The sequence below is a fragment of the Streptomyces sp. NPDC059582 genome, from assembly GCF_042735715.1.
Lineage (GTDB): Bacteria > Actinomycetota > Actinomycetes > Streptomycetales > Streptomycetaceae > Streptomyces.
In genome coordinates this window covers 1-56,280 of sequence record NZ_JBHWCC010000053.1, presented here as the reverse complement: position 1 = coordinate 56,280, position 56,280 = coordinate 1, and the positions used below count along the sequence as shown (strand labels likewise).

General features: G+C 71.3%; 53 protein-coding genes (1 of these 53 only partly in view). 31 read left to right on the top strand and 22 right to left on the bottom strand.

From position 1 onward, the window contains the following. The 10 genes from ACFV0T_RS33620 to ACFV0T_RS33575 all read left to right on the top strand — a co-directional run. On the top strand, positions 1-3,590 hold the 3' portion of the coding sequence (locus tag ACFV0T_RS33620; RefSeq protein ID WP_385787668.1) for a HAMP domain-containing protein. 1,882 nt of this gene lie to the left of the window's left edge; the window shows 3,590 of its 5,472 coding nt (coding positions 1,883-5,472); its start codon lies beyond the left edge, outside the window; the stop codon is at positions 3,588-3,590. Positions 3,591-3,908: 318 nt separating this feature from the next. Then, positions 3,909-4,592, top strand: a complete 684-nt coding sequence (locus ACFV0T_RS33615; RefSeq protein ID WP_385787665.1) for a two-component system response regulator — start codon at positions 3,909-3,911, stop codon at positions 4,590-4,592. 124 nt (positions 4,593-4,716) lie between these two features. Then, a complete protein-coding gene (locus tag ACFV0T_RS33610) occupies positions 4,717-7,422 on the top strand; it encodes a DNA translocase FtsK (RefSeq protein WP_385787662.1) in 2,706 nt (901 codons plus the stop codon). Between the two features lie 266 nt (positions 7,423-7,688). Then, a complete protein-coding gene (locus tag ACFV0T_RS33605; RefSeq protein WP_385787659.1) occupies positions 7,689-8,531 on the top strand; it encodes a helix-turn-helix domain-containing protein in 843 nt (280 codons plus the stop codon). A 92-nt stretch (positions 8,532-8,623) separates the two neighbouring features. Beyond that, on the top strand, positions 8,624-10,099 hold the full coding sequence (rimO, locus tag ACFV0T_RS33600) for a 30S ribosomal protein S12 methylthiotransferase RimO (RefSeq protein ID WP_385787657.1): 1,476 nt from the start codon (positions 8,624-8,626) through the stop codon (positions 10,097-10,099). Continuing rightward, positions 10,096-10,851, top strand: a complete 756-nt coding sequence (gene pgsA, locus ACFV0T_RS33595) for a CDP-diacylglycerol--glycerol-3-phosphate 3-phosphatidyltransferase (protein ID WP_385787654.1) — start codon at positions 10,096-10,098, stop codon at positions 10,849-10,851. The genes rimO and pgsA overlap by 4 nt, the downstream gene beginning before the upstream one ends. Beyond that, on the top strand, positions 10,848-11,393 hold the full coding sequence (locus ACFV0T_RS33590) for a CinA family protein (protein ID WP_385787651.1): 546 nt from the start codon (positions 10,848-10,850) through the stop codon (positions 11,391-11,393). Before pgsA ends, ACFV0T_RS33590 begins: the two co-directional genes overlap by 4 nt. A gap of 109 nt (positions 11,394-11,502) precedes the next feature. After that, positions 11,503-11,883: a helix-turn-helix domain-containing protein gene (locus ACFV0T_RS33585; RefSeq protein ID WP_030044087.1), complete on the top strand. Its 381-nt coding sequence runs from the start codon at positions 11,503-11,505 to the stop codon at positions 11,881-11,883. A 239-nt stretch (positions 11,884-12,122) separates the two neighbouring features. Next, positions 12,123-12,593 (top strand): Dps family protein, encoded by a 471-nt coding sequence (locus ACFV0T_RS33580; RefSeq protein ID WP_385787648.1) that lies wholly within the window; start codon positions 12,123-12,125, stop codon positions 12,591-12,593. Positions 12,594-12,717: 124 nt separating this feature from the next. Then, on the top strand, positions 12,718-12,996 hold the full coding sequence (locus ACFV0T_RS33575) for a hypothetical protein (RefSeq protein ID WP_385787645.1): 279 nt from the start codon (positions 12,718-12,720) through the stop codon (positions 12,994-12,996). On the opposite strand, the gene ACFV0T_RS33570 is transcribed toward ACFV0T_RS33575, so the two are convergent. Together ACFV0T_RS33570 and ACFV0T_RS33565 are read right to left on the bottom strand one after the other, a co-directional pair. Next, entirely contained in the window at positions 12,944-13,708 is a 765-nt protein-coding gene (locus ACFV0T_RS33570; RefSeq protein ID WP_385787642.1) for an SDR family NAD(P)-dependent oxidoreductase, read from the bottom strand. The two genes, ACFV0T_RS33575 and ACFV0T_RS33570, sit on opposite strands and share 53 nt — an antisense overlap. Positions 13,709-13,740: 32 nt before the next feature. Beyond that, complete coding sequence (locus ACFV0T_RS33565; protein ID WP_385787639.1) at positions 13,741-14,586, bottom strand: DNA-formamidopyrimidine glycosylase family protein; 846 nt, start codon at positions 14,584-14,586, stop codon at positions 13,741-13,743. A gap of 93 nt (positions 14,587-14,679) precedes the next feature. On the opposite strand from ACFV0T_RS33565, the gene ACFV0T_RS33560 reads away from it, so the two are divergent. Then, entirely contained in the window at positions 14,680-15,114 is a 435-nt protein-coding gene (locus ACFV0T_RS33560) for a hypothetical protein (protein WP_385787636.1), read from the top strand. Here the strand turns inward: ACFV0T_RS33560 and ACFV0T_RS33555 are convergent. After that, on the bottom strand, positions 15,077-20,134 hold the full coding sequence (locus ACFV0T_RS33555; RefSeq protein WP_385787633.1) for a DEAD/DEAH box helicase: 5,058 nt from the start codon (positions 20,132-20,134) through the stop codon (positions 15,077-15,079). The genes ACFV0T_RS33560 and ACFV0T_RS33555 overlap by 38 nt on opposite strands. Positions 20,135-20,273: 139 nt before the next feature. On the opposite strand from ACFV0T_RS33555, the gene ACFV0T_RS33550 reads away from it, so the two are divergent. Genes ACFV0T_RS33550 through ACFV0T_RS33540 form a run of 3 tightly spaced genes read left to right on the top strand, consistent with a single transcriptional unit; the run spans position 20,274 to position 22,281 of the window. Continuing rightward, the gene (locus ACFV0T_RS33550) at positions 20,274-21,236 is read left to right on the top strand and encodes an AraC family transcriptional regulator (protein ID WP_385787630.1); all 963 of its coding nucleotides are present in this window, start codon (positions 20,274-20,276) and stop codon (positions 21,234-21,236) included. Beyond that, on the top strand, positions 21,137-21,976 hold the full coding sequence (locus tag ACFV0T_RS33545) for an AzlC family ABC transporter permease (RefSeq protein ID WP_385787627.1): 840 nt from the start codon (positions 21,137-21,139) through the stop codon (positions 21,974-21,976). The genes ACFV0T_RS33550 and ACFV0T_RS33545 overlap by 100 nt, the downstream gene beginning before the upstream one ends. Beyond that, positions 21,973-22,281, top strand: a complete 309-nt coding sequence (locus ACFV0T_RS33540; protein WP_385787624.1) for an AzlD domain-containing protein — start codon at positions 21,973-21,975, stop codon at positions 22,279-22,281. Before ACFV0T_RS33545 ends, ACFV0T_RS33540 begins: the two co-directional genes overlap by 4 nt. 10 nt (positions 22,282-22,291) lie before the next feature. Here ACFV0T_RS33540 and ACFV0T_RS33535 read toward each other — a convergent pair whose 3' ends face one another. Further along, on the bottom strand, positions 22,292-23,236 hold the full coding sequence (locus ACFV0T_RS33535; RefSeq protein WP_385787621.1) for a hypothetical protein: 945 nt from the start codon (positions 23,234-23,236) through the stop codon (positions 22,292-22,294). Between the two features lie 80 nt (positions 23,237-23,316). Here ACFV0T_RS33535 and ACFV0T_RS33530 point away from each other — a divergent pair, with 80 nt between their 5' ends. Beyond that, positions 23,317-23,508 carry a DUF3046 domain-containing protein gene (locus ACFV0T_RS33530; RefSeq protein ID WP_385787618.1) on the top strand — a complete coding sequence of 64 codons (192 nt, stop codon included), beginning with the start codon at positions 23,317-23,319 and terminating at the stop codon, positions 23,506-23,508. 92 nt (positions 23,509-23,600) lie between these two features. Then, positions 23,601-24,968, top strand: a complete 1,368-nt coding sequence (locus ACFV0T_RS33525) for an AI-2E family transporter (protein ID WP_385787617.1) — start codon at positions 23,601-23,603, stop codon at positions 24,966-24,968. A gap of 67 nt (positions 24,969-25,035) precedes the next feature. Here ACFV0T_RS33525 and ACFV0T_RS33520 read toward each other — a convergent pair whose 3' ends face one another. After that, positions 25,036-25,743 (bottom strand): hypothetical protein, encoded by a 708-nt coding sequence (locus ACFV0T_RS33520; protein ID WP_385787614.1) that lies wholly within the window; start codon positions 25,741-25,743, stop codon positions 25,036-25,038. Between the two features lie 532 nt (positions 25,744-26,275). On the opposite strand from ACFV0T_RS33520, the gene recA reads away from it, so the two are divergent. Together recA and recX are read left to right on the top strand one after the other, a co-directional pair. Then, complete coding sequence (gene recA, locus ACFV0T_RS33515; RefSeq protein ID WP_385787611.1) at positions 26,276-27,406, top strand: recombinase RecA; 1,131 nt, start codon at positions 26,276-26,278, stop codon at positions 27,404-27,406. Between the two features lie 3 nt (positions 27,407-27,409). Continuing rightward, positions 27,410-28,183 carry a recombination regulator RecX gene (recX, locus tag ACFV0T_RS33510; RefSeq protein ID WP_385787609.1) on the top strand — a complete coding sequence of 258 codons (774 nt, stop codon included), beginning with the start codon at positions 27,410-27,412 and terminating at the stop codon, positions 28,181-28,183. Positions 28,184-28,362: 179 nt separating this feature from the next. Here the strand turns inward: recX and ACFV0T_RS33505 are convergent, their stop codons facing one another. The 8 genes from ACFV0T_RS33505 to ACFV0T_RS33470 all read right to left on the bottom strand — a co-directional run bounded on the left by ACFV0T_RS33505 (position 28,363) and on the right by ACFV0T_RS33470 (position 34,944). Beyond that, positions 28,363-28,761 (bottom strand): rhodanese-like domain-containing protein, encoded by a 399-nt coding sequence (locus ACFV0T_RS33505; protein ID WP_385787607.1) that lies wholly within the window; start codon positions 28,759-28,761, stop codon positions 28,363-28,365. Then, a complete protein-coding gene (locus tag ACFV0T_RS33500; RefSeq protein WP_385787604.1) occupies positions 28,758-29,285 on the bottom strand; it encodes a cysteine dioxygenase in 528 nt (175 codons plus the stop codon). The genes ACFV0T_RS33505 and ACFV0T_RS33500 overlap by 4 nt, the downstream gene beginning before the upstream one ends. Positions 29,286-29,360: 75 nt before the next feature. Beyond that, the gene (locus ACFV0T_RS33495) at positions 29,361-29,447 is read right to left on the bottom strand and encodes a putative leader peptide (protein ID WP_313960178.1); all 87 of its coding nucleotides are present in this window, start codon (positions 29,445-29,447) and stop codon (positions 29,361-29,363) included. 177 nt (positions 29,448-29,624) lie between these two features. After that, positions 29,625-31,226, bottom strand: a complete 1,602-nt coding sequence (locus ACFV0T_RS33490) for an FAD-dependent monooxygenase (RefSeq protein ID WP_385787602.1) — start codon at positions 31,224-31,226, stop codon at positions 29,625-29,627. A 175-nt stretch (positions 31,227-31,401) separates the two neighbouring features. Then, positions 31,402-32,310, bottom strand: a complete 909-nt coding sequence (locus ACFV0T_RS33485) for an amino acid ABC transporter permease (protein ID WP_385787599.1) — start codon at positions 32,308-32,310, stop codon at positions 31,402-31,404. Then, positions 32,307-32,975: an amino acid ABC transporter permease gene (locus tag ACFV0T_RS33480; RefSeq protein WP_385787596.1), complete on the bottom strand. Its 669-nt coding sequence runs from the start codon at positions 32,973-32,975 to the stop codon at positions 32,307-32,309. Before ACFV0T_RS33480 ends, ACFV0T_RS33485 begins: the two co-directional genes overlap by 4 nt. A 117-nt stretch (positions 32,976-33,092) precedes the next feature. Beyond that, complete coding sequence (locus tag ACFV0T_RS33475; protein WP_385787593.1) at positions 33,093-33,938, bottom strand: glutamate ABC transporter substrate-binding protein; 846 nt, start codon at positions 33,936-33,938, stop codon at positions 33,093-33,095. Between the two features lie 229 nt (positions 33,939-34,167). Beyond that, positions 34,168-34,944 carry an amino acid ABC transporter ATP-binding protein gene (locus ACFV0T_RS33470; RefSeq protein ID WP_385787590.1) on the bottom strand — a complete coding sequence of 259 codons (777 nt, stop codon included), beginning with the start codon at positions 34,942-34,944 and terminating at the stop codon, positions 34,168-34,170. A gap of 275 nt (positions 34,945-35,219) precedes the next feature. Between ACFV0T_RS33470 and ACFV0T_RS33465 the strand changes: the two genes are divergently transcribed. Then, entirely contained in the window at positions 35,220-35,906 is a 687-nt protein-coding gene (locus ACFV0T_RS33465; RefSeq protein WP_385787587.1) for a response regulator transcription factor, read from the top strand. Between the two features lie 10 nt (positions 35,907-35,916). Further along, a complete protein-coding gene (locus ACFV0T_RS33460; RefSeq protein WP_385787584.1) occupies positions 35,917-37,323 on the top strand; it encodes an ATP-binding protein in 1,407 nt (468 codons plus the stop codon). On the opposite strand, the gene ACFV0T_RS33455 is transcribed toward ACFV0T_RS33460, so the two are convergent. Next, positions 37,313-38,311 carry a TAXI family TRAP transporter solute-binding subunit gene (locus tag ACFV0T_RS33455; RefSeq protein WP_385787581.1) on the bottom strand — a complete coding sequence of 333 codons (999 nt, stop codon included), beginning with the start codon at positions 38,309-38,311 and terminating at the stop codon, positions 37,313-37,315. The two genes, ACFV0T_RS33460 and ACFV0T_RS33455, sit on opposite strands and share 11 nt — an antisense overlap. An 88-nt stretch (positions 38,312-38,399) precedes the next feature. On the opposite strand from ACFV0T_RS33455, the gene ACFV0T_RS33450 reads away from it, so the two are divergent. Beyond that, complete coding sequence (locus tag ACFV0T_RS33450; RefSeq protein ID WP_385787578.1) at positions 38,400-38,807, top strand: MazG nucleotide pyrophosphohydrolase domain-containing protein; 408 nt, start codon at positions 38,400-38,402, stop codon at positions 38,805-38,807. Positions 38,808-38,874: 67 nt separating this feature from the next. Here the strand turns inward: ACFV0T_RS33450 and ACFV0T_RS33445 are convergent, their stop codons facing one another. From ACFV0T_RS33445 to ACFV0T_RS33435, 3 genes are all read right to left on the bottom strand, one after another. Continuing rightward, complete coding sequence (locus ACFV0T_RS33445; protein WP_385787575.1) at positions 38,875-40,260, bottom strand: hypothetical protein; 1,386 nt, start codon at positions 40,258-40,260, stop codon at positions 38,875-38,877. A gap of 651 nt (positions 40,261-40,911) precedes the next feature. Then, a complete protein-coding gene (locus ACFV0T_RS33440) occupies positions 40,912-42,147 on the bottom strand; it encodes a cation:proton antiporter (RefSeq protein WP_385787573.1) in 1,236 nt (411 codons plus the stop codon). 4 nt (positions 42,148-42,151) lie between these two features. Continuing rightward, on the bottom strand, positions 42,152-42,637 hold the full coding sequence (locus tag ACFV0T_RS33435; RefSeq protein WP_385787571.1) for a cation:proton antiporter regulatory subunit: 486 nt from the start codon (positions 42,635-42,637) through the stop codon (positions 42,152-42,154). A 222-nt stretch (positions 42,638-42,859) separates the two neighbouring features. On the opposite strand from ACFV0T_RS33435, the gene ACFV0T_RS33430 reads away from it, so the two are divergent. Both ACFV0T_RS33430 and ACFV0T_RS33425 read left to right on the top strand, forming a co-directional pair. Next, a complete protein-coding gene (locus ACFV0T_RS33430) occupies positions 42,860-43,810 on the top strand; it encodes a histidine kinase (protein WP_385787680.1) in 951 nt (316 codons plus the stop codon). A gap of 29 nt (positions 43,811-43,839) precedes the next feature. Further along, positions 43,840-44,502, top strand: a complete 663-nt coding sequence (locus ACFV0T_RS33425; protein WP_385787677.1) for a response regulator — start codon at positions 43,840-43,842, stop codon at positions 44,500-44,502. A gap of 29 nt (positions 44,503-44,531) precedes the next feature. On the opposite strand, the gene ACFV0T_RS33420 is transcribed toward ACFV0T_RS33425, so the two are convergent. Then, complete coding sequence (locus ACFV0T_RS33420) at positions 44,532-45,098, bottom strand: PaaI family thioesterase (protein WP_385787568.1); 567 nt, start codon at positions 45,096-45,098, stop codon at positions 44,532-44,534. A 121-nt stretch (positions 45,099-45,219) separates the two neighbouring features. After that, positions 45,220-45,519 (bottom strand): putative quinol monooxygenase, encoded by a 300-nt coding sequence (locus tag ACFV0T_RS33415; protein ID WP_385787565.1) that lies wholly within the window; start codon positions 45,517-45,519, stop codon positions 45,220-45,222. 103 nt (positions 45,520-45,622) lie between these two features. Between ACFV0T_RS33415 and ACFV0T_RS33410 the strand changes: the two genes are divergently transcribed. Further along, on the top strand, positions 45,623-46,582 hold the full coding sequence (locus ACFV0T_RS33410; protein WP_385787562.1) for a GlxA family transcriptional regulator: 960 nt from the start codon (positions 45,623-45,625) through the stop codon (positions 46,580-46,582). A gap of 122 nt (positions 46,583-46,704) precedes the next feature. Here ACFV0T_RS33410 and ACFV0T_RS33405 read toward each other — a convergent pair whose 3' ends face one another. Further along, on the bottom strand, positions 46,705-47,544 hold the full coding sequence (locus ACFV0T_RS33405) for an SDR family oxidoreductase (RefSeq protein ID WP_385787559.1): 840 nt from the start codon (positions 47,542-47,544) through the stop codon (positions 46,705-46,707). A gap of 171 nt (positions 47,545-47,715) precedes the next feature. On the opposite strand from ACFV0T_RS33405, the gene ACFV0T_RS33400 reads away from it, so the two are divergent. Genes ACFV0T_RS33400 through ACFV0T_RS33390 form a run of 3 tightly spaced genes read left to right on the top strand, consistent with a single transcriptional unit; the run spans position 47,716 to position 50,567 of the window. After that, entirely contained in the window at positions 47,716-48,147 is a 432-nt protein-coding gene (locus ACFV0T_RS33400; RefSeq protein ID WP_385787557.1) for a MarR family winged helix-turn-helix transcriptional regulator, read from the top strand. Between the two features lie 46 nt (positions 48,148-48,193). After that, a complete protein-coding gene (gene miaB, locus ACFV0T_RS33395) occupies positions 48,194-49,723 on the top strand; it encodes a tRNA (N6-isopentenyl adenosine(37)-C2)-methylthiotransferase MiaB (protein ID WP_385787554.1) in 1,530 nt (509 codons plus the stop codon). A gap of 46 nt (positions 49,724-49,769) precedes the next feature. Beyond that, entirely contained in the window at positions 49,770-50,567 is a 798-nt protein-coding gene (locus tag ACFV0T_RS33390) for a class III extradiol dioxygenase subunit B-like domain-containing protein (RefSeq protein ID WP_385787551.1), read from the top strand. Between the two features lie 238 nt (positions 50,568-50,805). Here the strand turns inward: ACFV0T_RS33390 and ACFV0T_RS33385 are convergent, their stop codons facing one another. Continuing rightward, entirely contained in the window at positions 50,806-51,129 is a 324-nt protein-coding gene (locus ACFV0T_RS33385) for an antitoxin (RefSeq protein ID WP_385787548.1), read from the bottom strand. Between the two features lie 23 nt (positions 51,130-51,152). Then, positions 51,153-51,491 (bottom strand): hypothetical protein, encoded by a 339-nt coding sequence (locus ACFV0T_RS33380; protein ID WP_385787545.1) that lies wholly within the window; start codon positions 51,489-51,491, stop codon positions 51,153-51,155. Between the two features lie 183 nt (positions 51,492-51,674). On the opposite strand from ACFV0T_RS33380, the gene miaA reads away from it, so the two are divergent. The 4 genes from miaA to ACFV0T_RS33360 form a co-directional block, all read left to right on the top strand. Next, positions 51,675-52,613, top strand: coding sequence for a tRNA (adenosine(37)-N6)-dimethylallyltransferase MiaA (miaA, locus tag ACFV0T_RS33375; protein ID WP_385787542.1), 939 nt, complete (start codon positions 51,675-51,677; stop codon positions 52,611-52,613). A 108-nt stretch (positions 52,614-52,721) separates the two neighbouring features. Next, positions 52,722-53,225: a hypothetical protein gene (locus ACFV0T_RS33370; RefSeq protein WP_385787674.1), complete on the top strand. Its 504-nt coding sequence runs from the start codon at positions 52,722-52,724 to the stop codon at positions 53,223-53,225. A 146-nt stretch (positions 53,226-53,371) separates the two neighbouring features. Then, positions 53,372-54,265, top strand: a complete 894-nt coding sequence (dapF, locus tag ACFV0T_RS33365; protein WP_385787539.1) for a diaminopimelate epimerase — start codon at positions 53,372-53,374, stop codon at positions 54,263-54,265. 299 nt (positions 54,266-54,564) lie between these two features. Next, a partial coding sequence (locus ACFV0T_RS33360; RefSeq protein WP_385787536.1) for a RelA/SpoT family protein occupies positions 54,565-56,280 on the top strand: 1,716 nt, incomplete at its 3' end.

Sequence of the window (56,280 nt, the reverse complement as noted above, 5' to 3'; positions counted from 1 at the left end):
TCGAGCTGAAGATCACCATCAACACCATGGTCGACCAGCTCTCCGCGTTCGCCGACCAGGTGACGAAGGTCGCCCGCGAGGTGGGTACGGACGGCCGTCTCGGCGGGCAGGCGCAGGTGCCTGGCGTCGCCGGTGTGTGGCGCGACCTGACCGACTCGGTGAACGGCATGGCCGGCAACCTCACCGCGCAGGTGCGCAACATCGCGCAGGTCGCCACGGCGGTGGCGCGCGGTGACCTGTCGCAGAAGATCACCGTGGACGCGCGCGGTGAGATCCTCGAGCTGAAGAACACCCTCAACACGATGGTGGACCAGCTGTCGTCGTTCGCCCAGGAGGTCACCCGCGTGGCCCGCGAGGTGGGCACCGAGGGCATGCTGGGCGGGCAGGCGGAGGTGCAGGGGGTCGCGGGCACCTGGAAGGACCTGACCCAGTCCGTGAACTTCATGGCGAACAACCTGACCATCCAGGTCCGCAACATCGCCGAGGTCACCACCGCGGTCGCCAAGGGCGACCTGTCGAAGAAGATCACCGTCGACGCCAAGGGCGAGATCCTCGAACTCGTCACCACCGTCAACACGATGGTGGACCAGCTGTCGTCCTTCGCCGAGCAGGTGACCCGGGTGGCCCGCGAGGTGGGCACCGAGGGCATCCTGGGCGGCCAGGCGCACGTCCAGGGCGCCACGGGCATCTGGAAGGACCTCAGCGACAACGTCAACCTGATGGCCAAGAACCTGACCGTCCAGGTGCGCAACATCTCCCAGGTCGCGGCGGCCGTCGCCAACGGCGACCTGACGCGGACGGTGACGATCGACGCGAGCGGCGAGGTCGCGCAGCTCGCCGACACCTTCAACACCATGGTGAAGACGCTGAGTTCGTTCGCCGACCAGGTCACCAAGGTGGCCCGCGAGGTGGGCACGGACGGCATCCTCGGCGGGCAGGCGCACGTGCCCGGTGTGGCCGGCACCTGGAAGGACCTCACCGAGTCGGTGAACCAGATGGCGTCCAACCTGACCGGTCAGGTGCGCAACATCGCGATGGTCACCACGGCCATCGCCAAGGGTGACCTGACCAAGAAGATCGACATCGACGCGCGCGGCGAGATCCTGGAGCTGAAGACCACCATCAACACGATGGTCGACCAGCTGTCGTCGTTCGCCGAGGAGGTCACGCGCGTGGCCCGCGAGGTGGGTACGGAGGGCCAGCTCGGCGGTCAGGCACGCGTGCGTGACGTCGACGGCACCTGGCGCGACCTCACCGAGTCGGTGAACGAGATGGCCGGGAACCTGACCCGGCAGGTGCGGGCCATCGCGCGCGTGGCGACCGCGGTGACCCGCGGCGACCTGAACCTGAAGATCGACGTGGACGCCTCCGGCGAGATCGAGGAACTCCAGGACTCGGTCAACAAGATGATCGCCAACCTGCGCGACACCACGATCGCCAACAAGGAGCAGGACTGGCTCAAGGGCAACCTCGCCCGTATCTCCGCGCTCATGCAGGGCCGCCGTGACCTGGAGGACGTCGCCTCGCTGATCATGAGCGAGCTGACCCCGGTGGTCTCCGCGCAGCACGGCGCGTTCTTCGTCGCCATGCCGCCGGTGGACGGCAAGGACGTGAGCGACGGCACGGACGACCGGTACGAGCTGCGCATGCTGGGCTCGTACGGCTACTCGATGGGCTCCATGCCGACGTCGTTCGAGCCTGGTGAGGCGCTCGTCGGCACGGCGGCGGAGGAGAAGCGCACGATCCTGGTGGAGAACGCCCCGAGCGGCTACCTGAAGATCTCCTCGGGGCTCGGCGAGGCGCCGCCGGCCCAGGTGATCGTGCTGCCGGTGCTCTTCGAGGGCAAGGTGCTCGGCATCATCGAGCTGGCGTCCTTCACGCCCTTCACCCATATCCAGAAGGACTTCCTCAACCAGATCGCCGAGATGATCGCGACCAGCGTCAACACCATCTCGGTCAACACCAAGACGGAGCAGCTGCTGAAGCAGTCGCAGGAGCTGACCGAGCAACTGCGCGAGCGGTCGGCGGAGTTGGAGCAGCGGCAGAAGGCCCTCCAGGCGTCCAACGCCGAACTGGAGGAGAAGGCCGAGCTGCTGGCCCAGCAGAACCGCGACATCGAGGTGAAGAACACCGAGATCGAGGAGGCGCGGCAGGTTCTGGAGGAGCGCGCCGAGCAGCTCGCCGTGTCGATGCGCTACAAGAGCGAGTTCCTCGCCAACATGTCGCACGAGCTGCGGACGCCGTTGAACTCGCTGCTGATCCTGGCCAAGCTGCTCGCCGACAACGCGGAGGGCAACCTCTCGCCGAAGCAGGTCGAGTTCGCCGAAACGATCCACGGGGCCGGCTCGGACCTGCTCCAGCTGATCAACGACATCCTGGACCTGTCGAAGGTCGAGGCGGGCAAGATGGACGTCTCCCCGACGCGCATCGCGCTCGTCCAGCTCGTCGACTACGTGGAGGCGACGTTCCGGCCGCTGACCGCGGAGAAGGGCCTCGACCTGTCCGTACGGGTGTCGCCGGAGCTGCCCGCGACCCTGCACACCGACGAGCAGCGGCTGCTTCAGGTGCTGCGCAACCTGTTGTCCAACGCGGTGAAGTTCACCGACTCCGGGTCGGTCGAGCTGGTGATCAGGCCGGCCGGGGCCGACGTGCCGGTGGCGATCCGTGAGCAGCTGCTGGAGACCGGTTCGCTCAGTGATCCGGACGCGCCGCTGATCGCGTTCTCGGTGACCGACACGGGCATCGGGATCGCGGCCGGCAAGATGCGGGTGATTTTCGAGGCGTTCAAGCAGGCGGACGGCACGACCAGCCGCAAGTACGGCGGTACGGGCCTGGGGCTGTCCATCTCGCGGGAGATCGCCCAGCTGCTCGGCGGCGAGATCCACGCGCAGAGCGAGCCCGGGCGCGGCTCGACCTTCACGCTCTATCTGCCGCTGCACCCGAGCGAGCTGCCCCCGCACGGCTACCAGCAGCCGGTGCCCGCGCTGGAGGCGGGCGAGCTGGTGGCGTCCGAGGCCGATCTGTCCGCGCTCGCCGAGGTGGAGATCGAGACACCGGCCGAGGTGAAGTCGTACCGGGAGACCCAGAACGGGCCCGCCGCGCTCTTCCGGCGCCGCCGCAGGGCCACGCCGGGGGTCGAGCAGCGCAACGGTCAGCTGGAGCAGTGGCCGGTCGAGCAGGCGCCGGAGGAGCGGCCCGAGCGCGACTTCCGGTTCGGCGGCGAGAAGGTGCTCATCGTCGACGACGACATCCGCAACGTGTTCGCGCTCACCAGCGTCCTGGAGCAGCACGGCCTGTCCGTGCTGTACGCCGAGAACGGGCGGGAGGGCATCGAGGTCCTGGAACAGCACGACGACGTGGCGGTCGTGCTGATGGACATCATGATGCCCGAGATGGACGGGTACGCGACGACCACCGCGATCCGCAGGATGCCGCAGTTCTCCGGGCTGCCGATCATCGCGCTGACCGCGAAGGCGATGAAGGGCGACCGGGAGAAGGCGATCGAATCGGGCGCCTCCGACTACGTCACGAAGCCGGTCGACCCCGATCACCTGCTGGCCGTGATGGAACAGTGGATGCGGGAGGAGTGACCATAACGGTCGGACTTCGTACAAGCTTGGTGTGGATGTGGCGGGATCCTCAGGAGTTCACACGGAGTTGCTGACACAGGGTGTCCGATGCCGTGTAGAAGTACGGGATTCGGGGAACCTTCTGGTCTCCCACCGCGTTTCTGCTACGTGCACAGTGACATCGCGGTGACAGGGTGTGGCGACGGGCGGGGTGCGGCTACCATGACCGGCACGAGGACGGGCGACGCAAGGGAGTCGTCCCCTGGGGCGGCACCAGGCGGTGCTTCCCCAAGTCCTGCGGACTGGGGAGGCCCCATGCCGGGGCGAGGAGGGCGGGCCATGGTGCAGAAGGCCAAGATCCTCCTGGTCGATGACCGGCCGGAGAATCTGCTGGCGCTGGAGGCGATCCTCTCTGCGCTCGATCAGACGCTGGTGCGGGCATCGTCCGGGGAGGAAGCGCTCAAGGCGCTGCTGACGGACGACTTCGCGGTCATTCTGCTGGACGTCCAGATGCCGGGAATGGACGGATTCGAAACGGCCGCGCACATCAAGCGACGGGAACGGACCCGGGACATCCCGATCATCTTCCTCACCGCGATCAACCACGGTCCCCATCACACCTTCCGTGGGTACGCGGCGGGCGCGGTGGACTACATCTCGAAGCCCTTCGATCCGTGGGTGCTGCGCGCGAAGGTGTCCGTTTTCGTCGAGCTGTACATGAAGAACTGCCAGCTGAGGGAGCAGGCGGCGCTGCTGCGGCTCCAGTTGGAGGGCGGCGGCAGGTCCGCGGTCGGCGGGGCCAAGGAGTCGCCCGGTCTGCTCGCGGAGCTCTCCGCGCGGCTCGCGGCCGTGGAGGAGCAGGCCGAGGCCCTGTCGAAGCAGCTCGACGACGAGTCCGCGGACGCGGCGGCGGTGGCCACGGCGGCCCATCTCGAACGCAAGCTCACCGGGCTGCGCAGAGCACTGGACGCCCTGGAGCCGGGCACGGGCGGCAGCCCGGCCTCGCTTCCGTCGCAGAACTGACGCGCGGCGACGTCGTAGTTGCGTATGAGCCCGTGTCAGTTCCGGGTCCCCGCAAGGGCGACACGAACGGGTGAAGCGTTGGGCACACGTGTCCGCTGTCGTCTCCACCGGTAACCTCACACCTATGGCCTCACGTCCCTCCGCAGCCAAGAAGCCGCCGACGAAGAAGGCGGCCGCTTCAGCGAAGGCTCCGGCGAACAAGGCCGCTGCCAACAGGGCCCCCGCGAAGAAGTCGCCTGCCAAGAAGGCCGCGGCGAAGAAGCCCGCGCCCAAGCCGGCGCCCAGTCCCACCGGGGGCGTCTACCGGCTCGTGCGCGCCGTCTGGCTCGGCCTCGCGCACGCCGTCGGCGCCGTGTTCCGGGGCATAGGGCAGGGCGCGAAGAACCTCGACCCGGCGCACCGCAAGGACGGCGTCGCGCTGCTCCTGCTCGGCGTCGCGCTGATCGTCGCCGCCGGCACCTGGGCCGACCTGCGCGGCCCCGTGGGCGACCTGGTCGAGATCCTCGTGACCGGCGCCTTCGGGCGCCTCGACCTGCTGGTGCCGATACTGCTCGCCGTCATCGGAGTGCGCTTCATCCGCCACCCCGAGAAGCCGGAGGCCAACGGCCGCATCGTGATCGGCCTGTCCGCGCTCGTCATCGGTGTGCTCGGCCAGGTCCACATCGCCTGCGGCTCACCCGCCCGCAGCGACGGCATGCAGGCGATAAGGGACGCCGGCGGCCTCATCGGCTGGGGCGCGGCCACTCCGCTGTCGTACGCCATGGGTGACGTTCTCGCCGTACCGCTGCTCGTGCTGCTCACGGTCTTCGGTCTGCTCGTGGTCACGGCCACCCCGGTCAACGCCATCCCGCAGCGGCTGCGGACGCTCGCGGTGCGCCTGGGCGTGCTGCACGACCCCGGGGTCGACGACTTCACCGACGAGGACGAGCGCTACGACGACCAGTGGCGTGACGAGACGCCCGCGCGCCCGCGCAGACGCTCGAGCGCCCCTCCGTCGTACGACCCGGACGACGCCGAGCAGGAAGCGCTCTCCCAGCGGCGCGGCCGCCCCCGGCGCTCCGCCGTGCCGCAGCCGGACATAGGGCGCCAGCCGGACGCCGTGGACGTGGCCGCGGCGGCCGCCGCCGCGCTGGACGGCGCCGTGCTGCACGGCATGCCGCCCTCGCCGATCGTCGCCGACCTCACCCAGGGCGTGAGCGTCTCCGACCGCGAGCCGACGGCCCCGACGCCGGTGCCGGCCGCGCGCCCCCAGCAGCAGCGGCTCAAGGTCGGGACGGTCCCCGACCTGACCAAGGCGGCCCCCGAGACGACCCGTGACCTGCCGCCGCGGGCCGAACAGCTTCAGCTGGCCGGCGACATCACCTACTCCCTGCCCTCGCTCGACCTCCTCGAACGAGGCGGCCCGGGCAAGGCGCGCAGCGCCGCCAACGACGCCGTCGTCGCCTCGCTCACGACCGTCTTCACCGAGTTCAAGGTCGACGCGTCCGTCACCGGCTTCACCCGCGGGCCGACGGTCACGCGCTACGAGGTCGAGCTCGGCCCCGCCGTGAAGGTCGAGCGGATCACCGCGCTCACCAAGAACATCGCGTACGCCGTCGCCAGCCCGGACGTGCGGATCATCAGCCCGATCCCCGGCAAGTCGGCGGTCGGCATCGAGATCCCGAACACCGACCGGGAGATGGTCAACCTCGGTGACGTGCTGCGGCTCGCGGACGCGGCCGAGGACGACCACCCGATGCTGGTGGCGCTCGGCAAGGACGTCGAGGGCGGCTACGTCATGGCCAATCTCGCGAAGATGCCGCACGTCCTCGTCGCCGGAGCCACCGGTTCGGGCAAGTCCTCGTGCATCAACTGCCTGATCACCTCGGTGATGGTCCGCGCGACCCCCGAGGACGTGCGGATGGTCCTCGTCGACCCCAAGCGCGTCGAGCTGACCGCGTACGAGGGCATCCCGCACCTGATCACGCCGATCATCACCAACCCCAAGCGGGCCGCCGAGGCCCTGCAGTGGGTCGTACGGGAGATGGACCTGCGCTACGACGACCTCGCGGCGTTCGGCTTCCGGCACATCGACGACTTCAACGATGCCATCAGGAACGGCAAGGTCAAGCTGCCCGAGGGCAGCGAGCGCGAGCTCAGCCCGTACCCGTACCTGCTGGTGATCGTCGACGAGCTCGCCGACCTGATGATGGTCGCGCCGCGTGACGTCGAGGACGCGATCGTGCGCATCACGCAGCTCGCGCGGGCGGCCGGCATCCACCTGGTGCTCGCCACCCAGCGGCCCTCCGTCGACGTGGTCACCGGTCTGATCAAGGCGAACGTGCCCTCGCGGCTCGCGTTCGCCACCTCCTCGCTCGCCGACAGCCGGGTCATCCTCGACCAGCCCGGTGCCGAGAAGCTGATCGGCAAGGGCGACGGGCTGTTCCTGCCGATGGGGGCCAACAAGCCGACCCGTATGCAGGGCGCGTTCGTGACCGAGGACGAGGTCGCGGCCATCGTCCAGCACTGCAAGGACCAGATGACGCCCGTCTTCCGGGACGACGTCGTGGTCGGCACCAAGCAGAAGAAGGAGATCGACGAGGACATCGGCGACGACCTGGACCTGCTGTGCCAGGCGGCCGAGCTGGTGGTCTCGACGCAGTTCGGGTCGACCTCGATGCTCCAGCGCAAGCTGCGCGTGGGCTTCGCCAAGGCCGGGCGGCTGATGGACCTCATGGAGTCCCGCGGCATCGTCGGACCCAGTGAGGGATCCAAGGCTCGTGACGTTCTTGTGAAGGCCGACGAACTCGATGGCGTGCTCGCGGTGATCCGCGGGGAGGCTGAAGGGTAGGGAGACGGGCGCGCGTCGATCATCCCGCAGGTGTTCCGTGAGTCAGGATGATGTTGGATCGTGACTCACCCGTGAGGGATCATTGAGCAACCGTTTCCCCTCGTCGTACGTCAAGTTGAGGGAGGCGACAAACTCGTGCCCCACCGTCGGGATGACCGGCCATTCCGATGGCGTACAAAGTCCTACCGCCCGGTTGCCCCACCCTTTCGTACCCCCCCTAGACTGAACCTCTAGCACAGGTGGCTACACGCTCGAAAGGCGCCCCCGTGTCCATCGGCAACTCCCCAGAAGACGAGCGTCCGTTCGAGGACGATCGTGAGGATGCCCTCCCTTCCATCGGCCGCGCCCTTCAGCAGGCGCGCATCGCGGCCGGGCTGACCGTAGACGACGTCAGTAACGCCACCCGAGTCCGCATCGCCATCGTCCACGCCATCGAGGCGGACGACTTCTCGCCCTGTGGCGGAGACGTCTATGCCCGCGGTCATATCCGGAACCTGGCCAAGGCCGTCCATCTCGACCCCGAGCCGCTCATCGCCCGGTTCTCCGCCGAGCGTGGCGGCGCCCCGGCTCCCACCCCGGCCGCACCCCTGTTCGAGGCGGAGCGCATCCGTCCCGAGCGGCGCGGCCCCAACTGGACCGCGGCCATGGTCGCGGCCATCGTCGCCGTGGTCGGCTTCGTCGGTTTCACCGCGTTCAAGGGCGGCGACGACAACGGCGCCCGGGACCAGGTCGCCGACAGCACCACGCCCTCGGCGAGCGCGTCCGTCTCGGAGACCCCGAAGAAGGACGGCAAGCCCGTCGACCCCAAGCCGGAGCCCTCCGACAGCGCCATCGCGGCGGCCCCGCAGGACAAGGTGACCGTCCAGGTCAGCGCTGCCGACGGGCGCAGCTGGATCTCCGCCAAGGACCACAACGGCCGGCTGCTCTTCGACGGACTGCTCAAGCAGGGCGAGTCCAAGACCTTCCAGGACAGCTCGAAGATCAACCTGGTGCTGGGCGACGCTGGCGCCATCCAGCTGTACGTCAACGGCAAGAAGATCGAGGACGACTTCCAGCCGGGTGCCGTCGAGCGGCTGACGTACACGAAGGGTGATCCGCAGGTCGGATGACCTTCCGCAACAGTTGAACCGCTACGGGGTTGGCCAAGATCGGCCAACCCCGTCGACGTGGGGTGTCAGCGGGACGAAGTAGTCTTGAGCCCATGCCTGAACGCCGTACCGTCGCACTCGTCACCCTTGGCTGCGCCCGTAACGAGGTGGACTCGGAGGAGCTCGCAGGCCGCTTGGAGGCGGACGGCTGGGACCTCGTGGAGGACGCCGCGCACGCGGACGTGGCCGTCGTCAACACCTGTGGCTTCGTCGACGCCGCCAAGAAGGACTCCGTCGACGCCCTCCTGGAGGCCAACGATCTCAAGGGGCAGGGCAGAACCCAGGCCGTCGTGGCGGTCGGCTGCATGGCCGAGCGCTACGGCAAGGAGCTCGCCGAGGCCCTCCCCGAGGCCGACGGCGTGCTCGGTTTCGACGACTACGCCGACATCTCCGACCGCCTTCAGACCATCCTGTCCGGTGGTGTCCACGCCGCGCACACCCCGCGCGACCGGCGCAAGCTGCTGCCGATCAGCCCGGCCGAGCGGCAGGGCGCGGGCGCGGAGGTGGCCTTGCCCGGGCACGGCGCACCCACCGACCTGCCCGAAGGCGTGGCCCCGGTGTCGGGCCCGCGCGCGCCGCTGCGCCGCCGGCTGGACGGCGCCCCCGTCGCCTCGGTGAAGCTCGCCTCTGGCTGCGACCGGCGCTGCTCCTTCTGCGCCATCCCGTCCTTCCGCGGCTCCTTCATCTCGCGCCGCCCGAGCGACGTGCTGAACGAGACGCGCTGGCTGGCCGAGCAGGGCGTCAAGGAGGTCATGCTGGTCTCCGAGAACAACACGTCGTACGGCAAGGACCTGGGCGACATCCGCCTGCTGGAGTCGCTGCTGCCCGAGCTCGCCGACGTGGACGGCATCGAGCGGGTGCGGGTCAGCTACCTCCAGCCGGCCGAGATGCGCCCCGGCCTGATCGACGTGCTGACCTCGACCCCGAAGGTCGTGCCGTACTTCGACCTGTCCTTCCAGCACTCCGCGCCCGCCGTGCTGCGCGCGATGCGCCGCTTCGGCGACACCGACCGCTTCCTGGAGCTGCTCGACACCATCCGCAGCAAGGCGCCCGAGGCGGGCGTGCGCTCCAACTTCATCGTCGGATTCCCGGGCGAGTCCGAGGCCGACCTGGCGGAGCTGGAGCGCTTCCTCAACGGCGCGCGGCTGGACGCCATCGGCGTCTTCGGGTACTCGGACGAGGACGGCACCGAAGCGGCCACGTACGAGAACAAGCTCGCGGAGGACGTCGTCGCCGAGCGGCTGGCCCGGGTCTCCCGGCTGGCCGAGGAACTCGTCTCGCAGCGGGCCGAGGAGCGCCTCGGCGAAACCGTGCGGGTCCTCGTGGAGTCGGTGGACTCCGAGGACGGCGTGTACGGCCGCGGGGAGCACCAGGCGCCGGAGACCGACGGTCAGGTGCTGCTCACGAGCGGCGCGGGGCTGAGCGTCGGTCGTATGGTCGAGGCGAAGGTGGTCGGTACGGAGGGCGTCGACCTGGTGGCCGAGCCGCTCGACGGCTCGTTCACGGGCACTGAGGGGGCGGGCAGATGACCGGTGTCCCGGCATCCGCGGCGGGCGGCTCCTCGAAGGCGCGCGCGGTGGGCGACCCGTCGAAGCACGACGGGGTGGGCGCGGTCGGGTCCGATTCCGGTTCGGGTGCGGGAGACGGTACGAAGTCGGCGCGGGGCGGGAAGCTGACGGCCGCGGCCGTCAACCAGGCCAGCGTCTGGAACATCGCCAACCTGCTGACCATGCTCCGGCTGATCCTGGTGCCGGGCTTCGTGGCACTGATGCTCGCCGACGGCGGATACGACCCGGCGTTGCGTTCGCTCGCCTGGGCCGCGTTCGCCATCGCGATGATCACCGACCTGTTCGACGGCCATCTGGCACGCACCTACAACCTGGTCACCGACTTCGGGAAGATCGCCGACCCCATCGCCGACAAGGCGATCATGGGCGCGGCGCTGATCTGTCTGTCCGGGCTCGGCGATCTGCCCTGGTGGGTGACGGGCGTCATCCTCGGCCGGGAACTCGGGATCACGCTGCTGCGCTTCCTCGTCATCCGCTACGGCGTCATCCCGGCGAGCCGGGGCGGCAAGCTCAAGACGCTCACCCAGGGCGTGGCCGTCGGGATGTACGTCCTGGCGCTGACGGGGTGGCTGGCCACGCTGAGGTTCTGGGTGATGGCCGCGGCGGTGGTCCTGACCGTGGTGACCGGGCTCGACTACGTGAGACAGGCCATTGTGCTGCGCCGGCAGGGAATCGCCGAGCGCAAGGCCGCGCTGGAGGAGACGGAAGCGTGAATTCCCGGGCCGCCGAAGTGGTGCGACTACTCACGGTGAGAGGCGAGACGCTCGCCGTCGCCGAGTCGCTCACGGGTGGTCTGGTCGCGGCGGAGATCACGTCGGTCCCCGGGGCGTCCAAGGTGTTCCGGGGCTCGGTGACCGCCTATGCCACCGACCTCAAGCACGAGCTGCTCGGGGTCGATGCCACTCTGCTGGCCGAGCGCGGCGCGGTGGATCCGCAGGTCGCGGCCCAGATGGCGGCCGGAGTCCGGAAGGCGCTGGGCGCCGACTGGGGGCTGGCGACCACCGGAGTCGCCGGTCCCGAACCGCAGGACGGCCGGCCGGTCGGGACGGTTTTCGTCGCCCTGGACGGCCCCCTCGCGGCGCGTTCCGGTTCCGCCGGTGGCGGAAAAGTGGAGGCGCCGCGGTTGAACGGCGACCGCGCGGAAATCCGTATGGAGAGTGTACGGAGCGTACTCGCCCTGCTCCTGAAGGAGCTCGCGAGCGAACAGACCGGGAATGAGCGCGCACAGGATACGGAACAGAACGGGGGGTTTTGATGTTTGCAGCCCTGAGTGAACACGACATCGCTCCCCGCACGGCCGCGGCGCAAGGCGGTACGGTGGGGCGTGAAGGATGCGGCTACGCGGTCCGAGGAGGGAGCCACCGATGATTCTGCTCCGTCGCCTGCTGGGTGACGTGCTGCGTCGGCAGCGCCAACGCCAGGGCCGTACTCTGCGCGAAGTCTCCTCGTCCGCCCGAGTCTCACTCGGCTATCTCTCCGAGGTGGAGCGGGGGCAGAAGGAGGCATCCTCCGAGCTGCTCTCCGCCATCTGCGACGCGCTGGACGTACGGATGTCCGAGCTCATGCGGGAAGTGAGCGATGAGCTCGCCCTCGCCGAGCTGGCCCAGTCTGCTGCTGCCACCCCCAGTGAGCCTGTACCCACGCCGGTTCGCCCGATGCTGGGTTCCGTTTCGGTGGCCGGTGTGCCGCCGGAGCGTGTGACCATCAAGGCGCCCGCCGAGGCGGTGGACGTGGTCGCCGCCTGACACCCACGGCTGTGGGTGCGTGAGCTGACGCACATGCGTGGGGCCCCGGCCGGGGCTTCTCCGGGTTGACCACCGGGAGGGGCGTGGTCGGGGTCTTTGTGTTTCGGTGTGCTGTGTGCGCTCGGTGCGCCGAGGTGCCAGATCGCCGGGGACGTGCACCTTTTGGGTCGGTTTGCCGGTGCTCGGTGTGGCGGTCATGGTGGAAGCACATGCCAGGGCGAGCCCACGGAGGAAGCCGGATGAACGTCGTGAAGAGCCCGTTGTCCGACACGGACCTGAAGACGGTGTCCGAGGCACTCCAGGGTGCGCTCGTCGACCTGGTGGATCTCTCGCTCGTGGCGAAGCAGGTGCACTGGAACGTCGTCGGCGCCCGCTTCCGGTCCATCCACCTCCAGCTCGACGAGGTGGTGGACAGCGCGCGCACGCACTCCGACACCGTCGCGGAGCGGGCCTCGGCGCTGGGGGTGTCGCCCGACGGGCGCGCCGCCACGGTCGCCGCCGGCAGCGGTACCGGCGTGGTGCCCGCCGGCTGGATCAAGGACGTCGACGCCGTGAGCGCGCTCGTCGCGGCCCTGAGTGCGGTGATCACGCGGATGCGGGAACGGGTGTCCGCCACCGGCGACGCGGATCCCGTCAGCCAGGACATCTTCATCGGGATCACAGCGGATCTCGAAAAACACCACTGGATGTTCCAAGCCGAGAACGTCTGACAGGCGTGGTGCGCCTGTGTGCTGCCGGTGCGCCCTCCCGGCGCCCAGGGCGGCGTTCTAGCGTCGTCCCGGTCGGGGCCGGACGGTTCGATTTCTGGCGTCGGGCTGGAGGTGGTGGCGGGTCATGGCGGCACGGATAGTGCGCTGGGGGGTTGTTCTCGGACTGGGGGCGGTGTGGTGGTGGGCCGTGCTGCGGCTGGCGCTCGTGCCGGGCGCGGGCGCGCTGGAGGGCACGGTCGCGGCCGGGGGCTGGGGCCTGAGCCTGCTGCCCGTGCACTGCATGCCCAAGGCGCGGGCGGTGGGGGCGCTCGGGCCGGGGCGATGGGTGCAGGCCTGGCGGATGACCCCGGCTACCAAGGCATCGCCACCCCGCCGTTGGGACGCAGGATCTGGCCCGTCGTGAACGACGACGCGTCGCAGGCCAGATAGAGCACCGCGTGGGCGACCTCCTCCGGTGCGCCGACCCGGCCCAGTGGTGACATCCGGGACATGAGCGCCTCGGTGTGCGCCTGGGCCGAGACGTCGTGACGGTCGGTCATGGGCGTGCGGATCCAGCCCGGGGCGACCGCGTTGACGCGGATGCCGTCCCGGCCCAGCTCGGTCGCCAACGTCTTCGTCAGCTGTACGACGGCGGCCTTGGCCGCGCCGTAGCAGAGCAGGCCGGGGCCGCCCGTGTCGACGGCGCCCGACGCCATGGTGACGATGCTGCCCCTGGTGTTCCGGGCGAGCATCAGCCTGGCCGCCTCCTGGCAGGCGTACAGCACGCCCTTGAAGTTGACGTCCATCACCCGGTCGAGGTCCTCGTCGCGGGTCTCCAGGACCGGGCTGCTGTGCATGATGCCGGCGATCGCCGCCATGACGTCCAGGCGCTCGCAGGACTCCACGGCCCGCTTGAGCCGGTCGCGGTCGGTGACGTCGAGGTGATGGACAGGGGCGGTGCCGCCCTGTTCCTTGATCAGCGTCGCCGTCTCGTGCAGGCCCTGCGCGTCGCGGTCCGCGCAGTGCACGGTGGCCCCCGCCGCGGCGAGCAGCAGGGCGGCGGCGCGGCCGATACCGCCCGCGGCGCCGGTGACGAATGCGGTGCGTCCGGTGAGGTCGTACGCCTTGACGGGCATGAGGGGACGGTACGAGCAAATCTGACGGTCCGTCAATTGTTTGTGCGGGACCGGAATCTCCGGACCCCGGAGGCGCTGCCCGGGGCCGGCGCCGGGCCCGTCTGGCAGGTGGGGCACCAGTAGGTGGGGCGCTCGCGGGAGCCGTCGCCCTGGTCGGCCACGCGGACCTGTGTGCGGCAGCGCAGACAGGGGCGGGGAGCCCGCCCGTACACGAAGAGGTCCGGGCCGCGAAGGCCCGTGGTGCTGCGGACCGGGCGGTCTCGGTTGGCCTCCAGGAGCTTCTTGGCGAGTCCGGGCAGGACCGCCGCGCGCTCGGTGGGCAGGGCGCCGACGGGCAGCCAGGGGGTCGCGCCGAGCAGGAAGCACAGCTCGCTCTTGTAGACGTTGCCGATGCCGGCCAGATTGCGCTGGTCGAGCAGGGCCTCGCCTAGGGGGCGGGCGGGATCCGCCAGGAGGTTGGCCAGGGCTTTGCCGGGATCCCAGTCCGGGCCCAGCAGATCGGGGCCCAGGTGGCCGACGGCGCGGTGCTCGTCGGTGGTGCGCAGGAGTTCGAGGACCGGGAGGCGGTAGCCGACGGCCGTGTGCTCGGCGGTGCCGAGGACGGCCCGGATCTGGTGGGCCGGGCCGCCGGTCCAGCGCAGGCCGGGGGCGTACACCTTCCAGGCGCCCTCCATGCGCAGGTGTGAGTGGAGGGTCAGGCCGCCTTCGACGCGGGTGAGGAGATGCTTGCCGCGTGGGGTGACGTCCAGGACCGTGCGGCCCGTCAGGTCGGCAGTGGCGTACTTCGGCACCCGCAGATCGGATCGGATCAGCACGCTGCCCGCGAGAGCGCCGTGCAGTCGCCTCGCGGTCTGCCAGACCGTGTCACCTTCGGGCATGGGTCAAGGGTGGCACGGTACGGGGCGGTGCGGGGGCGGTGGGGCTGTGCGGCGGAGAGCTGTGCGGCGTGGTGGTGCGTTGCCGAGGGGGCGGTGACCGGCTGGGTTCGGGTGACGGTGATCGGCTGGCTCAGGGCGATGGTGATCGGCAGGGTGGGGTCGGCGGTGAACAGCAGGGTGAGGTCGACGGTGATCAGCCGGGTGGGGCCGGCGATGACCGGTCGTGTGCGGCACGTCGTGATCGGTCAGGCGGGGCCGGCGGATACCGGCCGGGTGCAGCTGGCGGTGACCGGCCGGGTGGGGTCGATGGTGATCGGCTGGGCGAGGTCGACGGTGACCGGAAGGTGGGGGGAGGCGATGACCGGTCGTGTGCGGCAGGTGGTGATCGGTCAGGCGGGGCCGACGGTGACCGGCCGGGTGCAGCTGGCGGTGACCGGCTGGGTGGGGTCGGTGGTGATCGGCTGGGTCGGCCTGCGGTGGAGGTTCCGGTTCATGCCCGAAGCCGTAGGCCTCGGGGTGTGGCGATGAAACCCGCTCCTTCCAGGAGGGCGCCGATGGGGGAGGTCAGGGCGGAGGCGCCGTTGACGCGCTCCACCGTGACCGTGCCGAGGGAACCCGCTCGCGCGGCCGCGGCGAGGGCCTCCGCGGCCTCCCGCAGCCGGGGGTCGTCGGTGGCCGTGCCCTCCGGGTCCTCGGGCCAGGCCAGCAGTGTCTTGCCGCCGCGCTCCATGTAGAGCGCCAGGTCGCCGTCGACGAGCACCACCAGGGAGCCCGCCTTACGGCCGGGCTTGTGCCCCGCCCCGGTCGGGGGCTCGGGCCAGGGGAGGGCCGCGCCGTACGCGTTCGCGGGGTCGGCGGCTGCCAGGACCACGGCTCGGGAACCGGGGGTGGGAGCGGGGCGGGTTCGCCGGTCGGGGAAGCCGGATCCGGAGCCGTGCGGAAGGGTCGGACCGCCTCGGGGGCCGCCGGCACCCGGTGGTGCGAAGTCGCGCGGCGAGATGTGGTCGCCGGGTGCGGCGAAGGCGTCCGGTGCGTGGCCGCCGGGCCCGTCGGCATACCCGAAGTCGCCGAAGTCACCGAGATCGCCGGTGTCGCCCGGGTGGGGCAGGCCGTCGGGTGTCTTGAAGGCGTCGGCGAAGTGGTCCCGCGCGCCGAACGTGTCGGTGAAGGTGCCTTGTGTGCCCGAGCCGTCGGTGAAGTCGCCGGGTACGCCGAAGCCGTCGGTCGCGTCACCGGGTGTGCCGAAACCGCCGGGGGAGCCGTTCGTGGAGCCCGGGCCGGGCAGGCTCTCGCCGCGCTCGCGGGCGTTGGCCACCGCGCGCAGGCGGTCCACCGCCCCGTCCATCGCGAACTGGGCCGCGCCGAGCCCCTCGACGACGTACCCACGTCGGGCCTGCCCGTTGTCCTCGAAGGCGGAAAGAATGCGGTACACCGCCGAGAACCCGCCCTCGACACCCTCCGCGGAGACCGCTCCCCGGGTCACCACGCCGTGCCGGTCGAGGAGGATACGGGCGAGGGCATGGGCGCGCACCGTGGGGTCCGGATCGCGCTGCGGGAGCAGGGACCAGCGGCCGGCGACGGTCGGCGGGCCGCTGCGGGAGACGGGGCGGGCGGCGGCCGTGAGCGAGCCGTAACGCCCGCGCGGGACCGTGCGCTTGGCGCGGTGCGCGGTGGACCCCGCGGTGCGTCCGGAGCCCAGCAGGGCGCGCATGGGTGCGAGGGTGTCGTTCGTGAGCCGGCCGGACCAGGCCAGGTCCCAGACCGCGTCGGCCAATTGGGGGTCCGTGGCATCGGGATGGGTGGTGGCGCGGACCTGGTCGGCGATCTGACGGAAGAACAGGCCGTAGCCCCCCGAGAGGGTGTTCAGCACCGACTCGTGGAGTGCCGTCAGCTCCAGGGGGTGGGGCGGGGGCAGCAGCAGCGGGGCCGCGTCCGCCAGATACAGGGAGATCCAGCCGTCCTTGCCGGGCAGTGCGCCCGCTCCGGCCCACACCACCTCGCCGGCCGCGGTGAGTTCGTCGAGCATCGCGGGTGTGTAGTGCGCGACGCGGGACGGCAGGATCAGCTTCTCCAGGGCGGACGCGGGCACGGACGCGCCCTGCAACTGTTCTACGGCACGCACCAGTCCGTCGATGCCCCGCAGCCCGTGCCCCTTGCCGATGTGCTGCCACTGCGGGAGGAACTGGGCGAGCGCCGGCGGAGTCACCGGCTCCAGCTCGTGCCGCAGCGCCGCCAGGGAACGGCGGCGCAGTCGGCGCAGAACGGCCGCGTCGCACCACTCCTGGCCGATCCCGGCCGGGTGGAACTCCCCCTGTACGACCCGACCGCCGCCTGCCAGTCGTTGCAGGGCGCCCTCGGTGACCGCCACGCCCAGGCCGAAGCGGGCGGCCGCCGTGACGGACGTGAACGGGCCGTGCGTACGGGCGTAGCGGGCGAGGAGGTCGCCGAGGGGATCCTTGACCGGTTCCGTGAACGCTTCCGGGACACCGACCGGCAGGGCCGTGCCCAGGGCGTCGCGCAGGCGGCCCGCGTCCTCGATCGCCGCCCAGTGCTCCGCGCCCGCGATACGGACCCGGATCGCGCGGCGGGCGGCGGCCAGCTCCTGCGCCCAGTGCGGTTCGGCGCCGCGCTCGACCAGGTCGTCGTCGGTGAGCGGCCCGAGCAGGCGCAGTAGGTCCGCGACGCCCTCGGCGTCCTTGACGCGCCGGTCCTCGGTGCGCCACTGGAGTTCCCGCTCCAGCTCGGTGAGCACCTCGGCGTCGAGCAGCTCGCGCAGCTCCGCCTGGCCGAGCAGCTCGGCCAGCAGCCGTGAGTCCAGCGAGAGGGCGGCGGCGCGACGCTCGGCGAGCGGTGAGTCGCCCTCGTAGAGGAACTGGGCGACGTATCCGAAGAGGAGGGAGCGGGCGAAGGGGGACGGTTCCGGGGTGGTGACCTCGACCAGGCGCACCTTGCGGGACTCCAGATCGCCCATCAGCTCGACGAGTCCGGGGACGTCGAAGACATCCTGTAGGCACTCGCGGACCGCCTCCAGGACGATCGGGAACGAGCCGAACTCACTCGCCACCTGAAGCAGTTGGGCGGCGCGCTGACGCTGCTGCCAGAGCGGCGTGCGCTTGCCCGGGTTGCGGCGCGGCAGCAGCAGCGCGCGCGCCGCGCACTCGCGGAAGCGGGACGCGAACAGGGCCGAACCGCCCACCTGGTCGGTGACGACCTGGTCGACCTCGCCCTTGTCGAACACCACGTCCGCCGCGCCGACCGGGGCCTGGTCCGCGTCGGCCGCCGTGTGTGAGGAAGTGCCCGCCGTCATGGGCGTCTGGTCGAGCAGGTCCAGGCCCATGAGGTCGGCGTCCGGGAGGCGCAGCACGATGCCGTCGTCGGCGTGCATGACCTGTGCGTCCATGCCGTACCGCTCGGAGAGACGGGCTCCGAGGGCGAGGGCCCAGGGGGCGTGGACCTGGGCGCCGAAGGGGGAGTGCACGACGACCCGCCAGTCACCGAGTTCGTCGCGGAAGCGCTCCACGACGATCGTGCGGTCGTCCGGGACATGGCCGCATGCCTCGCGCTGCTCGTCCAGGTAGGACAGCACGTTGTCCGCGGCCCAGGCGTCCAGGCCCGCGGTGAGCAGGCGCAGACGGGCGTCCTCCTTGGGCAGGGAGCCGACCTCGCGCAGGAACGCGCCCAGCGCGCGGCCCAGTTCGAGCGGCCGGCCCAGTTGGTCGCCCTTCCAGAAGGGCAGACGGCCCGGCACCCCGGGGGCGGGGGAGACCAGGACCCGGTCGCGGGTGATGTCCTCGATGCGCCAGGAGCTGGTGCCGAGCGTGAAGACGTCCCCCACACGCGATTCGTAGACCATCTCCTCGTCGAGCTCGCCGACCCGGCCGCCGCCCTTCTTCGGGTCGGAGCCGACGAGGAACACCCCGAAGAGGCCGCGGTCGGGGATCGTGCCCCCGGAGGTGACGGCCAGGCGCTGCGCGCCGGGACGGCCGGTGATCGTGCCGGCGACCCGGTCCCACACCACGCGCGGGCGCAGCTCGGCGAACGCGTCGGACGGGTAGCGGCCCGCGAGCATGTCGAGGACCGCGGTGAACGCCGATTCCGGCAGCGAGGCGAACGGGGCGGCGCGGCGGACGGCGGCGAGCAGGTCGTCGACCTGCCAGGTGTCCATGGCCGTCATGGCGACCACCTGCTGGGCCAGGACGTCCAAGGGGTTGGCGGGCACCCTCAGGGACTCGATGGCGCCCACCCGCATCCGCTCGGTGACCACGGCCGCCTGGACCAGGTCACCGCGGTACTTCGGGAAGACCACGCCGGTGGAGACCGCGCCCACCTGGTGTCCCGCACGGCCCACGCGCTGGAGACCGGAAGCGACGGAGGGCGGCGACTCGACCTGGACGACCAGGTCGACGGCGCCCATGTCGATGCCCAGTTCGAGACTCGAGGTGGCGACGACGGCCGGCAGCCGGCCCGCCTTCAGATCCTCCTCGACGAGGGAGCGCTGTTCCTTGGACACCGAGCCGTGGTGGGCCCGCGCGATGACCGGCGGAGCACCCTGGGCCGCCCCGGAGCCGCCCATGAGCTCGGCGGGCGAGTGGTGTTCTTCGAGAGGCTCACCGGTGGCCCGCTCGTACGCGATCTCGTTGAGCCGGTTGCAGAGCCGCTCCGCGAGGCGGCGCGAGTTGGCGAAGACGATCGTGGACCGATGGGACTGGACGAGGTCGGCGATCCGCTCCTCGACGTGCGGCCAGATCGAGGGGCGTTCCGCGCCCTCGGAGCCCTCGGCGACCGGCGAGCCGCCCAGCTCGCCGAGGTCCTCCACGGGGACGACGACGGAGAGGTCGAACTCCTTGCCGGACTTCGGCTGGACGATCTCCACCTTGCGGCGCGGTGACAGATACCGCGCGACCTCGTCGACCGGGCGGACGGTCGCCGAGAGGCCGATGCGGCGGGCCGGTTTCGGCAGGATCTCGTCCAGCCGCTCCAGGGAGAGCGCGAGGTGAGCCCCCCGCTTGGTGCCCGCGACCGCGTGCACCTCGTCGAGGATCACCGTCTCGATGCCGGTCAGCGCGTCGCGCGTGGTGGACGTCAGCATCAGGAACAGGGATTCCGGGGTGGTGATCAGGATGTCCGGCGGCCGCGTGGCCAGCGCGCGGCGCTCGGCGGGCGGGGTGTCGCCGGAGCGGATACCGACCTTCACCTCCGGCTCGGGCAGGCCGAGGCGCACGGATTCCTGGCGGATGCCGGTCAGGGGGCTGCGCAGGTTGCGCTCGACGTCGACCGCGAGGGCCTTCAGCGGGGAGATGTACAGCACCCGGCAGCGCTTGCGGGGGTCCGCCGGGGGTGGCGTCGAGGCGAGCTGGTCCAGGGCGGCGAGGAAGGCGGCCAGGGTCTTTCCCGATCCGGTCGGGGCGACCACCAGCACGTCCGAGCCCTCGCGGATGGCCTGCCACGCGCCCGACTGGGCCGCGGTGGGCGCGGAGAACGCCCCCGTGAACCAGCCGCGGGTCGCGGGGGAGAAGCCGTCGAGGGCTCGGTGTGCGGAGCTGACCATGCGTCCATCCTGCACCCGACCACTGACAATCGCGCTGACCTGGGCGAATGCCGTCCGCGGGAGTACAACGCCGGCGGTCTCGTCGGCCGCTGCGGCGCCGGGCGTGGCTGAGAATGGGCTCATGGCAGGAAATGGGCTCATGGCAGGCTCGGGTGAGCGCGCACGGCACTGGCAGTACGCGGAACTGCCGGGAGTCGATCTGCTGCGGGCCCGGTACGTGCGGAAGACCTTCGTTCGGCACACCCACGAGAACTTCGTGATCGCCGCCATCGCCGAGGGCGTGGAGGTCTTCCACCACGGCGGGGGTGATCAGTACGCGGGGGCCGGAGCGCTCGCCCTGGTGAATCCCGACACTCCGCACACCGGGCGGGCGGGGGTGCCCGAGGGCTGGCGGTACGGGGCGGTGTATCCGTCGCCGGAGGTCGTGGCGGAGATAGCGGCCGAGACGACCGTCATCCGGGGCACCCCGGGGTTCGTCAGCCCCGTCCTCGACGACCCGTACACCGTCGGGCTGGTGCACCAGGTGCTGCGAGCCGCCGACGAGGGCAACGCGCTGGCCGCCGACACTTTGCTGAGGGTCGCCGTGACCCGGCTGCTCCGGCTGAACGGCGGGCCGCTGCCCCGGCGTGAGGTGCGCACGGCGGGTGCCCGGACCGCGGCACGCGCGCGTGCCGTGCTGGAGGAGCGGATGTCCGGGCCGCCGACCCTTGAGCAGTTGGCCGCCGACCTCGGGACCAGCCCGTTCGCCTTGCTCCGCGCGTTCCGGGACGCCTACGGGATGCCGCCCCACACCTGGCTGACGGACGCCCGGGTGCGCCGGGCGCGACGGCTGCTGGACGCGGGTACGGCGCCCGCGGAGGCGGCGCTCTCCGTGGGGTTCACCGATCAGCCCCACCTCAACCGTCACTTCGCGCGGATCGTGGGCGTGCCTCCGGGCGCGTACCAGCGCGAGCGCAAGAACGTACAAGACCTGCGGCGGCAAATGCTCCTACCGTCCGAGACGTGGCAGAACAGACAGCTCTCGCAGACACATCCGCCGAAGACGGGGAAAAACCCGATGCCGCCGTCGTACGGGACGCCCTCGGAGTCGGGGTCGCCGTAGGGCTGTCCGGGTTCGCCTTCGGGGTGACCTCGGCCGGCAGCGGGATCACACCGGCGCAGACCTGTGTGCTGAGCCTGCTGGTGTTCACCGGGGCGTCCCAGTTCGCGTTGGTGGGGGCCCTCGCGGCGGGAGGCAATCCGCTCACGGCGGCCGCGGGCGCGTTCTTCCTCGGGGTGCGCAACGCCTTCTACGGGCTGCGTCTGTCGCAGTTGCTGGCCCTCCCGCGCGCGGTGCGCCCGTTCGCCGCCCAGTGGGTCATCGACGAGACCACCGCGGTGGCCCTGGCCCAGCCGACGCGGCGCAGCGCGCGCCTCGGGTTCGCCGTCACCGGGCTCAGCCTGTACGTGCTGTGGAACCTCACCACCCTGCTGGGCGCGTTGGGTGCCGAGGCCATCGGGGACACCGACGCCTGGGGCCTCGACGCGGCCGGCCCCGCGGTCTTCCTGGCGCTGCTGGCCCCGATGCTGAAGACCACCACCGAGCGGGTCGTCGCGAGCCTCGCGGTTCTGCTGGGCCTCGGTCTGCTGCCGGTGCTGCCCGCGGGGGTGCCGGTTCTGGTGGCCGCGCTCGCGGCACCGGTCGTCCTGTGGGCGGAGGGACGCCGCAGGGGCGGCGCGGGCGGCCTCGCGGGACAGGCGGAGATGGTGGAGAAGGCCGCCGGGAAGGCCGGGAAGGCCGGGAAGGCCGGGAAGGCCGAGAACATCGAGAAGATCGAGAAGATCGAGAAGGAGGATCGTTGAACACGTGGATCGCCATCGGCGCGACAGCCCTCGGCTGCTACGCCGTCAAGCTCGCCGGACTCCTCGTCCCCGCCGGGGCGCTGGAACGCCCTCTCGTCAGGCGGCTCGCCGCACTGCTGCCGGTCGCCCTCCTCGCCGCGCTCACCGCCCAGCAGACCTTCGCCGACGGGCACGCGCTCGTGCTGGACGCCAAGGCGGCGGGGCTCGCCGCGGCGGCGGTGGCGCTCGTGCTGCGTGCGCCGTTCCTGCTCGTCGTCGCCGCGGCCGTGGTGGTGACGGCGGCGGTGCGGGCCCTGGGCGGCTGAGGAGACCCGCTCAGCCGATGGAGCGGCCGTACGCCCTGAGGGTGCGCAGTGCCTCGACCGTCACCATCGGGCGGGCTTCCAGGGCGGTGCCCGGAGCCCACTGGCGCCAGCGGACGGGCCAGCCGCCGTCCTCCCCCTGCTCGTCCGCGAGGAAGTCCAGGGAGCGGCTCATCTCCTCGTCCGTGAACCACGCGCGCGCGAGGGAACGCGGGGTGCGGGCGTAGTCGTGCGGGAAGTGGTACTCACCCGGGGCGTAGCCCGGTGCGACGGGGTGACTGTCGCGGCGGTCCGGGTCCAGGGCGGCGAGGCGGTGTTCGCGCACCAGGCGGCCCAGGCGGTCGGCGGCCGCCTCCGCGCGCGGGCGGTCGGGAGCGGAGTCCAGGAAGGCCACGGCGGCCTGGATCTCGTAGGGGTGGGACTTCTCCAGGGACTCGATCTGTTGCCAGCAGAAGTCCGTGGCCCGGAACAGCCAGGCGTGCCACACCTCGTTGCGGTGCAGCAGACCCACCACCGGCCCGGTGGCGAGGAGTTCGCTGGGCGGGTCGTCCACGATCGTGAGGAAGGGGGCCGCCGGGTAGCCGCGCTGGCCGGGATGGATCGCCGGCAGGGCGCCGTCCGGGGTGGAGACGGCGGTCAGGTAGCGGCACACGCGTTCCACACGCTGTCCGCCGCAGCGCTCGATGGAGTCCAGGACACGCAGGGCGTGCCCGGTGTGCAGTGGCTGGCTGACCGGGCCGCGAAGATCGGGTTCCAGCGCGTGGCCGTACCCCCCGTCCTGGTTGCGGTAGGCGTCCAGCGCGGTCTCCACCGGATCGGCGTCGCCGTTCAGGAAGTGGTACGCGAAGAGGCGCTGCTCCAGCACGCGCGCGGTGAGCCAGACGAACTGCTCGGCGCGGAAGAGCGGGGAGCGTGTCGAGGGCGTCGGGTGGAGTGGGGAAGCTCCTGTTTCGGACATGCGTCAGACCGTAGGACGGAAAGCGTTCTCGGCGGACGGTCCCGGCGTGGGCCCACTCTCAGGGGCGGGATACTGGAGTCATGCGGTTGACGGTCTTCTGGCAGCGGATGGCGGAGCACTTCGGTGCGGGCGCCGAAACCTTCGCACGTGATCATGTGATGTCGGAACTCGGCGAGCGTACGGTCCACGAGGCGCTGGCGTCCGGCTGGGCAGCCAAGGACGTGTGGCGGGTGGTCTGCACGGTGATGAGCGTCCCGCACGAAAAGCGCTGACCGAGGCTGACCGAGCACCGTTCGAGCGCCGGCAGGTCACGAAGATCGCAGGACGGTGACCGATTGTCGGTGGCGTGGGTGAGACTTGGTCCGTGGCACCCACTGACGAGACCGGACAGTCCGCCCGGCAAGCATCCCCGTTCGGGACGACACCGCCGACCCGGCCCCCCGCCGACGGCACCGGCGCCGGGCCCAACGCACGCATGCCGCGCTGGCTGCCGCGCGCCATGGTGCTGGCGCTCTCCCTCGTCGCCCTCTTCCAGCTCGGCAGTTGGGCCTTCCACCAGCTGACCGGGCTGCTGATCAACATGCTCATCGCGTTCTTCCTGGCGCTCGCCATAGAACCCGCGGTGAGCTGGATGGCCGCCCGCGGCATGCGCAGGGGGCTCGCCACCTTCCTGGTGTTCTTCGGGCTGCTGATCGTGACAGCCGGCTTCGTCGCGCTGCTGGGGTCGATGCTCGCGGGCCAGATCATCAAGCTGATCGAGGGGTTCCCGGACTATCTCGACTCGGTCATCAACTGGATCAACACGACGTTCCACACCGAGCTCAGACGGGTGGACGTCCAGGAGGGACTGCTCCACTCCGACTGGCTGAGGAAGTACGCGCAGAACAGCGCCGCGGGCGTGCTGGACGTCTCCACACAGGTGCTCGGCGGCCTCTTCCGGCTGTTGACGGTCGCGCTGTTCTCGTTCTACTTCGCAGCCGACGGCCCGCGCCTGCGCCGCACCATCTGCTCCGTGCTGCCGCCGGCGCGACAGGCCGAGGTGCTGCGCGCGTGGGAGATCGCCGTCGACAAGACCGGCGGCTATCTGTACTCACGCGGGCTGATGGCACTGATCTCGGGCGTCGCCCACTACATCCTGCTGGAGGCCCTGGGCATTCCGTACGCGCCCGTGCTCGGTCTGTGGGTCGGGGTGGTCTCGCAGTTCATCCCCACCATCGGCACGTATCTCGCGGGTGCCCTGCCCATGCTGATCGCCTTCACCGTCGACCCCTGGTACGCGTTGTGGGTGCTGATCTTCGTCGTGGTCTATCAGCAGTTCGAGAACTACGTGGTGCAACCCAAGTTGACCTCCAAGACCGTCGACATCCATCCCGCGCTCGCCTTCGGGTCGGTCGTCGCCGGCACCGCCCTCCTCGGCGCGGTCGGCGCGCTGATCGCGATCCCCGCGGTCGCCACGTTGCAGGCGTTCCTCGGGGCGTATGTGAAGCGGTACGCCGTCATGGACGATCCCCGGATGCACGGGCGCGGCAGACGCGGCGCGGGGTCCGGGACAGGCGCCGGCCTGCTCACGCGCGCGCGGCGCCTGCTGCGGGGGCCGCGGGACGCCGCAGCGGCCGGGGATTCCGGTGCGAGTGGGGACGCCGGGCCGGACAGGGGCTCTGGGGGGCCCGACAAGGGCCCCGGGCCGGGCGGGGATTCCGGTCCGGGCGGTGGGGACGCCGACCGGGGCTGAGGTCGGGGCACGGCGAGGTGCGTACGCGCGCGTACTGACAGGCGGCAGGGCCGGGTCAGTTGCCGGGTCAGTAGGTCAGGACGGCCCACACTCCGGCAGCGGCGACGGCGGCGGCGTAACAGGCGATCGCCACGGTCACGATCCGGCGCCGGACCGGCTCGCTCCACGACGTGCGGGACAGCAGCCGGGCCAGCGCGGGCAGGACCAGGACCGCGTGCAGGCTGACTCCGTGCAGCGGCTTGAGCGGAGCCGTCGAGTGATACGCGGCCTCCTGGTGGCCGGTACGGGTGAGCACGACCCCGCGCGCGATCATCGCGGCGCCCGAGACCAGCGCGACCAGCAGGATCGCGAACCCGGAACGCACCGCCGACGGCATGCCCGCGGGACCGGTCGGCCGGTGTCGGAAGGACACGATCGCGAACACGGTGAGCAGCCCCACGAGGACTCCGCCGCCCACCGCGAGCGTCATGGACACCGCCGTGTCGAAGGGCGTCTCCATGTTCAGATGCGAGGGCACCCGGCGCCACGCCTGAAGCGTGATGCCACCGACCTCCACGACACAGTCCACCGCGAAGACGGTCAGCAGTACCGTGCGCAGTCGCCGTTCCATCCGCAGGTACGACGTGACCCAGGCGACCGCGATGAGCGTCACGCCGAAGGACAGCCCGAAGGTCACGGGCTTGCGCCAGGAGACGGGACCGTCCCACGGGCCGCCGTCGACCGCGAACACCAGGAGATGGACCAGGCCGGAGAGGACCAGGAGCACGCCGGTCACCTGGCAGAGGCGGTCCGCGAGCGGGCTCTGGGGACCGGGAAAGCTGCCGGTGCCGGTGCCGGTGCCGGTGCCGGTGCCGGTGCTGGAGCGGGACCGAGACCGAGTCCGGTCGATTCCCGGTCGGCCCGTTCGCCTTCGCCGTCCTTGTGGCTGTGCCGCACGGTCCTGTCGCTGCTGCTCATGGTCCGAGCCTCGCGGGAATGCCGTGTGCCGTCGTCGTCCGGCCGAAGGCAGTCGGCGTACGCCGGGGGGAGTAGCCGCCGGAGGACCGGTTGGAACCGGGCGCGGAGTCCGGTACTCGCCGGGGCGCGAACGTAGGCTCGGAGGTGGCGAGTGGTGCGCTTGACACGAAAATCGAACATCCATTCTTATGGAGTCTCCGGCAAGGCTCTTCGAGGGCGTTTCGGCCCGGTTCGACCGGAGAAATGCCCAAGTTATCCACAGGCGGGACCAGCGTCGGGGCGCATTGTCAGTGGCAGGCGTTAGCGTCTTTGACGTGAAGCGATCGACTCAAGCAAACCGGGTGGAACCCATGGCAGGAACCGACCGCGAGAAGGCGCTCGACGCCGCGCTCGCACAGATTGAACGGCAATTCGGCAAGGGCGCGGTGATGCGCCTGGGCGAGCGGCCGAACGAGCCCATCGAGGTCATCCCCACCGGGTCGACCGCACTCGACGTCGCCCTCGGTGTCGGCGGTCTGCCGCGCGGCCGAGTGGTGGAGGTCTACGGCCCGGAGTCCTCCGGCAAGACGACCCTGACCCTGCACGCGGTGGCGAACGCGCAGAAGGCCGGCGGACAGGTCGCCTTCGTCGACGCGGAGCACGCCCTCGACCCCGAGTACGCGAAGAAGCTCGGCGTCGACATCGACAACCTGATCCTCTCCCAGCCCGACAACGGTGAGCAGGCGCTGGAGATCGTGGACATGCTGGTCCGCTCCGGCGCGCTCGACCTCATCGTCATCGACTCCGTCGCCGCGCTCGTCCCGCGTGCGGAGATCGAGGGCGAGATGGGCGACAGCCACGTGGGTCTCCAGGCCCGTCTGATGAGCCAGGCCCTGCGGAAGATCACCAGCGCGCTCAACCAGTCGAAGACCACCGCGATCTTCATCAACCAGCTCCGCGAGAAGATCGGCGTGATGTTCGGCTCCCCGGAGACCACGACGGGTGGCCGGGCGCTGAAGTTCTACGCCTCGGTGCGGCTCGACATCCGCCGTATCGAGACGCTGAAGGACGGCACCGACGCGGTCGGCAACCGCACCCGCGTCAAGGTCGTCAAGAACAAGGTCGCGCCGCCCTTCAAGCAGGCCGAGTTCGACATCCTCTACGGGCAGGGCATCAGCCGCGAGGGCGGCCTGATCGACATGGGTGTGGAGAACGGCTTCGTCCGCAAGGCCGGCGCCTGGTACACGTACGAGGGCGACCAGCTCGGCCAGGGCAAGGAGAACGCCCGCAACTTCCTGAAGGACAACCCCGACCTCGCCAACGAGATCGAGAAGAAGATCAAGGAGAAGCTGGGCGTCGGCGTACGGCCGGAGCCCGCCGCTGAGCCGGGCGCGGACGCGGCGGTCTCCGCGACCACCCCCGCGGACGACGCCACGAAGACGGTGGCCGCCCCCACCGCCGCCAAGACCGCCAAGACCAAGGCCGCGGCTGCCAAGAGCTGACCCGTGACACGACGAACCGACTGGGCCGAGTACGACCGCCTCGACGCTCCGCGGGAGCGGGACGGAGGAAGCGGCCACGGCGGCCCCGAAGGCACGGACGACGGCGTGAACTACGGCGCGTACGGGGGTGAGCTGCCCCGGGGCGAGGGCGGCGCACCTGGTCGCGGCGGACGCGGTCGTCGGCGGCGGCGCGGTTTCGGCGAGCCGTCCGGCGACCCACAGGACGGAGGCCCCTCCTCCTCGTCGAGGGCCGAGCAGGGGGAGCCCCCGGGAGACCCGGGTGAGCGGGCGCGGGCGATCTGTCTGCGCCTGCTCACCGGGACCCCGCGCACGCGGAAACAGCTCGCGGACGCCCTGCGCAAGCGGGAGATCCCGGACGAGGTCGCCGAGGAGGTGCTGTCGCGGTTCGAGGAGGTCGGACTGATCAACGACGGCGCGTTCGCGGGCGCGTGGGTGGAGTCCCGGCACCATGGCCGGGGGCTGGCCCGGCGGGCACTCGCCCAGGAGCTGCGGACCAAGGGCGTCGATTCCACGCTGATCGACGAGGCCGTCGCCCAGCTCGACTCCGAGCAGGAAGAGGCGACCGCGCGCGACCTCGTCGCCCGCAAGTTGCGTGCCACCCGCGGCCTCGACCGCGACAAACGCCTCCGCCGCCTCGCCGGCATGCTCGCCCGCAAGGGCTATTCCGAGGGCATGGCCCTACGCGTGGTCCGGCAGGCACTGGAGGAGGAGGGCGAGGACACGGAGTTCCTCGCCGACGGCGGGCACGAGGGCTAGGAGCGCCGCTCCGCGGTCTCCCTGCTGCGCAAGACGAACGGGTCGACCGGATCGCCCAGGGCCGCCTTCGCCTCGTCACCAGGGACAACGCGGACACGGCCCAGCTCTACTGCTCTTCGGACCGCCTGTGAGTGTTCCCCGGGCGGCCTCCCAGCCGGGAGCGGCGCGGTCCTGGCGTGCTACGTCACCGGCAGCCCGGCCGCCTTCCACGCCTGGAAGCCGCCGACCAGGTCGGTGGCGCGGCGCAGGCCCAGCTGGTGCAGGGACGCGGCGGCCAGGCTGGAGGCGTAGCCCTCGTTGCAGATCACGACGACGCGGAGGTCGTGGCCCGTGGCCTCGTCTGCGCGGTGGCTGCCCTGGGGGTCCAGGCGCCACTCCAGTTCGTTGCGTTCCACGACGAGGGCGCCCGGGATCAGGCCGTCCCGGTCGCGCAGTGCCGCGTACCGGATGTCCACCAGCAGCGCCTCTCCCGCCTCGGCGGCGTCGTACGCGGCCCGCGCGTCGATCCGCTCGTAGCGCTCCCGCACCCGCTCCAGCAGTTCGTCGATGCCGGTCGGTCGCTCGCCGGTGCCGCTCACTGCCAGTCCTGCGGACGCTCGACCTGCTCCAGCCGCAGCACCGGCCCGGAGCGGCTGTAGCGGCGGATCTGCGGCAGCGGCGGGTAGTAGGCGTGTACGGAGATCGCGTGTTCGCCGGTGGACTCGTTGAGGACCTCGTGGACGTGGTGGCGGCCGAACGAGCGTCCGAGGCCCGCCGGAAGGCGGCGTTCCCGGTCCACGTCGTCGGAGAGTTCCAGCGTCTTCCAGCCGTCGGTGGGCAGGCGCGCGGCGAGGGAGTTCTCCTTGAGCTCGCCGCGCGCGGTGAGGAAGGCACCGACCGAGTCGGCGTGGTCGTGCCAGCCGGTGCCCGTGCCGGGCGGCCAGCCGATCAGCCAGGCCTCACTGCCGCCGGGCCCTTCCAGGCGCACCCAGGTGCGGCCTTCCGGGTCCAGCGGAAGCGAGGTGATGAGCTCGGCGTCGGCGGCGGTGCGCCGTACGAAGTCCAGGAGGTCCGCCTGCGTGGGGACCTGGACAGAAGCGGAGGCAGAGGGAGCGACAGACACGTGCACCGTCCTGATCAGCGTTCGCGAGAGCGCGCGGCGACACATGGGCCGCGCGCGGGTGGAGAGGGGGCGAATTCAGCAGGACGGGCGACACACGCAGCCCGCATAGCGGACGAGGTCCATGTGGACCCTCCGCCAAAGGCGTACGCAGGTGTCGGTCACGATCCGGAGTAGACCACGCCGGTACGGGGTGGTCAACTCACAGTCACTATGTGGACCCCGGTGCGACGGTGGGTCGCAGACGCAGACGCAGACGCAGACGCAGCGCAGTCGGGGCCGCGGTCGCGGCTGGCGTTCGCGACCGAGGCCCCTGTTCGCGACCGAGGCCCGTGTTCGCGGTCACGTCGAGACGGCGCCGGCCGTTGCCTCCGTTCGGGCCGGGCCGCCCAGAGTCGCCTCGGCCGCCGCGTACAGGTCGGCCGGGCGCACCCCGTTCAGGGCGGTGACCAGGTGGCCGTCGGGGCGGACGAGAAGCACGGTGTGGGCGGCCGCCCCCGGGTAGCTCTCGGCGACCAGCAGTTCGGCGGGATGCGGCAGCGCGGTCACCGCCGCGGCGAGCCGGGGCATGATCCCGGCCGTCACCCAGTGCTTGCGCTCCCACACACCCGTGCCCGGCGCGATCAGGACGACCAGCAGCGCACCGCGGCCGAGCCGGTCCCGCAACCGTACGAAGGTGCCGTCCTCAGCCGTCACCCGCACGTCCGTGACCTGGGCGCCGGGCGCGGTGTCGACGGGGACCTCCGCCTCCAGGTGCCGGGGCGCGAGCGGCGACTCGGCGTACCCCCCGGGCTCGCCCAGCGGGCCGCGCCCCAGGTGACCGTCCGTGAGCAGCGCCTCATGGCCCCGGGCCGCGCCGGGAACGTAGGCCCGCAACCCGCCGCCGCCGCGCAGCAGCGGCAGCGCCTGGTCGGCCGCGCGCAGCCGGGCGGCGACGACGGCGCGCCGCTCCGACTGGTAGCTGTCGAGCAGCGCCTCGTGCGGCCCGTGGTGCCAGGTGAGCGCCAGCTTCCAGGCGAGGTTGTCGGCGTCCCTGAGGCCCTCGTCCAGTCCCTGCGTACCGAGCGCGCCGAGAAGGTGGGCGGCGTCCCCGGCGAGGAAGACCCGGCCGGCGCGCCAGCGGCGGGCCAGCCGGTGGTGCACCGTGTGGACGCCGGTGTCCAGCAGTTCGTACGTCGGTGTGGAGCCGCCCGACCAGCCGGCCAGCGTCTCCCGGACGCGGGCCACCAGCAGGTCGGGCGTGACCAGGTCCCTGCCGGGCGGCAGCAGCCAGTCCAGCCGCCAGACACCGTCCGGCAGTGGGCGTCCGGTGACTTCCCCGGCGGAGGGACCGGACATCCGCCACGGCGGCATCCGATGGAGCAACGCCTCGTCGGCCCAGGGAAGTTCCGTGCGCAGCGCGGCCACGGCGTGTCGCTCCACCGCCGTACGGCCCGGGAAGCGGATGTCCTGGAGCTTGCGGACCGTGGAGCGGGGGCCGTCGCAGCCCACCAGGTAGCTGCCTCGCCACCAGGTGCCCTTGCCGCCACGGGTGTGGGCGGTGACGCCGGAGGGCTCCTGCTCGACGGTGTCGAGGCGGCTGTCCACGGCGACCTTGACGAGTCGTTCGTGGGTGAGGGCCGCGCGCAGGGCGCCGGTCAGCACGTGCTGGGCGATGTGCAGCGGGGCGGACTCGAGGTCGTCGAAAGCGACCTCACGCGTCACCTGCTTGCGCCGCAACGACCGCCATCCGGCCCAGCGGACGCCGGCGTCGGCGAGCGGGACCCCGGTCAGCTGCTCCACGAGCGCGGCGGTGTCCGCGCGCAGGACGACACTGCGCGCGAGGCGGGACTCGTCCTTGCCCGGGCCCTCGTCGAGGACGACCGAGGGAACCTCCTGGCGGGCCAGCGCGAGGGCGAGCGTGAGCCCCACGGGCCCCGCGCCGACGATGATCACCGGGTCCACGGCGCGGCGCCCCCTGCCCGTGGCGGCGTCCCCGGGGACGTATGCGAACAAAAGGCTGGAGCAGGGTGCACGATCACAGAACGTATGCAACCTATTGCCGGTGCTTGCGTCAAGTGACGGAGGCAGTGGCGATCATGCCACTGCCTCCGTACCGGTCAAGTCACTTGAGTGCGCGTCAGATACCGTCGCCCGCGCCCGCGCCGAAGCTGCCACTGACCTCGGCGGCGTTGAGCTCCTCGACCTTCTCGGCGCCGAGGACCGTGCCCGTGCCGCGCTTGCTGCGGCGCAGCCGGCTCTCCAGCCAGGAGGCGAAGGAGGTGAGGAGGAAGTTCAACGCGATGAAGATGATCGCCACCACGATGAAGCTGGGTACGACGTTGGCGTAGTTGGCCGCGAGCGTGCTGCGCGAGTTCAGCAGCTCGGTGAAGCTGAGCAGCGCACCGCCGAGTGCGGTGTCCTTCACGATCACGACGAGCTGGCTGACGATGGCCGGCAGCATGACGGTCACGGCCTGCGGGAGCAGGATGCTGGTCATCGTCTGGCCCTTGCGCAGACCGATCGCGTACGCGGCCTCCGTCTGCCCCTTGGGCAGGGCGAGGATGCCGGCCCGGACGACCTCCGCGAGGACCGAGGCGTTGTAGAGGACCAGGCCCGTGACGACCGCGTAGAGGGGCCGTTCGTCGCTGGCGACGTCCGTGGAGCGGACGTAGAACTCGTTGGCGAACAGCATCAGCAGCAGTACCGGGATCGCCCGGAAGAACTCGACCACGACACCGGCCGGAACGCGGATCCAGCGGTGGTCGGACATCCGGGCGATACCGAAGACCGCGCCCAGCGGGAGGGCGATGACCATGGCGAGGGCGGCGGCCTTGAGGGTGTTGCCGAGGCCGGGCAGCAGGTACGTCGTCCAGGCCTGGCTTGTGGTGAAGGGCTCCCACAGGGCCCAGTTCAGCTGGTGCTTGTCGTCCATCATCCGCCAGGCCCACCACAGGATCAGGGCGAGCAAGGCGAAGAAGACTATGGAGAGGACGATGTTGCGCTGCTTGGCCCGCGGGCCGGGAGCGTCGTAGAGAACGGAGGTCATCGCTTCACCGCCAGTCGCTTGCCGACCCAGCCGAGGAGGAGGCCGGTGGGCAGGGTCAGTACCACGAACCCGAGGGCGAAGACCGCGCCGATGGCGAGCGTCTGGGCCTCGTTCTCGATCATCGTCTTCATCAGGCTCGCGGCCTCGGCCACGCCGATCGCGGCCGCCACGGTGGTGTTCTTGGTGAGGGCGATCAGGACGTTCGCCAGTGGTGCGATCACCGCGCGGAAGGCCTGCGGCAGCACTATCAGGCGCAGGGACTGACTGAAGTTCAGTCCGATCGCGCGGGCCGCCTCCGCCTGGCCGACGGGCACGGTGTTGATCCCGGAGCGGATCGACTCGCAGACGAAGGCCGCCGTGTAGGCGACGAGGCTGAGCGTCGCCAGCCGGAAGCCCTGGAGCTTGAAGTCGTCGGACGCGCCCATGGTCATGCCGAAGATGTCGGCCAGGCCCAGCGAGGAGAAGACGATGATGACCGTCAGGGGGATGTTCCGCACGATGTTCACGTAGGCGGTGCCGAATCCGCGCATGAGCGGGACCGGGCTGACCCGCATCGCCGCCAGCAGGGTGCCCCAGACCAGGGAGCCGACGGCGGAGAGGGCGGTGAGTTTCACCGTCATCCAGAACGCCCCGAGGACGTCGTAACCTTCAAGAAAGTCGAACACGATCTCCCGCGCTTCCGGGTGTGTGGCGTACGTGGAGGGTGTGGCGCGCCGCCGCCGGTCAGGCGGCGGGCGGCGGCGCGTCCGCAGAACCCTGCGTTGCTCGGCCGGAGCCGCGCGCTACTTGACGATGTTGCCGATCGCCGGGGCCGGCTCGTTCTTGTAGCCGGCCGGGCCGAAGTTGGCCTCGACGGCCTTCTTCCAGGAGCCGTCGCTGACCATCTTCTTCAGGGCGTCGTTGATCTTGGTCACGGTCGCGGTGTCGCCCTTCTTGACGCCGACGCCGTAGTTCTCGTTGCTGAGCTTCAGACCCGCGAGCTTGAACTGACCCTTGTACTTGTCCTGCGCGGCGAAGCCCGCGAGGATCGAGTCATCGGTGGTCACGGCGTCCACGGCGCCGCTCTGGAGGGCGGCGATGCACTCCGAGTAGCCGCTGTTCTCCCGCAGGTTGGCCTTCGGGGCGATGGACTTCTGGACGTTCTGCGCCGAGGTCGAGCCGGTCACGGAGCACAGGTTCTTGCCGTTGAGGTCCGTGCCCTTGCTGATGTCGGAGTCGGACTTGACCAGCAGGTCCTGGTGGGCGAGCAGGTAGGGGCCGGCGAAGTCGACCTTCTGCTTGCGCTCGTCGTTGATGGAGTAGGTCGCCGCGATGAACTTCACGTCGCCGCGGGCGAGCGCGTTCTCGCGGTCGGCGCTCTTGGTCTGAACCCACTCGATCTTGTCGGACGAGTATCCGAGCTCCTTGGCCACGTAGGTCGCCACGTCGACGTCGAAGCCGGAGTAGCCGCCGTCGGGCTCCTGCAGGCCGAGGCCCGGCTGGTCGAACTTGATGCCGATCTTGATCTTGCCGCCGCCGCCGCTGGAGCCGTTGCTGTCGTCGTCCTTGTTGTCGCCGCCGCAGGCGGTGGCGCTCAGCGCGAGGGCGAGTACGACGGCCGAAGCGGCGGTGACCTTGCGGAGCTTCATGGTGAACATCCTTCTGCTGATGAGGGAAAGCGGGCCGTCGGGTGCGGGTGACGCAGGTCCTCGGGTGCGGGTGGCGCGGGCCGCAGGGTGCGGGTGACACAGGTCGCCGGGTGCGGGTGACACGGGTCGTCAGGGGCGTGAGGAGCGCGGCGGGCGCGTTCCGTGGTGCGGGATCGATGCGATCCGTGGTGCGGGACCGGCGCGGTCCGTGTCCGCGGGATCGGCGTGGTCAGTGGTGGAGGATCTTCGACAGGAAGTCCTTCGCCCGGTCGCTGCGCGGGTTGCTGAAGAACTGGTCTGGTGTGGCCTGTTCGACGATGCGGCCGTCCGCCATGAAGACCACCCGGTTGGCCGCAGAGCGGGCGAAGCCCATCTCGTGGGTGACGACGATCATGGTCATGCCGTCCCGGGCGAGCTGCTGCATGACCTCCAGCACCTCGTTGATCATCTCCGGGTCGAGGGCCGACGTCGGCTCGTCGAAGAGCATGACCTTCGGGTCCATCGCGAGCGCCCGCGCGATGGCGACGCGCTGCTGCTGGCCGCCGGAGAGCTGTGCGGGGTACTTGTCGGCCTGAGTGCCCACGCCGACCCGGTCGAGCAGCGCCCGGGCCTTCTCCTCGGCCTGCTTCTTGTCCGCCTTGCGGACCTTGATCTGACCCAGCATCACGTTCTCGAGCACGGTCTTGTGCGCGAAGAGGTTGAAGGACTGGAACACCATGCCGACGTCGGCACGCAGCCGGGCCAGCTCCTTGCCCTCCTGGGGCAGCGGCTTGCCGTCGATCGTGATCGTGCCCGAGTCGGTGGTCTCCAGGCGGTTGATGGTGCGGCACAGGGTGGACTTCCCGGACCCGGAGGGTCCGATGACCACGACGACCTCGCCCCGGGCGATCGTCAGGTCGATGTCCTGGAGCACGTGCAACGCGCCGAAGTGCTTGTTGACACTCTTCAGGACGACCAGGTCGCCGGTCGCGGCCACGTCTTCCTTGGCCACCGATACTTCGGTCATCGCTTCGTCCTCCTCGGTTTCGGAGGACAGTAGTGATGCCGCACGACCAGCGTCATTACATCTGAGGGGAATCTGAGCATCACGATCCGATAGCAATCGGACACATGTCGTAGCAGTTGCGACCTGGGAGCGTATCGGCCGGGTAACGGAACGTGCGCGCAACCGGAACCCACTTGACGCCGTCGACGTCCATCAGCGTGACTGCCATGGTGCACACGCGAGTGCGCACAGCTATCGATCGACACCGTACGCCCGATGAACCGGAGGGAGCCGGGATGAGACTGCTTCTCGTCGAGGACGACAACCATGTCGCAGCCGCTCTGTCCGCGGTCCTGGCGCGGCACGGTTTCGATGTCACGCACGCCCGCAGCGGCGAGGAGGCCCTCCAGGCGCTCGTCCCCGAGAGCGCCGGCTTCGGGGTCGTCCTGCTCGACCTCGGGCTGCCCGACCAGGACGGCTACGAGGTGTGCGGCAAGATCCGCAAGCGCACCAGCACGCCGGTGATCATGGTCACCGCCCGTTCCGACGTGCGCTCGCGCATCCACGGCCTCAACCTCGGCGCCGACGACTACGTGGTGAAGCCCTACGACACCGGCGAACTGCTCGCCCGGATCCACGCCGTCAGCCGGCGCACCGTGCACGAGGACGCCTCCGGTGGCGCCGACACCGCGCTGCGCCTGGGCCCCGTGCACATCGAACTGCCCACCCGCCAGGTCAGCGTGGACGGTTCGGTCGTCCAGCTGACCCGCAAGGAGTTCGACCTCCTCGCGCTGCTCGCCCAGCGCCCCGGTGTGGTCTTCCGCCGCGAGCAGATCATCAGCGAGGTCTGGCGCACCAGCTGGGAGGGTACGGGCCGCACCCTGGAGGTGCACGTGGCGTCCCTGCGGGCCAAGCTGCGCATGCCCGCCCTGATCGAGACCGTGCGCGGCGTGGGCTACCGGCTCGTCGCCCCGGCCGCCTAGCGGGGACGGTTTGCGCACCCGTCTGCTGCCGCTGCTCATCGTCCTGATGGCGGCCGTGCTGCTCGCGCTCGGCATCCCGCTCGCCGCCAGTGTGGCCGCGGCCCAGCAGCAGAAGGTCGTCGTCGACCGCATCGACGACACCGCACGCTTCGCGGCCCTCGCCCAGTACGTCACCGAAGTGCCCGGCGGCTCGCGTCCCACGGCCAAGGACGAGCGCAAAGAGACGCTCAACAACGAACTCGCCAGCTACTACGAGGTCTACGGCATTCGTGCCGGGGTCTTCTACCGCACCGACACCCCCATGGCTCAGGCACCCGACGACTGGTTCCTCCCCCAGACGGGTGAGGTGCGGGAAGCCTTCGGCGAAGCGCTGCTCAGCCGTCGTAGCCACGATCCGCAGCAGGTCTGGCCCTGGGACCGTCGTCACCTGGTCGTCGCGTCACCGGTCATCCGGGACGGTGACGTCGTCGCGGTCGTCGTCACCGACTCGCCCACCGGGGCGATGCGTTCGCGGATCCTGCACGGCTGGCTGGTGATCGCGGCGGGCGAGTTCGCCGCGATGCTGCTCGCCGTCGGCGCGGCCCTGCGGCTGACCGGATGGGTCCTCAGGCCGGTACGAATCCTGGACGCCACCACCCACGACATCGCCACCGGGCGGCTGAAGTCCCGGGTCGCGGCGGCCGGTGGTCCGCCGGAACTCAGGCGGCTGGCCCGGTCGTTCAACGAGATGGCGGACAACGTCGAGGACGTGCTGGAGCAGCAGCGTGCCTTCGTCGCCGACGCCTCGCACCAGTTGCGCAACCCGCTCGCGGCGCTGCTGCTGCGCATCGAACTGCTCGCCCTCGAACTGCCCGAGGGCAACGAGGAGATCGCCTCGGTCCAGACCGAGGGCAAGCGCCTCGCGCAGGTCCTGGACGACCTGCTCGACCTGGCGCTCGCCGAGCACGCCGAGGCGGACCTGACGCTCACCGACATCGGCGCGCTGACCGCCGAGCGCGTCGAGGCCTGGTCACCGACGGCCACGGCCAAGGGCGTACGGCTGGTGGGCGACTGCCCGCCGACCACGGCCTGGGCCGACCCGATCACCTTGTCCAGCGCGCTGGACGCGGTGATCGACAACGCGGTGAAGTTCACGCCCGTGGACGAGACCGTCGCGGTGACCGTCGCCTCCAACGGCGAGACCTCGACCGTCGTCGTCACCGACAACGGCCCCGGTCTGACCGAGGAGGAACTCGGCCGCGTCGGCGACCGGTTCTGGCGCAGCGGCCGCCATCAGAACGTCAAGGGCTCCGGACTCGGCCTGTCCATCTCCCGGGTGCTGCTCGAAGCGGGCGGCGGCGCGATCGCGTACGACCACCACGAGCCGCACGGGCTGCGGGTGACGGTGACGGTGCCGAGGTCCGGGCCTACGGTTTGACCGACCGGTAGTAGCGCCGGGCGCCCTCGTGGAGCTGGAGCGGGTCGGTGTAGATCGCCGTGCGCAGGTCGACGAGCTGTGCCGAGTGGACGTGGGCGCCGATGCCGTCCCGGCTCTTGATCACGGTTCGGGTCACCCACTCGATGAGCCGGGGGTCCAGGTCCGTGCGGGTGATCAGCAGGTTGGACACCGCCATCGTGGGCACGACCGACCCGTTCTGCACGGTGGGATAGGCCGACTCCGGCATGTTGGTGGCGCGGTAGTAGCGGGTGGCGTCGCCCTCGGTGTGCAGCTGCGCCACGAGGTCGGGTTCGATCGGGACGAACCGGATGGAGAAGTCGTCGGCGAGCTTCTTCACGCCCGCCGTCGGCAGGCCGCCCGACCAGAAGAACGCGTCGATGTCCCCCGACTTCAGCCGCTCGGGCGCGGTGCTTATGCCGTCGGACTGCGGGGTGATGTCCTTGCGCACGTCGATGCCGGCCGCCCCGAGCACCCGGTTGGCGATGAGGCGCACCCCGGACTCCGGCGGCCCTATGGCCACGCGCTTGCCCTTGAGGTCGGCGACGGAGTCGATGTGCGACTCGCGCGCGACGGCGATCTGTACGTAGTCGTCGTAGAGGCGGGCGATCCCGCGCAGCCGGGCGGCACCCTTCCCGCCGCGCAGTGCGTACGTCTCCACCGCGTCGGCCGCGGCGATGGTGAAGTCGGCCTGGCCGGACGCCACGCGCGCGACGTTCTCCTGCGACCCGTCGCTGGTCTGGAGGTTCACCGTCAGGTCCGGCATGTCCCTGTCCAACTCGGCGCGCAGCAGCTTGCCGTACTCCTGGTAGACCCCGCTCGGTGTCCCCGTACTCAGGGAGATCGTCCCGCCCGGCGGCTCCTCGCCGAGGGGCAACAGCCACCACAGGAGCAGCCCGAGCGCCACGAAACCGGCGGTCGCGCCTTGGAGGGCCCGACGCCTGCCGATACGGGGGAACACCTTGGACATGGGCGCGATCCTGCCAGCACGGGTGCGGTGCCGGCCAGGGGGGTCTTGTCCGGGCGGGGTGTCAGTGGTGATCGGTAGAGTCGGGTCCATGAGTTCCTCGCCTGCCGAGCTGGTCCGTGAGTTCCACCGCGCCTTCGGGCTGAACGTGCGCAGCACACCGGCGCGGGTGTCCCCCGAGCTCGCCGCGCACCGGGGCGAACTGCTCGCGGAGGAGGCCGCCGAGGTGGCCGAGGTCTCGGTCGCGGGCCCGCTCGACAGCCTCGCCCACGAACTCGCCGACGTCGTCTACGTGGCGTACGGCACGGCCCTCGTCCATGGGATCGACCTCGACGCGGTGATCGCCGAGATCCACCGCTCCAACATGACCAAGCTCGGCCCCGACGGCCAGGTGGTCCGCCGCGAGGACGGCAAGGTCCTCAAGGGCGAGCACTACGAGGCGCCCGACGTGTCGGCCGTGCTGCGCCGCCAGGGCTGGGTCCCCGACGGCGCAGCCTGACACGTACGCCTCCCGACGGCACAGTCCGACGCTTACGGAACCCGACGGCGCAGTTTGACGTGTACCGCTACGGCGTGCCGCCGGCCGCCAGCTTCCACTCCCGGTGCAGCGCTCCGAGCGGGATGTCCCGCCCGATCACGGGCGTGCCGAACACCGACAGCTGGATCCGCAGGGTGCCGCTCAGGTCGACGCCGCCGTACACGGCCCAGACGGCGTTCGCGTCGAGGGACGCGTCCGTGCCGGTGACCGTGCCGGTGGCCTCGCCGCGCACATAGGGCGCGAGGTCGGCGGCGACGCCCACGCTGCCGTACAGGCCGACACTGGCCTGCGCGCCGAGCGCCGCCTTCACGGCGCCCGCCGTGCTGACGGAGGTCCGTACCGGCGTGCTCGTCATGTCGGAGGCGCTGACCGGGGTCCAGCCCTTGGCGGGGGAGAAGGTGCCGCCGGCCTTGAAGTCGCCCTTGAGGCTCTGCTCCACGTCCACGGTGACGGTGCCGTCGCCGCTGATCTGGACGTAGCAGGTCAGGTCCAGGTTGACCACGACCGGGACGGGCCCGACCTGGAGCACCGGGTCCGCGTGGAGCTTGGCGAACGGGATCCGCAGCGGCGTGGTGGCGGCCGCGGCCCGGCCCTTGAGGGCCCAGCCCGAGGTCCAGTCGCCGGACACGCCCAGGTAGGCCGAGGCGGGCGCGGCGTCGACGCCCTCGCCGCCGTAGCGGAAGTCGACCTGCGGGGCGACCTGCACGTAGCCGGAGACCGAGGCCTTGGCGGACGCCGGCGCGCCCGCGGCCGTGGGCACCTCGGCCCGTACGTCCAGCCGCAGGCTGCCGAGCGGTACCGCGGCGCCCTCCGGGCCGACGTGGACGTCGCCCGTCCTGGTCCAGGAGAGGTCGACGTCGGGCAGCAGTTTGTCGACGTCGAAGGAGGCGGGGTCGACCGGCACGGTGCCGCGTGCCGTGTCGTCGCCGAGCAGGGCGTTGAGGGCGGCCGGCTCGGTCTGCACCTCCGTGCCCGCCTCCGTCTCGCCGACCACCTCGGTGACCTTGGCGAGCAGTCCGCGCGGGGCGCCGGGCGCGGGGGCACTGGCGATGACGTCGCCGACGGCGGCACGGTGGGGCGTCCCGGTGGGGCTGGGCGAGGTCGAGGCCGTGGCCGAGGGGGACGGATGTGCCGGAGTCTTCGACGCGATGACGGCACGTCGGGTTCTGCTGTCGTACGAGCTCACGGTGAGCGTCGTGCCGCGGGCGGCCTGTCCTCCGGAACGGCCCGGGCGCGCGGTGGCGGTCGCGGTGCCGGCGGGCGCGGCGGCCACCGCGAGGGAGCGTTCGGACGAGGCGTCGCTGTCATTGGCGGTGGCCTGTCCGCCGGGTTCAGTGGCCGAACGGCCGGTCTCCTGCGGGGGTGAGGAGCAGCCGGCGGCGAGGAGGAGGGCGGCCGTGGTCAGTACGGGCATGAGGGCACGCGTGTGCCAGAGCCTCGTGCGTCTGCGCAAGGTCAGTCCTGGGGGTGGTGGGGGGTGAACAAGGGGCTACCGGCGAGTACTACTGGCCGGTAATGAGGCATGAGCATGCCACGGGCGCTCCATGGGAGCTCCACAAACCGGCCACAGCTGTATGTGATCCGTGCCACGGCGTAACCGGACCTGGTCCGGCTACGCCGTGGCACGTTTCCAGGGCTGTCGGAGCTGCCGTGGCCGCCCCTGCGGTCCCAGCTGTCGCAGTCGTCCCTGCGGTCCCAGCTGCGGCGGTTACCCTGCGGTCCCAGCCACGGCGGTCGTCCCTGCCGTCCCAGCCGCTCGGATACGCCCCTGTGGTGCCTGGCGTCCCAACTACGGCAGTCGTCCCTGCCCTCCCCGTTACGGCGGTCGTCCTGCCGTCCCAGCCGCTTGGATACGCCCCTGTGGTGCCTGGCGTCCCAACTACGGCAGTCGTCCCTGCCCTCCCCGTTACGGCGGTCGTCCTGCCGTCCCAGCTGCTCGGATACGCCCCTGTGGTGCCTGGCGTCCCAGCGGTCCTCGGGCTCGGCCGCCCCGCCGCCGTCGATCCCCCGCGGCCGGCGACTTGCCGGCCGCGTCAGTCATCGACCGGTGTCAGTCATCGACCGGTCAGTCGCCCACCCTCGTCTGCGCCCACGTCTCCTCTTCCGGCGCGGTCGCGGCCTCCCCTCGGACGGTCCGGCGCGCCGCGGTACGGCGGCTCCACAGGGCCGCGAGCGGCTCCGTGTAGCGCGCGGTGAGCGGGCCGAGGACGACGAGGATCAGGACGTACGCCGTGGCCAGCGGCCCCAGGGACGGCTCGATGCCCGCCGTGACGGCCAGGCCCGCGATGACGATCGAGAACTCGCCGCGTGCCACCAGCGCGCCGCCCGCCCGCCAGCGTCCCTTGACGGAGATCCCCGCTCGCCGCGCCGCCCAGTACCCGGTGGCGATCTTCGTCGCCGTGGTGACGGCGGCCAGCGCGAGGGCGGGCAACAGCACCGGAGGAATGCTGGCCGGATCCGTGTGCAGCCCGAAGAAGACGAAGAAGACGGCGGCGAACAGATCGCGCAACGGGCTCAGCAGCGTGTGCGCACCCTCCGCGACCTCCCCGGACAGCGCGATCCCGACCAGGAACGCGCCCACGGCCGCCGACACCTGGAGCTGTTGCGCCACACCCGCGACCAGAATGGTCAGCCCCAGCACGACCAGCAGCAGTTTCTCCGGGTCGTCGCTGGAGACGAAACGGGAGATGACCCGGCCGTAGCGGACGGCGAGGAACAGGACCAGCCCGGCGGCGCCCAGCGCGATCGCCAGCGTGACGCTCCCTGCCGCCAGACCCGCCCCGGCGACCAGCGCGGTGACGATGGGCAGGTACACCGCCATCGCCAAGTCCTCCAGCACCAGGACGCTCAGGATCACCGGGGTCTCCCGGTTGCCGACCCGGCCCAGGTCGCCGAGCACCTTGGCGATCACGCCGGACGACGAGATCCAGGTGACGCCCGCCAGCACCACGGCGGCCACCGGACCCCAGCCCAGCAGCAGGGCGGCCGCCGCGCCCGGCAGCGCGTTGAGCGCGCAGTCGACGAGACCGGACGGGTAGTGGGCCTTGAGGTTGGAGACCAGATCGCTCGCCGTGTACTCCAGGCCGAGCATCAACAGCAGCAGGATGACGCCGATCTCGGCGCCGGTGGCGACGAACTCCTCGCTCGCGCCGAGCGGCAGCAGCCCGCCCTCGCCGAAGGCCAGCCCGGCGAGCAGGTACAGCGGGATGGGCGAGAACTGGAAGCGGGCGGCGAACCGGCCCAGCAGGCCGAGCGCCAGGATGATGGAACCGAACTCGATCAGCAGTACCGCGGAGTGCACTCGTTCACTCCCGCCCCAGAATCGCCGCCGCCGTGTCGACGCCCTCGCGGGTACCGATGACGATCAGGGTGTCGCCGCCCGCCAGCCGGAAGTCCGGCGCCGGTGACGGAGTCGCCTCGGCCCGCCGGAGCACCGCCACGATCGACGCGCCGGTCTCGGTCCGCATCCGGGTGTCGCCGAGCAGGCGTCCGTTCCAGTACGAGGTGGCCGCGATCTCGATGCGCTCGGCCACCAGTCCCAGGTCCGTGGTGTAGAGCAGGCTCGCGCTGTGGTGGGACGGCTTCAGCGCGTCGATCAGCGCCCCCGCCTCCGAGCCGGTCATCCGCAGGGAGTGGGCGCAGGAGTCGGGGTCGTCCGTCCGGTACAGGTTCACCGTGCGGGTGCCGTCACGGTGCGCCACCACCGACAGATGGCGCTGTTCTCGCGTCACCAGGTCGTACTGGACCCCGATGCCTGGCAGCGGCGTCGCTCGGAGGCGTGGAGCAGACACGTTTCTTCCCCTTGCTGGTCGTTCACGGGTGCTTCTTGCCGGTCGTTCACGGGTGCTCGGAGCCGCCATGCTGCCATCCGCCCGTACCGTGACGACATGGGTGTTGTGACGGATGGACACGGCCGGCGGGGGACGGAGAGGCTGGTAGGGGTGGTGCCGGTCGCCGAGACGACGAGCGGCGGGAACGGGTACGCGGACGTGGTGAGAGGCGGCGGCGGGAACATGTCGCTGTTCTGGCGGATCTTCTCCCTCAACGCCACGGGCCTGGTCGCGGCCGCCGCGCTGCTCCTGGGTCCGGTCACCGTGTCGACCCCGGTACTGCCGAACGAGGCGCTGGTCGTCGTCGCCGGCCTCGCGGCACTGCTGGTGGGCAACGCGGTCGTGCTGCGGATCGGGCTCGCCCCGCTGCAACGGCTCGGTCGCGCCATGGCCACCGCCGATCTGCTGCACCCGGGACCGCGCGCTCCCGTCGCCGGTCCGGCGGAGGCCGCGGCGCTGATCACGACGTACAACACGATGCTCGACCGGCTCGAGAGCGAGCGCGCCACCAGCGCGGCCCGGGCGCTGTCCGCGCAGGAGCGCGAGCGCCGGCGCATCGCCCGGGAGCTCCACGACGAGGTCGGCCAGACCCTGACCGCCGTGCTCCTCCAGCTCAAGCGGGTCGCCGACCGGGCGCCCGAGGAACTGCGCGAGGAGGTGGGCCAGGCACAGGAGGCCACCCGGTCCGGACTCGACGAGATCCGCCGCGTGGCGCGTCGGCTGCGCCCCGGCGTACTGGAGGAACTGGGCCTGGCCAGCGCCCTGCGCTCGCTCGCGGCCGAGTTCAGCACACGAGGACTGGCCGTACGCCATCAGGTCCCCGGCGAACTGCCCCCGCTGACCGAGGAGGTGGAGCTCGTGCTCTACCGGGTCGCCCAGGAAGGCCTCACCAACACCGTCCGGCACTCCGGCGCCGACCGAGCCGAGATCCGGCTCCGTCCCGTCGCGGACGGCGTCGAACTCCTCGTACGCGACAACGGCACGGGCCTGGAGGAAGGACGGGAAGGGTCCGGTATACGCGGTATGCGCGAACGGGCCCTGCTGATCGGCGCCGCGCTGTCCCTGGGACCCGCGCCCGAACGGGGCACCGACGTACGCCTGCGGGTCCCGCTCACGTCCGGAGCCGGCTCGTGACGCCCCTCGTGCCCGCCACCGAAGGAACGATGACGCCCGTCGCCGCCCCGGTCCGTGTGCTCCTCGCCGACGACCACACGCTCGTACGGCGTGGAGTGCGCCTCATCCTGGAGGGCGAACCCGATCTCACGGTCGTGGCCGAGGCGGGCGACGGCGCCGAGGCGGTGGCCCGGGCCCGCGCCGGCGACGTCGACCTGGCCGTCCTCGACATCGCCATGCCCCGGATGACCGGACTGCAGGCGGCCCGCGAGCTCTCCCGCCGTCTGCCGGACCTGCGGATCCTGATCCTGACGATGTACGACAACGAGCAGTACTTCTTCGAGGCGCTCAGGGCCGGGGCCGTCGGCTACGTCCTGAAGTCGGTCGCCGACCGCGACCTGGTGGAGGCCTGCCGGGCGGCGATGCGTGACGAACCGTTCATCTACCCGGGCGCGGAGCGGGCCCTGGTCCGTTCCTATCTGGACCGTCTGCACCGCGGCGACGGCCTGCCCGAGCGGGTCGTCACCGACCGCGAGGAGGAGATCCTCAAGCTCGTCGCCGAGGGGCACACCTCGAAGGAGATCGGCGAACTGCTCTTCATCAGCGCGAAGACGGTCGAACGGCACCGCGCGAACCTGCTGCACAAGCTCGGCATGCGCGACCGACTGGAACTCACGCGGTACGCGATCCGGGCGGGACTCATCGATCCGTGAGTCCGTGAGGCGGAGCGCCGGCCGGCCGTTCAGCCGGTTTCGGGCAGCGCGAACACGGCGCAGGTGGCCGTTCCGTGCGCGTACAGCCTGCCGTCGGCCGCTCCGACGAGCCGGGCTTCCGCGGTCGCCGTGGTGCGTCCGACGTGGATGGCCCTGCCCTCGCAGCGCAGCGTCGGGGTCGTGGCGAACACCGGCCTGACCATGTTCACGCCGAGCTGGACGGTGGTGTACGCGCGCCGGGCCGGCAGGGCGGTGAGCACGGCGGTGCCGAGCGCGGAGTCGAGAAGGGTGGCCATATAGCCCCCGTGGACCGTGCCCATGGGGTTGAACAGGTGCTCCCCGGGCTCGCCCTCGAAGACGGCCCGCCCCTCTTCGGCCTCCACCAGGCGGAAGCCGAGCGTCCCGCAGATCGGTGCTTCGGGCAGCCGGCCGTCCAGGCTCATACGGATCAGCTGGAGGCCGGTTCGGTCACCGGCGACCGCGTAGCCCTCCGGAGGTTGCCAGGTGTGTGTGCGCGAGCGGGTCCCGGCCGGGAGCTCCGTCCCGGCGGGTGCGTCGCCGGTGGTGATGTGGTGCCGGGTGGCGGACTGCGCCATGGTTCCGTCCTTTACCGGCCCCGCTCGGGGGCCGTCGTCGAGGTGCGGAGCGCCGGGCGGCGGCGTGGATACCGCGCTGCCGCCCGGCGCCACCGGTGCGATGGCCGTGCGGCCGCCGGGATCAGGGAAGCTTGACCGCCAGGAGATCGACGGGCCGGATGTCCGGCGCCTCGCTCAGCATGGTCTGGGCGGCGTCCATCAGCGCGGCGGCGATCGCGCCCTGGAGATGGCCCTGACGCCCCTGCTCGTCGTCGAAGGTGTCGAAGACGCCGAAGGTGGTGGGGCTCTGCCGGAACGCGAACCAGGTGACGGTGTGTTCCTCCCGCTGCGCGAGCTGCAACGCGTCGCGCAGCAGTGCGTCGACCTTGTCGGCGTACTCAGGCTTGGCCTCGATCCGGGCCAGCAGTCCGAGCTTCGTCATGGCGCGCTCCTGTGGTTGGTCTCCTGTGGACACCAGCGAATCTAGGTCGCTCCCACGTGCCTCTCCCAGTGTCGGAAACGACGCTTCCGATATCGTTTCCGACATGGACGTAGCTGTGCTGGCCTACGACGGGGTCTTCGACTCCGGACTCGCCTCCCTGCTGGACGTGCTCGAAGGGGCGAACGGCATGCGGCACGAGATCCCCGAGCCGCCGCCCGCCTGGAAGGTCTCCACGGTCGGCTTTCGCCGTCGGATCCGTACGGGCGCGGGGCACGTCGTCGAGACTCGCCCCGTCAGTACGGCGGTGGACGCGGATCTGCTGCTGGTGCCCGCGCTCGCCGAACGGCGGCCCGACGCGCTGATCGCGCATGTCTCGGGCCCGGACTCGTCGTCCGTACGACGGATGGTGGCCGCGACCCGCGAACGCGGCACCCCCGTCGCCTCCGCCTGCACGGGCACGTTCCTGCTGGCCGAGTCGGGAGTCCTCGACGGGCGCCGCGCCACGACGAGTTGGTGGCTCGCGCCGTACTTCCGCAAGCGCTACCCGGCGGTCACGGTCGACGAGAGCCGCATGGTCACCACGTCCGAGGGGGTGACCACGGCCGGTGCGGCGTTCGGCCACGTCGATCTCGCCCTCGCGATCGTACGGATGAGCAGTCCGGCCGTGGCGGATCTGGTGGCCCGCTATCTGGTCATCGACGAGCGCCCGTCCCAGGCGGCGTACACCATCTCCGCGGCCCTGGCGCAGAGCGATCCGGTCCTGGCGGAGTTCGAGCGCTGGGCCAGGGTCCACCTGGACGAGCCGATCTCGATCGCCGAGGGCGCGCGGGCCATCGGCGTGAGCGAGCGCACGCTCCAGCGCGCCGTGCGCCGCACGCTCGGCACCTCACCCGTCGGCTTCGTCCGGGACCTTCGGGTCGAGCGCGCCTCGCATCTGCTGCGCACCACCGGTCTCCCGCTGGAGGTCATCGCCCGCAAAGTCGGCTACGAGCACGCCAACACGCTCCGCGTCCTGCTCCGCGAGCGGACCGGGGAGACCGCGCGCGCTCTGCGGGGGCGATGACCTGACGCGGACCACGCGAGCTGTGCGCGCTCGTGGTGCGGCGGGTTCGCGTGGGCGGGCGGTCGCGGACCCGCGCGGGCGGTTGGTGTGCGGGGTCGCGGACCCACGCGGGCGGGCCGCGGTCAGCCGAGGTAGCCGCCGGTCAGCGCCACGACGGCCGAGCCGTCGTTGTCCGCGAGCTTGGTGGCGGTGAAGGCGAGCGCCCACGCGGAGGTCTGGAGCCGGAACGCGGGTCGCTCGGCGGTGAGCGCCTCGATCACGGTGACGGCGGCCTGCTCCGGGGTCTGGGCGGAACGGGCGAACTGGCCCTGGGTACGGGCGACGTACTTCTGGAGCGGCTCCGCGTAGTCGCCCGCGGCGGCGAGCAGACGTTCCGGGTCGAGGCCGATGTTGTTGACGAACTCGGTGGCCACCGCCCCGGGTTCGACGACGGAGACGCTCACGCCGAGCTTGCCCGCCACCGGGGCGAGGCTCTCCATGAAGCCCTCGACCGCGAACTTGGCGGCGCAGTAGGCCTCGTTGAACGGCTGACCGACGACCCCGCCGACCGAGGTGACGGTGATCAGCCTGCCGCCGGACGCGCGCAGGTGGGGCAGGGCGGCCTTGGTGGTCTGCACGACGCCGAAGAAGTTGACCTCCATGACCCGGCGCACGTCGTCGACCGTCTCGTTCTCGATCGTGCCCACGTGACCGGCGCCGGCGTTGTTGATCAGTGCGTCGAGCCGGCCGTGGTCGGCGACGACGCCCTCGACCGCGGCCGTCACCGAGGCCGGGTCGGTGACGTCGAGCTGACGGATGTCGAGCGTGACCCCGGCCCGGTCCGCGGCGGCGCGCAGTGCGCCGGCCCGCTCCGGGTCACGCAGCGTGGCGATCGTGGTCCATCCGGCGCGCGCGGCGGCGACGGCGGCTTCGAGGCCGATCCCCGAGGAGGTGCCGGTGATCAGGACGGTGTGGGAGGACATGACTGCCTTTCTTCGGGGCGTCGGGGGCCAGAGGGCTTGCGAGCGGGGAGTGGCCGGCGTTCTGTCAGGAGTTTCAGGCTTTCGGGGGGGGTGCTGGTGATAGATAGTTATGGACCACCACCATCATTGTCAACCATGGTGGTGACGCATCAGCTGGCCTAGACTCCCGCTATGGACGCCCCCGACCGGCTCACCGCCGAGGTGATCACTCTCTTCGCGAAGATCACCGACCGTTACAACCGCGAGTACGAAACCGCCTCGGCCCAACACGGCATCACGCCGCAGCAGGTCAAGGTGCTCCTCGCGCTGGACGAACCCCTCCCGATGCGGCGGATCGCCGAACGCGTGGGCGCGGACCCCTCCAACCTCACCGGGATGGTGGACCGGTTGCAGGGTCGCGGCTTGGTCGAACGCGTGCCCGACCCGGCCGACCGGCGGATCAAGCGCATCGCCGCCACCGAGGCCGGCCGGGCGACCGCGCAGGACCTCCGTGCTCGCCTGCGCTTCGCGAGCGATCCGCTGGTCGCCCTGGACCCGGCCCAGCGGCGCGGCCTGAGGGACCTGCTCCAGTTGATGGTCGAGTCCCCGGGTCCGGGCGCCTGATCGCGGACGGGCCGGGGGCCCTTCCGGGACCGCCTACCCTTGAGCCATGACCAGCAGCAGCGACCGGAGCCCGGCAGTGGACGTTCGATCCTCGATGACCTATGAGATCCGCACCTACGGGTGTCAGATGAACGTCCATGACTCCGAGCGATTGTCCGGGCTGCTGGAGGACGCCGGTTACGTGCGCGCCGCCGAGGACGCGGACGGGGACGCTGACGTCGTCGTCTTCAACACCTGCGCCGTCCGGGAGAACGCCGACAACCGGCTCTACGGCAACCTCGGCCGTCTCGCTCCGATGAAGACCAAGCGCCCCGGCATGCAGATCGCCGTCGGCGGCTGTCTCGCGCAGAAGGACCGCGACACCATCGTGAAGAAGGCGCCCTGGGTGGACGTCGTCTTCGGTACGCACAACATCGGCAAGCTGCCGGTCCTGCTGGAGCGCGCCCGCGTGCAGGAGGAGGCACAGGTCGAGATCGCCGAGTCGCTGGAGGCGTTCCCCTCCACGCTGCCGACCCGACGTGAGAGCGCGTACGCGGCCTGGGTGTCGATCTCCGTGGGCTGCAACAACACCTGCACCTTCTGCATCGTCCCGGCGCTGCGCGGCAAGGAGAAGGACCGCCGCACCGGTGACATCCTCGCCGAGATCGAGGCGCTGGTCGGCGAGGGCGTCTCCGAGATCACGCTGCTCGGCCAGAACGTCAACGCGTACGGCTCCGACATCGGCGACCGCGAGGCCTTCAGCAAACTGCTGCGTGCCTGCGGGAGCATCGAGGGTCTGGAGCGCGTCCGCTTCACCTCACCGCACCCGCGCGACTTCACGGACGACGTCATCGCCGCCATGGCCGAGACGCCGAATGTCATGCCGCAGCTGCACATGCCGTTGCAGTCCGGGTCGGACCCGGTCCTGAAGGCGATGCGCCGCTCCTACCGTCAGGAGCGCTACCTCGGGATCATCGAGAAGGTGCGGGCGGCCATCCCGCACGCCGCGATCACCACCGACATCATCGTGGGCTTCCCGGGCGAGACCGAGGCGGACTTCGAACAGACGATGCACGTGGTGCGCGAGGCGCGGTTCGCGCAGGCGTTCACCTTCCAGTACTCCAAGCGCCCCGGTACCCCGGCCGCGACGATGGACGACCAGATCCCCAAGGAGGTCGTCCAGGCGCGCTACGAGCGACTCGTCGCCCTCCAGGAGGAGATCTCCTGGGAGGAGAACAAGAAGCAGGTCGGCCGCACCCTGGAGCTGATGGTCGCCGAGGGCGAGGGCCGCAAGGACGGCGCCACCCACCGGCTGTCCGGCCGGGCCGCCGACAACCGCCTGGTCCACTTCACCAAGCCCGAGCAGGACGTACGCCCCGGTGACGTCGTCACCGTCGAGATCACGTACGCCGCCCCGCACCACCTGCTCGCCGAGGGCGCGGTCCTCGACGTGCGCTCCACGCGCGCGGGGGACGCCTGGGAGAAGCGCAACGTCGAGAAGGCGGCCAAGTCGGCCGGCGTCATGCTCGGCCTGCCCAAGATCGGCGTGCCGGCCCCGCTGCCGGTGGCCACGGGCAGCGGCTGCGGCTGCGACTGACCGCTCGGGCCCGGCAGTCGGCGAACGCTCGGCTACCCTGCGGGTCATGCTTGTCGCCGCCGCCGTCTGCCCTTGTCCGCCCTTGCTCGTGCCCGAGGTCGCCGCGGGCGCCGCGGCCGAGCTGGACGTCGCCCGTGCCGCCTGCGTGGACGCCCTGGGAGTGCTCGCCGCCGCCCGCCCCGACCGGCTCGTGGTCGTCGGGCCCGCCGAGCAGGGCGGGCGCGGCCCGTACCCGGAGGGTGCGCGGGGGTCGTTCCGAGGCTTCGGCGTCGATCTCGACGTGACGCTGGGCCGGGAGGGAGTGACGGTCAGCCAGGACGAGGCGACGCCCGGACAGGGCGTCGCGATGCCGGTCCAGGACGGCGCGACCTCGGGCCGGGAGGGCGAAACGCCCGCCGAGCGCGCCCTGCCGCCCTCCCTCGCGGTGGCCGCTTGGCTGCTGGAGCGGACCGCGTGGTCCGCCGCCCCGGTCGAGGGACTCGGCGTGGGGGAACCCCTGGCGGCCGAGCGGTGTATCCGATCCGGACGGGATGTCGTCGCGGGAGCCGACCGGGTGGCGCTGCTGGTGATGGGCGACGCCAGCGCCTGCCGGACGCTGAAGGCTCCGGGCTATCTCGACGAGCGGGCGCAGCCCTTCGACGCCGAGGCCGCGCGTGCCCTGGGCGCGGCGGACGTCGCCGCCCTCAAGGCGCTGGACGTCGATCTGGCGTACGAACTCAAGGCCTCCGGCCGGGCCACCTGGCAGGTGCTGGCCGGAGCGGCCGAGGACGCGGGTCTCACCGGCACGCTGCTGTACGAGGACGCGCCGTACGGCGTGGGGTACGTGGTCGCGGCCTGGTCGTAGGGGGCCGAGGGGCAGGCGCCGTAGGGGCCGGACGTAGGGCCCACGGCTGCTGCGCCGGTCGTGGACGGCCGACGGTCACCAGGGCTGGTGACGGCGGAGACGGCGGAAGGCGACGGAAGACGGCGGAAGGCGACGGAAGACGGCGGAAGACGGCGGAAGACGGCGGATGACGGCGGACGGCCGCGAGCGCCGAAGCGCCCCGGCCGTCCGCCGATCATCTTGTCTCGTGCCGTGCTGTTCAGTACCCCGGTGGCGGTGTTCCCGGCGGGGTGGCGCTGCCGCCGCCCCGCTCCGGGCCGACGGTGCCGCCGCCCGCTTCCGGGCCGAAACTGCCGCCGCCCGCCTCCGGGCCTTCCTTGTGAGCGAGGCGGTCCATGGCGCCCTTGGCCTTGCCGGTGCCCGTCTGGATCTTGTCGCTGTACTTGCCCTTGGTCTTCTCGTCGACCGCCTTGGCGGCCCTGTCCAGGCCATGCTGGATCTTGTCCCCGTGCTGCTGCGCGAGGTCCGAGACCTTGTCCTTGGCCGGGGCGAGCTTGGCCTTCAAATTGTCCATCAGACCCATGGGTCACCTTCCCTGCCGGGCAGTTACCTGCGGGCGCCCTCACCGACCTCACTGTCGGCCGCTTCCTCGGCGGACTGCTGCTTCGGGATCTCGACACCGTCGGCCGCGGTGACTTTGTCGTCCCCGTCCGCCTCAGCCGTGTCGACGACGTCCTCCGTCGACGCCGTCGACTCCGCCGCGTCCCGGTCCTTCTCCGACCCCGCCGCCGCGGCGGTCTCCGCCACCGTCACCTCGGATGCAGCCGCCACAGCGTCGACCTGCTCCTCGGTGGCAGCCGCCGTGTGGCCGGCCTCTTCGGTGGCCTGCTCGGTGGTCTCCTCCGTGGCTTTCGACTTCCGAAGAAGCCGCGCAAAAACGCCCATATCCACTCCATACGTTACTCGTGCGGGCGAAATTCCGCGTCACCCGGTGCGTTCGATTGCGCCGCCCGGGTCGCCGCCCTCGGTGAATCGGCGGCCGGAACCTCGCAACGGGCAACGACGGCGAACGAGTGCCGTCACGTAACTCGTTCGAGAGGAGTCCCGGAGGTTTGCGAGACTGGGGCGGTGAGCAGCGCACCCCCCGCCCCCCGAGTCATCGCCGTCGTCGGACCCACCGCGGCCGGAAAGTCCGATCTGGGCGTTTTCCTGGCCCAGCGGCTCGGCGGCGAGGTCGTCAACGCCGACTCCATGCAGCTCTACCGAGGGATGGACATCGGCACCGCCAAGCTGACGCCCGAGGAACGGGCCGGTGTCCCGCACCACCTCCTGGACGTCTGGGACGTGTCCGTCACCGCCTCGGTCGCCGAGTACCAGCGGCTCGCCCGGGAACGGATCGACTCGCTGCTCGCCCTGGGGCGCTGGCCGATCCTGGTCGGCGGCTCCGGTCTCTACGTCCGTGGGGCCGTCGACAACCTGGAGTTCCCCGGCACCGACCCCGAGGTCAGGGCCCGGCTGGAGGAGGAGCTCACCCTGCGCGGCTCCGGCGCGCTGCACGCCCGCCTGGCCGCCGCCGACCCCGAGGCCGCCCAGGCGATCCTGCCCGGCAACGGCCGCCGTATCGTCCGGGCCCTGGAGGTTATCGAGATCACCGGCCAACCCTTCACGGCCAACCTCCCCGGCCACGATTCCGTCTACGACACCGTGCAGATCGGCGTCGACGTGGCCCGCCCCGAGCTCGACGAGCGCATCGCGCGCCGGGTCGACCGGATGTGGGAGGCGGGGCTCGTGGACGAGGTCCGCGCGCTGGAGGCGCAGGGACTGCGCGAGGGGCGTACGGCGTCGCGCGCGCTCGGCTATCAGCAGGTACTCACGGCGCTCGCGGGGGAGTGCACGCAGGACGAGGCGCGTGCGGAGACCGTCCGTGCCACCAAGCGCTTCGCGCGCCGTCAGGATTCGTGGTTCAGGCGCGATCCGCGGGTGCACTGGTTGAGTGGGGCCGCGGCCGACCTCACAGAACTTCCGCACCTTGCGCTGGCGTTGGTCGAACGACCGGTTACAGCCTGATCACGTCATGGCATCGGGACGCCCAGGCCGTCATCCGGGCCTGTTGGGCCATGCCATCATCGAGCTTCGATCGACCAAGTGGAGTCCGAGTTGGGAGGGCGCGTGGCGATGGAGGCCGGCCCTCGCGACACCGCACAAGGCACCGAGCCCGTCACCACCGACAGCGGTGCAGCGGAGCAGGACGGGGACCGACTGAGTCCCGACGGACCTGACGAGATCCCGGACGGCGTGACCGCCGACGGTCCCGAGCCCGAGGAGATGTTCGCGGGCGGACCCGAGGTCGAGGTCGAGCTGCGCCCGCAGCGCCGACTGCGCATCTGGCAGCTCGCGCCCATCGTGGCCCTCGCGGCGACCGGCTCGCTGATGTTCGCCTTCCCGCTGGCCTTCGACTTCGGCGACAGCGGCGCGGTGATCGCCATGCTCGGCCTGCTGATCTGCTCGTGCGCGGCCGGCTGGGGCATGATGGCCGCGCGCCGCGTCGGATACACCTGGCCCGGACTGCCGCCACGGGGTTCCGGAGGCAGGCCCGACTGGCGCATGGTCCTCATGTACGTGGTGCTGGTCGCGGCGGTCGGGGTGCTCGCCGTCTGGCGCGTCGCCCGGCTGCGCTGACCCTCCCGTCCACGTCGGGATGGTCGTACCTCTCGACATCGGGGTTGTCGAACCCCTCGACGTCGGGGTTGTCGAACCCCTCGACGTCGAGAGTGGTGACACACGTCCACGTCGGGCTTGTCGGGCCCACCCCGTACGATCGAGGGATGAGCACGCGGATCGCCTTCCTCAAGGGTCACGGCACGGAGAACGACTTCGTGATCGTCCCCGACCCCGAGAACGTCCTCGACCTGTCCCCGGCCGCCGTCGCCGCCCTGTGCGACCGCCGCGCGGGCATCGGCGGAGACGGTCTGCTGCACGTGGTGCGCTCCGCCGCCCACCCGGAGGCGCGGGCGATGGCGGCCGAGGCGGAGTGGTTCATGGACTACCGCAACGGCGACGGCTCGGTCGTCGAGATGTGCGGCAACGGCGTACGGGTGTTCGCACGCTATCTCCAGCACGCGGGCCTCGTCACCGAAGGTGACCTCGCGGTCGCCACCCGCGGCGGCGTGAAGACCGTGCACATCGCCAAGACCGGGTCCGACGGCGACTTCGCCGCAGGTGACATCACCGTCGGTATGGGCAAGGCGGTCCTCCCCGAAGGGGACGTCACGGTGACCGTCGGTGAGCGCAGCTGGCCCGCGCGGAACGTGAACATGGGCAACCCGCACGCGGTCGCCTTCGTCGGCGACCTCGCGCACGCCGGTGACCTCTTCACCCCGCCGCCCTTCCGCCCGGCCACCGCCTACCCGGACGGGGTGAACGTCGAGTTCGTCGCCGACCGGGGCCCGCGCCATGTGGCGATGCGGGTGCACGAGCGTGGCGTCGGCGAGACCCGCTCCTGCGGCACGGGCGCGTGCGCCGTCGCCGTGGCGACCGCCCGCAGGGACGGCGTCGACCCGGCCGTCACCGGAACTCCGGCGACCTACGCCGTCGACGTGCCCGGCGGACGGCTCGTGATCACCGAGCGGCCCGACGGAGCGATCGAGATGACCGGTCCCGCGGTGATCGTCGCCGAGGGCGAGTTCGACCGTGAGTGGCTGGAAAACGCGGCTCGCTGAAGGGTCGGCAGGCTTGGCATCCCAGCCGTCGGGGGCCGGGCGCGGGCGATGCGTTCGTCTGATCGCCAGACGTGCGTGCGAAACCACGGCCGGTCTCAACTCCCTTGGCGTGAAACCGTAAACCTCTCCGTCATCGCTCGAATGGGTGATCCGTTTCACGCTCGGCGAGAGACGGTCGGTCGCGCGTGATGGGCTCGGTAGCATCAAGCACCGGCTCGGACGGGGGATCGTCCGCCATCCCCTGAGCCGTGTCCGCCATGGGGCACCCCGTCCGCCGGTCCACGCAGCCGGAGGTGCCCATGAGTGCGGAGGCCACGAACCCCGTGACCCCAGGCCCAGTGACGCCGACAGTCGCCGCTCCCACGGCGCCCACGGCGCCGCGCAGGAGGGCCCGCCCCCGGATCGACCTGCGCCGCCTCGGCCGGGCCGCACTGCTCGGCACCGCCTCCCGCGACCGGCTGCCCGACGCGATCAGCCATGTCGTCGAGGCCCACCGTGCCCATTACCCGGACGCCGACCTCGAACCGCTGCGCCGCGCCTACGTGCTGGCCGAGTCCTCGCACCGCGGCCAGATGCGCAAGAGCGGCGAGCCGTACATCACGCACCCGCTCGCCGTGACCCTCATCCTCGCCGAACTCGGCGCCGAGACCACGACGTTGACGGCCTCGCTGCTGCACGACACGGTCGAGGACACCGACGTGACGCTCGACCAGGTGCGAGACGAGTTCGGCGAGGAGGTGCGCTACCTCGTCGACGGCGTCACGAAACTGGAGAAGGTCGACTACGGCGCGGCCGCCGAGCCCGAGACCTTCCGCAAGATGCTCGTCGCCACCGGCAGCGACGTCCGGGTGATGTCGATCAAGCTCGCCGACCGGCTGCACAACATGCGCACCCTCGGCGTCATGCGGCCCGAGAAACAGGCCCGCATCGCCAAGGTCACCCGGGACGTCCTCATCCCGCTCGCCGAACGACTCGGCGTCCAGGCACTCAAGACCGAGCTGGAGGACCTCGTCTTCGCGATCCTCCATCCCGAGGAGTACCAGCACACCCGGGAACTGATCGTCGACAACGCGGCGCGCCCCGACGACCCGCTCGCCGAGATCGCCGACGAGGTACGCGGTGTCCTGCGCGAGGCCGACATCCAGGCCGAAGTCCTCATCCGCCCCCGGCACTTCGTCTCCGTGCACCGCGTCGCCCGCAAGCGCGGCAGGCTGCGCGGCGCCGACTTCGGCCGGCTGCTGGTCCTCGTCAACGAGGACGCCGACTGCTACGCCGTGCTCGGTGAACTGCACACCTGTCTGACGCCGGTCGTCTCGGAGTTCAAGGACTTCATCGCCGTACCCAAGTTCAACCTGTATCAGTCGCTGCACACCGCGGTCGCCCGCGGGGACGGTCAGATCGCCGAAGTCCTCATCCGCACCCACCAGATGCACAAGGTCGCCGAAGCGGGTGTCGTCGCGCTCGGCAATCCCTACGCTCCTCCTTCGGAGGAGCAGGCCGCCGGCGACGGCGAGCGGGTCGACCCCACCCGGCCCGGCTGGCTCTCCCGCCTCCTCGACTGGCAGGAGGCCGCGCCCGACCCCGACACCTTCTGGTCCACCCTGCGTGAGGACCTCGCCCAGGACCGAGAGATCACCGTCTTCCGGCCCGACGGCGGCACGCTCGGCCTGCCCGAGGGAGCCAGTTGCGTGGACGCCGCGTACGCGCAGTACGGCGAGGACGCGCACGCGTGCATCGGAGCCCGCGTCAACGGCCGTCTGGCGAGGCTCAGCACGGTCCTGAAGGACGGTGACACCGTCCAACTGCTCATGGGCCAGGACCCGGCCTCCGAGCCGTCCAGGGAGTGGCTGGACCACGCGCACACGCCCGGCGCCCGGATCGCCATCCAGCGGTGGCTCGCGACGCATCCGGCGAGCGGTGAGAACGAGGGCCAGGGCGGCGGCGAGGGCGAGGCCGCGCGTGAAGGCGGTGGGGCGGCCGACGCGGGTACGGGCGGCGCGCGGACGGCACCGGGC

Excerpts from the sequence above, each read along its gene's own strand:
- ACFV0T_RS33535 (WP_385787621.1), bottom strand. The coding sequence starts at position 23,236 with ATGTCCGAAACAGGAGCTTCCCCACTCCACCCGACGCCCTCGACACGC.
- recA (WP_385787611.1), top strand. The coding sequence starts at position 26,276 with ATGGCAGGAACCGACCGCGAGAAGGCGCTCGACGCCGCGCTCGCACAG.
- ACFV0T_RS33420 (WP_385787568.1), bottom strand. The coding sequence starts at position 45,098 with ATGGCGCAGTCCGCCACCCGGCACCACATCACCACCGGCGACGCACCC.
- ACFV0T_RS33575 (WP_385787645.1), top strand. The coding sequence starts at position 12,718 with ATGGCGGCACGGATAGTGCGCTGGGGGGTTGTTCTCGGACTGGGGGCG.
- ACFV0T_RS33455 (WP_385787581.1), bottom strand. The coding sequence starts at position 38,311 with ATGTCCAAGGTGTTCCCCCGTATCGGCAGGCGTCGGGCCCTCCAAGGC.
- ACFV0T_RS33425 (WP_385787677.1), top strand. The coding sequence starts at position 43,840 with ATGACGCCCGTCGCCGCCCCGGTCCGTGTGCTCCTCGCCGACGACCAC.
- ACFV0T_RS33610 (WP_385787662.1), top strand. The coding sequence starts at position 4,717 with ATGGCCTCACGTCCCTCCGCAGCCAAGAAGCCGCCGACGAAGAAGGCG.
- ACFV0T_RS33390 (WP_385787551.1), top strand. The coding sequence starts at position 49,770 with ATGCTTGTCGCCGCCGCCGTCTGCCCTTGTCCGCCCTTGCTCGTGCCC.
- ACFV0T_RS33410 (WP_385787562.1), top strand. The coding sequence starts at position 45,623 with ATGGACGTAGCTGTGCTGGCCTACGACGGGGTCTTCGACTCCGGACTC.
- ACFV0T_RS33615 (WP_385787665.1), top strand. The coding sequence starts at position 3,909 with ATGGTGCAGAAGGCCAAGATCCTCCTGGTCGATGACCGGCCGGAGAAT.
- ACFV0T_RS33585 (WP_030044087.1), top strand. The coding sequence starts at position 11,503 with ATGATTCTGCTCCGTCGCCTGCTGGGTGACGTGCTGCGTCGGCAGCGC.
- dapF (WP_385787539.1), top strand. The coding sequence starts at position 53,372 with ATGAGCACGCGGATCGCCTTCCTCAAGGGTCACGGCACGGAGAACGAC.
- ACFV0T_RS33380 (WP_385787545.1), bottom strand. The coding sequence starts at position 51,491 with ATGGGCGTTTTTGCGCGGCTTCTTCGGAAGTCGAAAGCCACGGAGGAG.
- ACFV0T_RS33485 (WP_385787599.1), bottom strand. The coding sequence starts at position 32,310 with ATGACCTCCGTTCTCTACGACGCTCCCGGCCCGCGGGCCAAGCAGCGC.
- ACFV0T_RS33370 (WP_385787674.1), top strand. The coding sequence starts at position 52,722 with ATGGAGGCCGGCCCTCGCGACACCGCACAAGGCACCGAGCCCGTCACC.
- ACFV0T_RS33430 (WP_385787680.1), top strand. The coding sequence starts at position 42,860 with ATGTCGCTGTTCTGGCGGATCTTCTCCCTCAACGCCACGGGCCTGGTC.
- ACFV0T_RS33570 (WP_385787642.1), bottom strand. The coding sequence starts at position 13,708 with ATGCCCGTCAAGGCGTACGACCTCACCGGACGCACCGCATTCGTCACC.
- ACFV0T_RS33450 (WP_385787578.1), top strand. The coding sequence starts at position 38,400 with ATGAGTTCCTCGCCTGCCGAGCTGGTCCGTGAGTTCCACCGCGCCTTC.
- ACFV0T_RS33555 (WP_385787633.1), bottom strand. The coding sequence starts at position 20,134 with ATGGTCAGCTCCGCACACCGAGCCCTCGACGGCTTCTCCCCCGCGACC.
- ACFV0T_RS33550 (WP_385787630.1), top strand. The coding sequence starts at position 20,274 with ATGGCAGGCTCGGGTGAGCGCGCACGGCACTGGCAGTACGCGGAACTG.
- ACFV0T_RS33415 (WP_385787565.1), bottom strand. The coding sequence starts at position 45,519 with ATGACGAAGCTCGGACTGCTGGCCCGGATCGAGGCCAAGCCTGAGTAC.
- miaB (WP_385787554.1), top strand. The coding sequence starts at position 48,194 with ATGACCAGCAGCAGCGACCGGAGCCCGGCAGTGGACGTTCGATCCTCG.
- ACFV0T_RS33400 (WP_385787557.1), top strand. The coding sequence starts at position 47,716 with ATGGACGCCCCCGACCGGCTCACCGCCGAGGTGATCACTCTCTTCGCG.
- ACFV0T_RS33470 (WP_385787590.1), bottom strand. The coding sequence starts at position 34,944 with ATGACCGAAGTATCGGTGGCCAAGGAAGACGTGGCCGCGACCGGCGAC.
- ACFV0T_RS33405 (WP_385787559.1), bottom strand. The coding sequence starts at position 47,544 with ATGTCCTCCCACACCGTCCTGATCACCGGCACCTCCTCGGGGATCGGC.
- ACFV0T_RS33530 (WP_385787618.1), top strand. The coding sequence starts at position 23,317 with ATGCGGTTGACGGTCTTCTGGCAGCGGATGGCGGAGCACTTCGGTGCG.
- ACFV0T_RS33465 (WP_385787587.1), top strand. The coding sequence starts at position 35,220 with ATGAGACTGCTTCTCGTCGAGGACGACAACCATGTCGCAGCCGCTCTG.
- ACFV0T_RS33385 (WP_385787548.1), bottom strand. The coding sequence starts at position 51,129 with ATGGGTCTGATGGACAATTTGAAGGCCAAGCTCGCCCCGGCCAAGGAC.
- rimO (WP_385787657.1), top strand. The coding sequence starts at position 8,624 with ATGCCTGAACGCCGTACCGTCGCACTCGTCACCCTTGGCTGCGCCCGT.
- pgsA (WP_385787654.1), top strand. The coding sequence starts at position 10,096 with ATGACCGGTGTCCCGGCATCCGCGGCGGGCGGCTCCTCGAAGGCGCGC.
- ACFV0T_RS33445 (WP_385787575.1), bottom strand. The coding sequence starts at position 40,260 with ATGCCCGTACTGACCACGGCCGCCCTCCTCCTCGCCGCCGGCTGCTCC.
- ACFV0T_RS33475 (WP_385787593.1), bottom strand. The coding sequence starts at position 33,938 with ATGAAGCTCCGCAAGGTCACCGCCGCTTCGGCCGTCGTACTCGCCCTC.
- ACFV0T_RS33580 (WP_385787648.1), top strand. The coding sequence starts at position 12,123 with ATGAACGTCGTGAAGAGCCCGTTGTCCGACACGGACCTGAAGACGGTG.
- ACFV0T_RS33565 (WP_385787639.1), bottom strand. The coding sequence starts at position 14,586 with ATGCCCGAAGGTGACACGGTCTGGCAGACCGCGAGGCGACTGCACGGC.